The sequence below is a fragment of the Paraburkholderia sp. genome (assembly GCF_036488505.1).
In the GTDB taxonomy this organism is placed as follows: Bacteria; Pseudomonadota; Gammaproteobacteria; order Burkholderiales; family Burkholderiaceae; genus Paraburkholderia.
The window spans coordinates 1-48,530 of sequence record NZ_DASXHN010000202.1 but is presented as its reverse complement, the minus strand read 5'-3'; the positions used below and the strand labels follow the sequence as shown (position 1 = coordinate 48,530).

Sequence of the window (48,530 nt, the reverse complement as noted above, 5' to 3'; positions counted from 1 at the left end):
AGTTGACGCCGCGCGAACGCGAATGCCTGAAATGGACCGCACGCGGCAAATCCACCTGGGAGATTTCCCACATCCTGAGCTGTTCGGAAGCCGTGGTGAACTTCCATATGAAGAACATCAGGACGAAATTCGGTGTGAATTCGCGGCGTGCGGCAGCCGTGATCGCGGCTCAGTTAGGACTTATTGACCCGGGCTGAGCAGCGCGGCGGCATCGCGGCTGTACATCACGCGTTCGGCGCGGCCCAGATCGGCGTCGGAAACCGTCTTCATGAAGTACAGGCCCAGCAGGATCGACACCGGTGCCGGAATCTCCGCGCCCGACTCGAAGCGGCTGCCGCGCGACTGGGTGACGCCGAACCGTGCCCAGAAGCGGCGCTGGCTCTCTTTTTTCTTCTTGCGATAAGCAATGATCAAAACACGGTCCACTGCCGTGGAAACCTCCGCTGGACGCGAGTGGAGCGGAGTCTGCGGTTGCCAGTGATTGTCGAGGAGTTCCATTTTCGAGCCTTGTAGGTTATTGGCGGATACGCGTTTGAATTCTGCTTTACCCGATAAGCATGCACACCTATCCAGGTAGGTAGGTGGCAGAGACATTCAAAATGCATAAGTTTTCCAGCGTATGGGCTACCCCAACACGTTCAGGAGAACGTCATGCAAACCACGATCCGGATCGGAATGCGGCAGGAATTCGACAACGAACTCATCAACGAGATGTACCGCCTGCGGGCGCGGGTGTTTCAGGGCCGGCTCGGCTGGGAAATCCCCACCATCGCGGGGATGGAGATCGACGGCTACGACGCGCTCGGCCCGCACTACATGCTGATCCAAGGCGAAGACCAGCGCTTGCGCGGCTGCTGGCGGCTGATGCCGACCGAAGGCCCCAACATGCTGAAGGACACCTTCCCGCAACTGCTGCACGGTGCCGCGGCGCCGGTCGGGCGGCAAATCTGGGAACTGAGCCGGTGGGCGATCGAAACCGGGGGCGAGGGACAGTCGTTCGGCTTCACGGACATGACGATCCGGGCGATCCAGGAAGTGATGCGCTTCGCGCAGCGCATGGGCATCACGCATTACGTGACCGTGACGACCACGCCGATCGAGCGGATGCTGCGGCGGGCCGGGCTCGACATCAGCCGGCTGGGCGAGCCGATGCAGATCGGCGTGGAACGGGCGGTGGCGCTCGATGTCGCGGTGAGCGCGAAGACCCTGACGTCGCTGTTCGGACCGGTCGCCGCCGCAGCCTGACCGTCGCCCGGTTTCGGTTCGGCTCACGGTCTGGCTCACGGTTCGCCGCCGGCAGCGGCGAACCAGGCGAGTGCAGAGTCAGGAGCCGAACATCCGCTCGAGCGCATTCTCGAGATGCGCGCGCATCGCCCCGCCCGCGCCCGCCGCGTCCTTGCGGCGGATCGCGTCGAGCACAGCCATGTGCTCGGCCTGCACGAGCCGTTGCCGCTCGATCGTCTTCACGAGCGACAGATTGCGCGACAGATTCATGCTGAACACGATCTGCTCTTCGATAAACGACATCACTGTGATGAAAAACGGATTCTTCGACGCGCGCGCGACCGCGAGATGGAACATGAAGTCGTCTTGCGCGCCAATGCCTTGCGCCTCGATGATTCGCTCGAGCTCGTCCCAGGCGCGCTGTATCGCGGCGATGTCGTCGGCATCGGCCTTCAGCGCGGCATGGGCGGCCGCGCCCGCCTCGGTCACGATGCGAAATTCGTAGCAGCGGCGGATATCGGACAGCGTTTCGAGCGGCGCGAACCGGCGCACGTCGGGATCGGGACGCCGGGCGACGGTCGTGCCCGAGCCGTGCCGCGTCGAGATGATGCCGTCCGCCCGCAGCCGCGCGAGCGCTTCGCGTACAGTCGGCCGCGATGTCGCGAACAGCTCCGCCAGCGCGTGCTCGGTCGGCAAACGTTCGCCTTCCTTGTACTCGCCTTCGAGAATGCGGTTGAGGATGTCGCCGTAGATCTGGTCGGGCAAGCCCTTGATTTTGCGGTCGTTCATCAGCGGACTGGCAGCTTGTCTGAATACGGCGTGATTGTAAGGCCAACCCTCCGCCGCCTCAGCAACATATGCAAGCAGGATCGCGCGTAAAGACCGCCGCGACGCGGCGCGCGTGGCTACGCAAGAACCCGCGAAAGTTTCGCCAAAAGTTTGATTTACATCGTGGTCGAGTGCATCTTTTGCGGCGATCATCTAAGCTTGGGTTGGTATAAAAAATCAATAAACCCTGCCGCGCTAATCGGCGCGGTGCACGCATTTTTCAGACGCGGAGTCGATATGTACACACGCATCCTGGTCGCGGTCGACGGCAGCAACACGTCGCGTCGCGCGTTCGAAGCGGCGCTCGATCTCGCCAAATCCAGCGGCGCGGTTCTGCGGCCTTTCTATGTGGTCGAAAACACGCCGATGTATTTCGAAGCGCCGGGCTACGACCCGTCCATCCTGCGTAACCGGCTGGTCGAGGAAGGCAAGGAACTGCGCGCGGAATTCTCGAAGGCGATGGCCGAACAGGGAGTCAACGGCGATCCGGCGGTCGCCGAGGCCTCGTCGCTCGGGGATGTATCGGAAATCGTGCTGAAGGCCGCCGCCGAATTCGAAGCCGATCTGCTGGTGATGGGCACGCACGGCCGACGCGGCTTCCAGCGGCTGATTCTGGGCAGCGTCGCCGAGCGCTGTGTGCGTCAGGCCACCCTGCCCGTGCTGCTGATCCCCGCCGCTGCCAGCACCGACAAGGCGCCCGCCTGAGCTTTGAACCGCGCCGCCGATACGCGAAGCGCGCTGCCCGGCGCAGGCCGAAGCGCCCGAAGCTAAACCACGGTTGCCGGCACTGCCGCCGGCGGAATGCGTTGACGCACGCCGCGCGGTTCACCATCCCACTCCCGCGCGGGCACGCCCGATCGTCTGGGGATTCATGCGCAGCGACTTGGGCATGACGCTCGAAACCGTGAGCCGCACCGTGTCAAGATTTCAAAAGCGCGGCCTCATCGACACGCAACGCAAGCACATCAAAATCGTCGACCTCGAAGGGCTGCGGCAGGTGTAAGCCGCTTTCGCATCGCGGGCGCGGCCCTTTGTGATGCGGCCCGCCGTGCGCGATTGCCTCGCCGGCCCGCTGTCGCGACGTTTGGACCGCCTTGCGCTCGATGAGCCGGGCAAGTTCGCGGAATCGCCCAGCTTGCCCGGCTCCGCGAGCGCGCTTTGCGCCTTGGCACGGCCCCTGCGAACATGTACAGTTTTCCGACCCTCCCACAGTAACCTGATTGACGGGACCGGAGTGGGCACCAGACGCCACTCCGGTCGACACAGGAGCCCCGGCGACATGAATCGCGACCCCGCCCCGCATCACCCGCTCGCGCAGCGCCTGATCGACGCGCGTCAAATCAGCGACGCTCTTTTTGCCGTCGTCAAACCCGACTATCTGTATGAACGCCCGATCCGCGAACGTCACCGGATCGTGTTCTATATCGGCCATCTCGAAGCGTTCGATCGTAATCTGTTCGATCAGCGCCTCGTCCAGCTGCCGGCATTCGCCCCTGAACTCGACCAGCTTTTCGCATTCGGCATCGACCCGGTCGGTGGAGGCTTTCCGACCGATCAACCCGCCGACTGGCCGTCGCTCGACACGGTGCGTGACTACGCCGAGCAGGCGCGCCAGCAGATCGATGCGGCGCTCGGCGAACTCGGCCCCCACGCGCAAGCGGATGACGCCGCGCTGCTGCTGAACGTCGCGATCGAGCATCGGTTGATGCATGCCGAAACGCTCGCGTACATGCTGCATCAGTTGCCGCTCTCACAAAAGAACACCGCGCTGCGCAAGCCGGTGGTAACGCGGCCGGAACCGCGCGATGCGCTGTCGTCGATGGTCAGCGTGCCGGCCGGTCAGGCCGTGCTCGGCATGGCGCGTGACGCTGGCCGCTTCGGCTGGGACAACGAGTTCGGCGAAATGCGGGTGGACGTACCCGCTTTCGACATCGATCGGCATATGGTGACGAACGGCGCGTTCCTCGCGTTCATCGACGATGGTGGTTATCGCGAACCGAAGTGGTGGTCGCCACAAGACTGGGCGTGGCAGCAAGCCGAGCGGATCGCGCAACCCGCCGGCTGGTCCCAACGCACCACGAGTGACGGGCATCGCGAATGGGTGCTGCGAACGATGTTCGACGAAGTGCCGCTGCCGCTCGACTGGCCCGTCTATGTGAGTCACGCCGAAGCGAGCGCGTACGCGCGCTGGGCCGGCAAGAGCTTGCCGACGGAAGCGCAATGGCAACGCGCAGCGCAGGGTGCGCCGCACGCAGCGTCGGGCAATTTCGATTTTCGCAGCTGGGACCCACAGCCCGTCGACGCGCATCCGGAGAACGTCAGCGCGTTCGGTGTGGAAGGCCAGTTCGGCAATGGCTGGGAGTGGACGTCGACGTTGTTCGACGCACTGCCCGGCTTTGAAGCGTTTCCGTTCTATCCAGGCTATTCCGCCAACTTTTTCGATGGCCAGCATTACGTGATCAAAGGCGGTTCGGCGCGCACCGCGTCGTGCATGCTGCGACCGGAATTCCGCAACTGGTTTCAGCCGCATTATCAGTATGTTTATGCGGGGTTTCGCTGTGTGATGGGGTGACCAGATCATCGATCGGTCTGACGCGTGACCCCTGCCGCGCGAACACGTTAACCCCGCATCCGCCAAAGTGACCGCCGGCGAGCGTCGGATTTTGCACTTGTCGGGGAGCCCGGGCATACTCTTTCAACCACAGGAGAGCAGGGCGCGGCAACAGACCGCGCCTCCCGGAGACTCAATGCGCTTCGATTTGCAGTCGCTGAAATTGTTCGTGGCTGTCTGCGAGCACGGCAGCATCGCCCGCGCGGCGGAAGCCGAGAATATTGCGCCATCGGCTCTTAGCAAACGCATGTCCCAGCTCGAGGACATGCTCAAGACCGCCCTCTTTGTGCGCAGCAACAAGGGACTGGAACTGACGACCGCAGCCGCGGCGCTCTTGCAGCATGCCCGTGTACTGCTGCGCGACATCAACCAGATGGAAAGCGAGCTGCTCGACCATGCGGAAGGACTGCGCGGACAGATTCGCCTCCATGCCAGCCTCTCGACCATCGTCCAGTACATCGCCAACGACATCCGCGACTTCGTGGCGCTGCACCCGAGCCTGCGCATCGACCTGCAGGAGAGCCTGAGCCCCGCCGTGGTCCGCGCGGTGGCCGAAAATACCGCCGACATCGGGGTGTTCGGCGGCACGACCTTGAACCCCGGCCTGCAGGTGTTTCCCTATCACAGCGACCGGCTGGTGGTCATCATGCCGCCCGATCACCCGCTTAGCCGCGCGGAGAAGGTCAAATTCAGCGAGGTGGCCCGATACCCGCTGGTGGGTCCGCAGGCGGGCAGCTATCTGAATTCGCTGGTGTTGCGCGCAGCGGCCGATCTGGACTACCCGCTCAAGCTGTCGATCCGGGTCAATGGCTTCGAACCGGTGCGCAGCATGGTCGAAGCGCGCCTGGGCGTCGGTCTCGTGCCCGAGCATCATGCGCGGCGCTATGTCAGCTCGGCGCCCTTGGTCGCTGTCCAGCTCGACGAAGCCTGGGCCGAGCGGCATTGGAAGATCTGCGTGCGCGAAGCCGAATCGCTCCCCGCGACAGTCCAGCTCTTTCTGAAGCACCTGCTCGCGCGTCGGGCCGTGTCAGGCGCGTCGGGCGCTCAGGAATAAGCCAGCTTCAACCCCGCTTGCGGCCACGGCAACGTGCCGAGGCGCCCCGTGCCCGACAGCGTGAGATAAGCCGTCTTCATGTCGGTGCCGCCGAAGCAAATGTTGGTCACCATCGCGTCGGGCACCGGCACCTGTCGCAGCACCTCGCCGGACGGCGCCACTACCGTAATGCACCCCGTCACCAGCGTCGCCACGCAGATGTTCCCGTCGGCATCGAGCGCCAGGCTGTCGAAGCGCTGATAGCCGGGCAACCCGCACACGAGGCGGCCGCCGTGCGGAGACGGATAAAGATGCTTGCGCGCGCTGCCCGGCGCTTCCAGGTCGAACGCCCACAGCCGCGCGGTCTCGGTCTCCGCCACGTAGACGACGCGCTCGTCCGGCGACAGGCCGACGCCGTTGGCCGTGGTGAGCGGATACGCGACTTCGACGATCATCGATCCGTCCGCTCGACCGTAATAGAGACCGGCATGATCACGCTCGCGCAAGCGGTTCTTGCCGAAGTCGGTGAAGTAGAAGCCGCCGTCGTGGTCGAACACGATGTCGTTGGGACCGCATAGCGGATGCTCGCCACAGCGGTCGTAGAGCGTCGTCAGTGCGCCCGTCCGAGGATCGAAGCGCTCGATGCGCCCGCTCGTGTAATCCGGGTGCACGCCGGGCTTGGTGCGGTTCAGCCCCGCGACCGTTCGGAACAGGAAGCCTCCGTTGTTGCAGATGTAGAAGGCGCCATCCGGCCCCAGCGCCAGGCCATTGGGCCCCCCGCCGACTTGCGCCAGCACGCTCACCGTACCGTCGACAGCGACGCGGCTGATCGTCTCGCGCTCGATTTCGACCAGCACGATCGAGCCATCGGCCATCGCCACCGGGCCTTCCGGAAATTTCAGCCCTGCGGCCAGGACGCGCACAGCGCTGTCCATCGCTCGTTCTCCTCGCCAGTCAGTGCTTGTCGGCGTTCTCGACGAAGTGATTGTCGTAAGTGGCCTTCAGATCGATCGAGGCCTTGCCGATGTCGGGATCGAATGCAGCCAGCACATCGCGTACGGTCTGCGCCGCGGCGTCCGTCATCAAGCCATCGCGCGAGATGCAGCTTTGCATGTTGCCATAGGCGCGGGCAAACATCCCCTTGTCGGCCAACGCGTATTGCGGCGGAACCGCAGCGGCAACCTGCTCGGGCGTCGCGTGCGCCATCCAGCGCTCGGCCGCGAGGATGGCATCCGTTACCGCCTGCACGGTGTTCGGATACTTCGCGGCGAACTCCTTCGTCGTATAGATCGACGCCTCCGGATAATCGCCGCCGAGCGTGGCGCGCGTCGCGGCGGGGTCCCGCATCACGGCCAGCGGGAACAGATCGCCGCTACCCTGCAGCACGGTCGCGACCGGATCGTTGCTCATCAACGCGTCGATCTGTCCGCTGCGAGCCGCGGCGATCGCACCCGCGGACGAACCCACCCCGATGATGGACACGTCGCCCGGCTTCACGCCGGCCTTGTTCAACAGATAATTCACGCCCATGTGGAAGCTCGAACCGGGCGAGCTCACGCCAATGCGCATGCCCTTCAGGTCCGCATAGGTCTTGATCTTGCCGTGGCTGGCGCGGGTCGCGCCGAACACCCAGCCCGGGCACGAGGCCAAGGTCACGAACGACACGAGCTTTTGCCCCTTCGCCGCCATCGTGATCGTGTTCGAATAGGCGCCGGCCACGATGTCGGCGCTGCCGCCCAACATCGCTTGCAGCGCCTTCGCGCCGCCGCTGAATACGCCGATTTCGACGTCCAGCCCCGCCTGCCTGAAATATCCGCGGCTGTCCGCAATGACGAACGGCAGATACGGAAAGCCCACGCCCGCGGCGGCAAGCTGGATTCTGGGCTTCTCGGGCACCGGCGCAGCAGCCGCGGCCGATTGGTTCACGAGCGCCGAGCATGCGGCTAGTACGGGCAACAGCAGGCGCCTGATCGCTTTCACGATGGTTCGTCTCCTTGTCTTGCGGGCGCGCGCGGCCCGCGGTGTTCAACCCTGCACGTGGCGCAACAGCGTCATCGATAGTTTCCCGTCAATAGGTCGCGCGTCCGCCGGACAGATCGAACACTGAGGCGGTCGTAAAGGAGTTCTCTTCGCTGGCGAGCCAGGCGATCATCGCGGCCGCTTCACCGAGTTCGAGGAAACGGCCGCGCGGAATCTTGCCGAGCATATAGCGGATATGCTCGGGCGACTGCTCCATCGCGCCGGGCGTACGCGCCACCGCGGGCGTCACGCAATTGACCGCGATGTCGTGGCTCGCGAGTTCCTTGCCGAGCGACTTGGTCATCGCAATGACGGCCGCCTTCGCTGAACTGTACGCTGCGGCATTCGGGTTGCCTTCCTTGCCCGCGACCGAAGCAATATTGACGATGCGGCCGTAGTTCTGTCCGACCATGACGGGCACCACGGCGCGGCAGCAGTGAAAGGTGCCGTTGACGTCGATATCGATCACCTGCTTCCAGACATCGACCGGATAGTCGGCAAGCGTGGCATTCGGACCCACGATCGCCGCGTTGTTGATCAGGATGTCGATGCGTCCCGCCGCTTTCAAGGTGCCCGCGACGGCAGCCTCGACGCTGGTGTAATCGGGGATGTCGACACGCTCGGTATGCACCTCGTGGCCGCCCAGTTCCGCACCGGCCTGGGCGAGACCCGCGGTGTTGATATCCCAGATCGCGAGACGGGCGCCCGAAGCGAGCAGCCGGCGCCCGACTTCGAGCCCAATGCCTTGTGCGCCGCCCGTCACGACGGCGACGCGGTCTTTCAGGTTGATCGTGTTGGTCTGCAAGATGATGTCCTCAAAGTCGATGCGTCGATCGCTGCGCGCGCACGCTCATGCGCTCGCGGCCACGGTCTGACCGGCGACGGGGCGCCAGCGCAGCAGGTGGTTCTCGATCAGCGAGACCGCTGTATCGAGCGCCAGTGCGAACAGCGTCAGTACCAGGATGCCCGCGATCACCGAGTTGATGTCGAACACCCCCTCGGCCAGCAGAATCAGATAACCCACACCTTTCTCGGAGCCGAGGTACTCACCCACCACGCTGCCCACGAAAGCGATGCCGATCGCGTTGTGCAAACTGGAGAACACCCAGCTCGTCGCCGAAGGCAGGTAGACGTGCCGCATCAGTTGCCGCGGATTGGCGCCCAGCATCCGGGTGTTCGACAAGACCGCCGGGCTGACCTCGCGCACGCCCTGGAAGACATTGAAGAACACCACGAAGAACACCAGCGTCACGCCCAGCGCCACCTTGGACCAGATGCCGAGGCCGAACCACAGCGCGAAGACCGGTGCGAAGATCAGCCGCGGCATGGAATTCATCGCCTTGATGAACGGATCGAACACGACCGCGAGAAACGGATCGAGCGCGAGCCACAAACCGCAGGCGAGACCGAGCACCGTGCCGATCGCGAACGCCAGCATCGTTTCGACCAGCGTCGTATACAGGTGGCGAAACACCGAGCCCGTCACGATCCAGTCGATGATGCGATGAGCGACCCCGAACGGATCGCCGAAGAAGAAAGGCGATAGCCATTTCTGACTGGTGCCGAGCCACCACAGGAACAGGAAGCCGAACAGAAGCACCAGCCGCGCGGCAAGCACGGTGAAGCGGTTTTTTGGGTCAAACACCATTGTTCGCATAGCTTTTCAGAACCTCCCCTCGAAGCACGTCCCAGATCTGGGTGTGCAGTTGCAGGAAACGCTGGGTCATGCGGATTTCGGACATTTCGCGCGGACGCACGAGATCGATCTCGAACTCGGCGATAGGCCGGGTACCCGGCCCCGCCGACAGCACGATCACGCGATCCGACAACGAGATGGCCTCTTCCAGATCGTGCGTCACGAACATCACGGATTTACGGTCGTACGACCACAGCCGCAGCAGCTCGTTTTCCATCAGGTGCCGGGTCTGGATGTCGAGCGCGCTGAACGGCTCGTCCATCAGAATGATGCGAGGGTTCAGCGCGAGCGCCTGGGCCAGGCTGGCGCGCTTGCGCATGCCGCCCGACAGCTGGTGTGGATACTTGTTGCCGTGCCCGTGCAGACCCACTCGTTCGAGCCACTCATGCGCTACTTTCAACGCGTCTTCGCGTGGCATGCCGCGGAAGATCAGGCCGATCGCGATGTTGTCTTCGGCCGTTTTCCAGGGCATCAGCGCGTCGACCTGGAACAGATAGGCGGCTTGCGTGTTCAGCCCATCGGTCAGGGTCTCGCCAAATACGCGCAAGCTGCCCGAGGACGGCCGAATCAGCCCGGCCGCGACGTTCAGCAGCGTGGACTTGCCGCAGCCCGTGGGGCCGACGATTGAAACGAACTCACCGTCGCGAATCGTCAGGTTCCCGTGCGAAACGGCGGTGTAGGTCTGCGCGTGCTTGCCATTGCCGGCGAACGTGCAGCTCACGTTGTCGAAACGCAGCGCTTCACGCACCTCGACCTGGTCGCGGTCGAACACCAGATTGCACGGCGCGGTGCTCATGGCTGAATCTCCGCGGCCTTCGCGACGAACCGGTTGGTATAGGTCGTGGCGAGATCGATGTTGGCCGACGCCACGGTCGGGTCGAACGCCGACAACACCTGACGCACGGTCTGCGCGCCTTTAGCGGTGATCTCGCCGTTCTGCGCGATGCAACGGCGGCTGTTCCTGAAGGCCTCCGCATACAGCGCCTTGTTGTCCTCGAGGTACTCGGGCGGTACGTTGTCCGCGACCTGTTCGGGTGTCGCCTTCGCGATCCACTTCTCCGCGCGCACGATCGCATTGGCGACCGCCTGCACCGTCTTCGGATTCTTATCGATGAAATCCTGCGTCGCGAACAGGCTCGATTCGGGGTAGTCCGAGCCGAACACCTTGACGTTGCCCTCAGCCGTGCGCATGTTCTCCAACGGCTTGAGGCTGCCGTCCTTGACCAGGATCGTGGCGCTCGGATCATTGACGATCAGCGCGTCGATCTGCCCAGCCCGCACGGCCGCTACCGCGCCCGCTGCCTGGCCCACGCCGATGATCGCGACGTCCGACGGTTGCAGCCCCGCCTTGTGCAAGATGTAGTTGACGGCCATGTGCGTGCTGGAACCCGGCGCACTGACGCCGATGCGCATGCCCTTCAGATCCTTGGCCGACTTGACTTCGGCTGCGCGTTTCTGTGACACGCCGAAGATCCAGCCCGGGCAAATCACCTGGGCGGCGATCACCACGAGATGCTGCCCCCTGGTGGCCATGGTGATGGTGTTCGAATAGGCGCCCGCCACCATGTCGGAGCTGCCGCCCAGCAGCGCCTCCAGCGTCTTCGAGCCGCCGGAGAACGCGGCGATGTGCACGTCCAGCCCTTCGTCCTTGAAGTAGCCGCGCTGCTCGGCAACGAGCATCGGCAGATACGTGATGCCCACGGAAGCGGCCGCAATATGCAGCTCGGGCTTTTCAGGCACGTCCTTGGCGACGGCGGCGACGCAACCGCAGACAAGCTCGAACACTGCGCAAAGCGCGATCGCGAATTTCAGCTTCATGATTGTCTCCTCCCTTTCCGGGGGTATCTAGTGCGACCAACTGCCGGGAATGGGCCGGGTTGCTCGTGCCCACGATGCCTGTAGTGCCGGGAATCGCCGATGATCGGCGGCCCCCTCGCGCGCCCGGATCCGTACTGTGCGACCCTGCTCAGGCTGCCTGCTTGCGCAGCGCCTCGACCACCGCATCGCCCATATCACGGGTGCCGACGGCTCGCGTGCCTTCCTGATGGATGTCCGCGGTGCGGTAGCCGGCAGCGAGTACTGCACGCACGGCCCGCTCGACGCGGCTCGCGGCATCTTCCATCTCGAAGCTCTCGCGCAGCATCATCGCCAGCGACAGGATCGCGGCGAGCGGATTGGCGATATCCTTGCCGGCGATGTCCGGCGCCGAACCATGCACCGGTTCGTACAAGCCCTTGCGGTTGTAGCCGAGCGACGCTGAAGGCAGCATGCCGATCGAACCAGTCAGCATGGCCGCGGCGTCCGACAGAATGTCGCCGAACAGGTTGCCGGTGACGATTACGTCGAACTGCTTGGGCCGGCGCATCAGCATCATCGAGGCCGCATCCACGAACAGATGGCTCAGTTCGACGTCCGGATAATCGCGCCCGACGCGCGTCACCACCTCGCGCCACAACTGGCTCGCCTCGAGCACGTTGGCCTTGTCCACGGAGCACAGCTTGCGCCGGCGGCGGCGCGCGCATTCGAAGGCGGCGCGCGCGACCCGCTCGACCTCCGATTCCGAATAGCGCATGGTGTTGAAGCCCGCACGCTCGCCCGCCTGGTTGATCTCGAAACCGCGTGGCTGGCCGAAATAGGCATCGCCGTTCAACTCCCGCACGATCACGAGGTCCAGCCCGTCCACCACTTCCGGCCGCAGCGTCGACGCGCCGATCAGTTCCGGGAACATGTAGGCCGGCCGGAAGTTCGCATACAGGGTCAGCGCTTCACGCAACAGCAGCAACCCGGTGCCGGGACGGCGTTCACGCGGAATGTCGGCTTCGTCGGCCACGCCCACCGAGCCGAACAGGATCGCATCGGCGTTGCGCGCCAATTCCAGCGTGGCGGCGGGAAGCGGCACGCCGTGCGCCTGAATGCCCGCGTCGCCAATCGGCGCCTCCTGGGTTTCAGCTTGTGGCGCTACGATCCGCAGCACCTTGAGGGCCTGCGCCACGACTTCCGTACCGATACCATCGCCAGGCATCACTGCAATCTTCATCTGAACCTCTCCTTGTGGGTTGTCCGTCAGACCGCGCCTTCAATAGACCTGAGCATGGTCGCGCTCGTACGCATCGATGCGGTCTCGATGCGAAAGCGTGTAGTCGATCTCATCCATGCCGGACAGCAGACACTGTTTCGCGAACGGCTCCATCTCGAACAGATGAACTGAGCCGTCGGGCAACGTCGCGGTCTGCGCGGGCAAGTCGATCGCGATGCGGCTGCCCGGGTTGCCCGACAAGCTGTCGAGCAGCGGCAGTACCACGGCCTCGGGCAACACGATCGGCAGCAGCCCGTTTTTCAGGCAGTTGATGAAAAAGATGTCGCCGAAGCTTGGGGCGATCACCGCGCGGATACCGTAGTCGTACAGCGCCCAGACGGCATGCTCGCGCGACGAGCCGCAACCGAAATTGTGGTTGGCCACCACGATGCGCGATTCGCGGTAACGCGCGTTGTTGAGCACAAAGTCCGGCCGTTCCGCGCCGTCGGGGCCGAAGCGCAATGAACGGAACAGGAATTGGCCGAAGTCGTCGGAGCGGGGTTTTTGCAGGAAGCGCGCCGGCAGCAGCTGGTCGGTATCGCAGTTGATCGCGGCAATGGGCACCGCCACCGCGTCGAGGTAGGTCAGGCTTTCCATGTTCAGGCTCCCAGCAGGCGGCGCACGTCCGTCAGATGTCCGGTCACCGCGGCTGCGGCAGCCATCGGCGGGCTCATCAGATGCGTACGCACGCCGGGCCCCTGGCGGCCCACGAAATTACGGTTCGACGTAGACGCACAGCGCTGGCCGGGCGCGGCGATATCGCCATTGGTGGCGAGGCACATCGAACAGCCGGGGAAGCGCCACTGAAACCCGGCTTCCGTGAACACGCGGTCCAACCCTTCTGCCTCCGCCTGCGCGCGCACCTCGTGCGAACCCGGCACCACCCACGCCTCGACGCCGGGTGCCACGAGACGGCCGCGCGCGACCTCGGCCGCGCCGCGCAGATCCTCGATACGTCCATTCGTGCACGAGCCGATGAATACCCTGTCGATCGCGACGCCTTCGAGCGCCTCGTGGGGCGCCAAACCCATGTAGTCGAGGGCCCGCGACATCGCCATGCGTAGATCCGGGTCGGCCTGCCCGGCGGGATCGGGCACGTGGCGGTCGATCGCACACGCGTATTCGGGCGTGGTGCCCCAGGTCACCATCGGGGCGATGCCGGCCACGTCGATATGTACCTCGCGTTCGAACCTCGCGCCGGAGTCGGTGAACAACGTGCGCCAGTGCGCGATCGCGCGATCCCACTGTTCGCCTGCCGGTGCATACGGGCGGCCAGCCAGATAGGCAAAGGTGGTCTCGTCCGGCGCGATCATGCCGGCGCGCCCGCCCGCCTCGATCGTCATGTTGCACAACGTCAGCCTGCCTTCCGTCGACAAAGCGGCGATCGCCGAGCCGGCATACTCGATCACGTGGCCTGCCGCGCCAGCCACGCCGATCCGCGCAATCACGGCGAGGATCAGGTCTTTGGCGGTGATGCCCGGGGCCAGCGCGCCGTCGAGAACGACGCGCATATTGCTCGACTTGCGCTGCCACAAACATTGCGTGGCGAGCACGTGAGCCACCTCGGTCGCGCCGATGCCGAACGCCAGCGCGCCCAGCGCTCCGTGCGTCGACGTATGGCTATCCGCGCAGACGATGGTCATGCCCGGCAGGCTCAAGCCCTGCTCGGGCCCGACCACATGGACGATGCCGCGTCGCGAGTCGTCCATGTCGAACAGGGTGATGCGCGACTCGCTCGCATCGCGTTGCAGAGCCGTGACCATCGCGCGCCGCTCCGGGTCGGTCACGGATGCCATGTCATTCGCGGCACTTGAAACGTAGTGGTCGGGCGTGCCGAAGGTACGTTCCGGTGAGCGCGGCTTAAGCCCGCGTTCACGCAAAATATCGAACGATTGCGCGGTGACGTCGTGGACGAAATGCCGGTCGATAAACAGCAGGTCCTGTCCATCGTCGCGCGACATGACCCGGTGAGCGTCCCAGATCTTGTCGTAAAGCGTCCTCGGACCACCCATCGCCTGATTGCGTTGCATTGCTTCGTCTCGCTCCATCAACTTGTTGGCCGCGGCAAATACGGCCACGCGGTCTTGGAATTGATTCTGCTGTGCGAGCATCATGCATCAGGCGCGCTGGCTTGGACGTGGTCTTTGGGAAAGGCACCATCGCCGATCGCGATGATGGAAAAACGATCGCGACCGCCAGCGTCAATGCGAAGGCGTGGACCGCTGCGGATCTGCTGTACACGAATCGTTCCGGGTCAATCTCATTGACTTGGCTGCCGTGCGCTCAACGACGATCATTCCACGGAAGCCAGCACAATCTGCGAAATATCGGCGTCGCCGAGGCCTTCTTTCACCGCGCGCATCAGCCAGTCGCGCACGCGGCGCGCGATGGGCAGTGTGACGCCGCATTCGACCGCAAACGCGTCGATGGCGTTCAGGTCCTTGAGCATCGTGCGAATCGAACCGGTGGGCTGCTGCGGCGGCACGACCATGCGCGGCTGCAGTGTTTGCAGGAGGATCGAATCCGCCCAGCCTCCAGCAAGCTCGGCGGGAATACGACTCGCATCGATGCCACCATGCTGTCGAAGGCACGCTCGACCGGCTCATCAAGCTACTCGAGGACGGCGACCTGGATATCGCGCTTGGCCGCAACCGCGTGACGAGCACGCAGACATCGCTGGTGCAGGAAACGCTCTATCGCGAGCCCTTCGTCTTCATCACCGGCGCATCTCATCCATTGGGCGCACCGGAGCGTGAAGTGGACTGGAAAGATCTCGACGCATGCCGCTGGATCACGCCATTGCACGGATCGCCCGCCTACGCCACGTTGATCGAAGCACTCAGCGAACACGGTGCCGCGCCTGCGGCGGGCAGCGTCGAATCGAGTTCGCTTCACCTACCGCATCATCGAGCGTCGACCGGTACGGCCTCCCCCCTGGCCATCATCGTGATCCACTGCTCGAACGCGTTGACCGCGTCATCGCCCGCGCGATCGGCATTGATCACTAACGCGTAGTCGGCGGCGCGCCACGTCGGCGCGACAATCGGACAGACCAGACGCCCTGCGGCAATGTCGCGTTCTATCAGTGGCAGGGATGCCAGCGCTACACCCAGACCCTCGACGGCGGCGGCAAGCTGAAGATTGACGTGGTCGAACTCGACATGACGGGCAGCCCGCAGATCGGGCGCACCGGCCTCCCGCAGCCAGTGCGCCCACGCTGTGCGTGTTGTCGCGGAATGCAGCAGGGTTTGACCGCGCAGATCGGCCACGCTTCGTATCGGGTGTTGGCGCAGCAATGCAGGGCTGCAGGCGGGCAGACGCAAGTCGGGCATCAACGTCCGCGACACGACACCGGCACCTTGTTCGGGCCCGGAGCGAACCCCGATGTCGAAGGCGTCGCCGATATAGCGCAACTTGCGCGATGTCGTCGACACCCGCACCTCGATGTCCGGATAACGCGCCTCAAAATCCGCCAGACGCGGCAGCAGCCAGCACAGCGCGAAACTTGCCAGCACGTTCACACGCACGATGCCTGATACCCGGCGCGTAAATGGATGGTGGCGCAGCCGCGCCGCGGCGGTGCCCAGCCGCTCGAACGCGCTACTCACATCGTTCAGCAGCGCAGTGCCTTCATCGGTCAGCACGACGCCGCGCGAGCGGCGCTCGAACAACGGCAAGCCGAACCAGTCTTCCAGCAACCTGATCTGCTTTCCGACCGCCCAGTGAGTGACATGCAACCCGGTGGCCGCGGCGGCGAAGCTCCCGTGCCGGGCCACTGCTTCGAAATGACGCAACGCGTTGAGCGGTGGCAGCTTGTCCCGGTCCATCGCAGCGTCTGCGGTTCTATTCATGACGTGACTTTTTTTCTCTGACGCCGCGATATTAGCTCAATTGAACCGCATCGTTGTCCGGTCATAAAATCGCCACAAGAAGCGTGAACGCGCGACGGCGTGGCCTTTGCGGTTCGCGCCGTGACAAAAGGATCGTTATGCGCTTGCCCGTTTTTTTCCCATCGCTCACACGGCAGGCCGATGCGACCGGCGGGTCCGGCGTCCGCTCGCGCGTGCTGTGGCTCTCGTGTGTCGCGCACGCGATGCACGACGGCTACACGGACATGATCTATGCGTTGCTGCCGGTCTGGCAGACGGACTTTGGTCTTGATTTCGCAGCGTTGGCTCTGCTGCGCGGTATCTATGCCGGGACAATGGCCACTCTCCAGCTGCCTGCGGGACGCCTCGCACAGCGGCTGGGCAGCCGGGCCACACTGGCGCTGGGTACCTTGCAGGCCGCACTCGGCTATGCCGTCGCCGGGATGTCAGGCGGGCTGCTCGGTCTGTGCGTGGCTTTGGCGATTTCCGGCAGCGGCTCGAGCACGCAACACCCGATCGCCTCGGGGGCCGTCGCTCGCGCCTACGGGCGCGACGCCAGAGGACCTTTGAGTATTTACAATTTTTCCGGCGACCTCGGCAAGTCGGCGCTGCCGGCTGCCATTTCGCTGCTCGTCACCATGATGCCGTGGCGTCACGCGTTGTGGATTGTGTCCGGACTGGGCTGCGTCATTGCCGCAGTGATCGCGCTATTTTTCCCGTCCGTACCGCGTAGCGCAGGGGTCGACGCGAAGGCGCCCGGCGACCCGCGCAGCCGCTCGGCAACCGGCTTTTCCCTACTGTTCGCGATGGGTGTGCTCGATACCGCCGTGCGTATGGGGCTGCTCACCTTCCTGCCGTTTTTGCTTAAGGCAAAAGGCGTCGCGCTGCCAATGGTCGGGACCGCGCTAGCGCTGGTCTTTGCCGGTGGCGCGGCGGGCAAGTTCGCTTGCGGCTGGCTGGGTGCCCGCATGGGCGTGATAGGCACGGTGGTGCTCACCGAGGGCGGCACTGCGGCCTGCATCGTTGCGGTGATGTTTCTTCCACTGGGGCTCACGATGATGCTGCTGCCGCTGCTGGGCATGATGCTCAACGGCACCTCGTCCGTGCTGTATGGAACGGTGCCGGAACTGGCGGCGCCCGAGCGTACTGAGCGCGCATTCGCGTTGTTTTACACGGGGACGATAGCGTCGGGTGCGATCTCACCGGTTATCTATGGCTTTCTTGGCGACCGCATCGGCGTACACGGCGCTACTTTTGCGACGGCGCTGACCGCGTTGGCGATCCCGCCGCTGGCGATCGCGCTGCGCTCGCATCTGGCACCCGAGGAAAGACCGTAAGCGTTGGCCGCGAAGCGGGCGATGCGGTTGCCGTGGTCATGATCGTCATAGGCTCACGGCTGCACGGAACGCGAGCCGCGTTGATATTCCGCGACACGAACTTCGGGCATTCCATCACCAGCTGTGTATGTATCCTTGGGCTGATCGTGCTCGCGGCTCGACAACACGGCTTCAGGGCAGCAAAAGACAATCAGGACAGAATGGGAGAGATGAAGATGTCTGAAAATCCAAGCGTCGCGCTGGTGGGTCCGGGGGCGATCGGCACGACCGTCGCGGCAGCGCTTCATGAGGCCGGACGCACGCCGGCGATTTGCGGCCGCTCCGTGCGCGAGCATCTGGAGTTGCGCTTCGACGGCGGTCGTATCGTTGTACCGGGGCCTGTGCATGTTGACCCGGCCGAGATCAGGAACACGTTCGACCTGGTTTTCGTCGCGGTCAAGTCGACACAGGTGGAGGCGGCGGCGCCGTGGCTTTCCGCACTGTGCGGCGCGAACACTGTGGTCTGTGTGCTGCAAAACGGCGTCGAACAGCAAGCGCTGTTCGCGCCGCACGTATCCGGCGGTCCAGTGCTGCCGTCGGTGGTGTGGTTTCCCGCCCAACGCGAACCGGACGCCTCGGTGTGGTTACGCGGCCAACCGCGCCTCACGTTGCCAGACACGCCAGCGGCCCGCGTGGTGCTCGCGGGTTTACGCGGCACGCGGTGTTCGGTCGACGTAGCGGTGGATTTCACGTCCATCGCGTGGCGCAAGCTTCTACAGAACGCGGCGGCGGGTTTGATGGTTCTGGCAGGTCGCCGTGCAGGCATGTTTTCCAGAACCGACATTGCCCAGCTGACGCTCGCTTACCTGCGGGAATGTCTTGAGGTTGCACGTGCGGAGGGTGCGACGCTCGGCGACGAAGTGCCGCAACAGATCGTCGATGGATTTCAGCGCTCCCCGGCCGATCTAGGCACGTCCATTCTCGCTGACCGACAGGCCGGCCGCCCGCTCGAATGGGACAGCCGGAACGGGGTCGTGCAGCGATGCGGTCGATCTCGCGGCATCCCGACGCCGATCAGCGATCTGGTGGTGCCACTTCTGGCGGCCGCCAGCGACGGACCCGGCTAATATCTACGCGCATCTGCAGATCGAGCAGACGCGCAAGCATGGGACGCTGCAATTGCTGACGCACCGCCGCCGCAAGCAAAGTTTCCAGCGCCGCCCTGCCACTGCATCTGGTGCGCGCGACAGCCGCATCCTCATAAAACCGCCTGTGCTCGCGATTGATGAGCGCGACCGTTAGCGCGTCCTTGCCCGGAAAATACTGATACAGCAGAACGATTGCCGATCGTTGATGGCGTGAGCCGGCTGTGTTTCTGGCCGAACTGCGAGCCACATGATCTTCGAGCAGAGTTTGCGGTGTACGCAACCCAACTAGCCGATGGCTGCAACTCATTCATCGGAAGTGCGCTATCACCCGTGGGTCGGCAATCATTAAGGATCCGTTGGCTCATTCTCGGTGAATCTGGGTACGGCCTACGCCAAGACGAACAGCGTGAAACCGAATGGATGATTCGAGCGCATAACGGCGATCCGCAGGAGGGCTGGAAATCGATCCGCTATGACATTTGCACCGCTGCTGAAAGATTGATGACCGGTTCACCTCAGCTTAACGACGATGCAAGGCTACGTTTCTGGAACACTGTGGCGTTCTATAACTTCGTCCGTGAGAGCATGCCAAACGCACAAGTTCGACCAACGAAGAGGCAATTCACCGAGTCCCGCAGCGCATTCAGTGAAGTTATCCAGACGCACAAACCGCATGTCGTGTTAGAAGTTGGCAGCCGGTTAGATCACATGTGATGGTGCCAGCTTGCACGCATGCTCCGGGTCGCCATTTTCGATCTGCAGAGTCGCATGACCGATCCCGAATCGGGCTTTCAACTCATAGCAGGCGGACTGGGTAAACCCGTCGTCGGTACCTGCTGCAGGCCGGACCAGATGCGCCGTCAGCGCTGTGCCGGTCGTGCTAAGCGGCCAGATATGCAGGTCATGCACTTCCTCGACGCCGGGCAAGCCAGCGAGGAAATTCTGGACCTCCAACGCATCGATGCCTTCGGGGACTTTATCGAGCGCGAGGTTGAGACCGTCTTTCAGCAGGCCCCACGTTGAAACCAGAATGAGCGCGGCGATGCCAAGGCTCACGACCGGGTCGAGCCATGCCCAGCCAGTCAGTAGGATCACGAAGCCTGAGACCACGACCCCCAATGACACCGCGGCGTCCGCGGCCATGTGCAGGAACGCACCCTTCAGATTCAGGTCGCCGTGCCGGCCCCTCGCGAACAACAGCGCGGTCGCGCCGTTCACCAGGATTCCCACAGCCGCCACGATCATGACGGTCTTTCCACCGACCTCGCCGGGCGGGATACCTTGGGCCAGGCGGCGCACCGCTTCAACGGCGATGCCGCCTACGCCCACCAGCAAAATCACTGCATTGGTGACGGACGCAAGAATGGAGCTTCGACCGTAGCCATAAGTGCGGTGTCGCGTGGGGCTGCGCCGCCCGAGGCAGACAGCGCCCCACGCAAGCAGCAAACCGAGGACGTCGCCGAGGTTGTGCACAGCATCCGCCAGCAGCGCGACAGAATGGGCGGCCAGGCCAAATACGACTTCTGCGCCGACGAATCCTGCGTTGAGAGCGGCGCCAAGCGCGAATGCGCGGTCGAAACCCGCCGGCGGGGAATGATGATGACCGCCAGCGCCGTGAGAGTGGCCTGCATGGCTACCGCCGCGGTGGTGGCCGTCATCGTGATCGTGATGATGGTGTGGCACGGGACCCTCCTCGTGAGCTCACCGCGGTCGGCATGCCGAGCCCCTTTCATTGCCCCACCGCGCGACATTCGTTCGCGCACGTTCGACAGGCTCGCGCGCAGTGCTTGCAGTGTCCGCGCTGCTGCTTTTGGCACTCGGCGATGCAGGCATCGCCGATTGATGATCGCCGACTTCTCCGGGTGCGGCATGTCGTCGACGACTATTGCCCCGGCGCAGAAGGCGCAGCGAACGATCCGTGCAAATGAGCGGGTCGTCAACCATGATCGGAACCGTTCCGTAGGTCATCGCTATCCGTACTGGCTTCATGAACGCCAAGCCTATAGCAAGGCGCGTTCCACTCCAATGACCCAAGCTGGACGCGCTTCGGTCAGTGTTTGCCGATCCGGTCTTTCGAGACTTTAGCGCCGACCTCGCGGACGGTGCCCCCGATAACGCCGCATTTGGGTGCAGGCCAACCCGCAGCAGGCAGCTCAATCCCGCATGTTGTCAAACCGTTCGGCAGCCGTCCGTTCAATTCCTGATCGACTGCAGAAAATAGTGGTCCGGCAACGACATGCCCAAACCCAGCCGCGACGCTTCCCGGTACACATGCCCGCCCACCGCCGCGAACTGCACCCCCCAATTGCCCACCGTGTAGTAGAACGTGATCTGGCGGGCATCCGTGCGGCCGGGCGCGCGGCCGGTGATCACATCGGTATAGACCGGCCAGTCCGTCGTGTCCACGCGGTCGCCGCGCGACACCGGCAAACGCCTCCGCTCTTCGTCGCTGCCGCCGATAAACGCATTCGGACTACCCGACACGCGCTGACTGAAGCGTTCGCTTTCCGCCAGCGGCAACCGTTCACGACCTTGCGCGATGCACACGTCGAAACGGGCGACCACCCTCGCGTCGAACTCGCGCGGCGTGAGCGCGACCACGTGCATGCCGGGTTCCAGCCAGTCGGCGTCGATCACGGGCGTCATGCTGTCGGTGCAGGTCGCGACGATATCGGCGCCACGCACCGCCTGTTCGGCTGAGTGCACGGCTGTTACCTCGATGCCGAACTTCGCCTGCATGTCCTGCGCGAAACGCACCCGGTTCGCCTCACGACGGCTGAACACGCGCACGCGCCGGATATCGCGCACCGCGATCAGCGCTTCGAGAAACGTTTGCGCCATGCCGCCCGAGCCGATCATGCCGACCTCTTGCGAGTCCTCGCGCGCAAGCAGCCGCGTGCCGAGACCGGCCGCACCGCCCACGCGCATATGTTGCAGGTGGCCGTCGTTGAGCATCGCGAGCGGCGCACCGTTGTCGGTACTGAACAGCATCACCAGCCCGCAATACGTGCCAGGCTCGACGCAGTACTTCTGCTCGCTGCCCACCCGACCGTCGCCGTCGCGCGGCCACACCATCACGTCCGATTTGAGACGGACCGCCAGAATGCCATCGGTCGCGCCGTCGACCGAGCCGAAGCGGTAATAGCTGTCGTCGTCTCGCGTCGGCACATAGGTGTCGATACGCGGACGCCCGATCGACGCGCCACCCGGCAGCCCGGCGAACGCGAGTTCCTGCACGTCGATGCACGCGCGCATCGTGAGCACGCGCGCCACACAATCGTTATTGATAAGCAGCATCGAATCGAGTCCCCGAGCTTGCGAATCAGCGCGCGACCAGCCGCGCCGCACCTGCGCCGGCGCGCCGTCCGAATACGACGCCGGCGACGAGCCCGGTGCCGCTGCCGTAGTTGTGGTAATACAGGCCGCCGACGATCTCGCCCGCCGCGAACAGCCCGCGGATCGGCGCACCCGACGCGTCCAGCACCTCGGCGTCGGTCGATACCCTCAGCCCACCGAACGTGAAGGTCACGCCAGTCGTGACGCCATAAGCTTCAAAGGGCGGCGTGTCGAGCCGGTTGGCCCAGTTGGTTTTGTCGATCGCGAGCCCGCGCGTGCGCAGACCATCGTGGATGTTTGGATTGAACGACGTATCGGGCCGTGGTGCATCGTTGTACGCGCGCACGGTGCGCAGAAAGCCTTCAGGATCGACACCCGTGAGTTTCTGCGCCAGTTCTTCCAGCGTGTTCGCCGTTTCTTTCGTGATGCGTGCAATCCGGTACTCGTCGCGCAGCAGCTTGACGACCTTTTGATCGAAGATCTGCCACGCGAACAGGCCCGGCTGGCGCAATACTTCGTGCCCATATTTCGCGTAGGTGAAGCTGTGGAAGTCGAGGCCCTCGTCGAGAAAACGCTCGCCCTTTGCATTCACCAGAATTCCGAACGGGTAATTGTGCTTCTGGAAACGATCGCCGATCGTCAGATCGCCGTATTCGGGCGCGTTCATGTCCCATTGCACTGCATGCGCGCCCGACCAGTGGCCGGTTACCGACGCGCCGATTTCCATCGCCATCTTGTGACCCCAGCCGGTGTTGTAGCGTGTGCCACGCACCTTCGCGAGATCCCAGTTCGGCCCGAGATAGCGTGCGCGCATCTCGGGGCTCGATTCGAAACCACCGCAGGCGAGCACCACCGCCTTCGCGCGGATCTCGACCGGCCGGCCGTCGCGCATCGCGCGCACGCCTTCGATACCCGCGTCGCCATGCAGCAGGCCCATTGCCTGAGTGCGGTAGATCACGTCGATTCCCGCGTCCGTCAGCGCCTGATGCAGCGTTTCGACCAGATGCGTGCCGCCGCCCAGAATGTGGCAAGCGAGGCCGCCCCAGAAGCGGAACTTGCCTTCCACACGAAACGCCTGGCGCCCGAGCGCCGGCTGGAATCGCACGCCGTGCCGCTTGAGCCACAGCGCGGCGTCGTAGCTATTGCCGATCAGTACCTCGGTCAGATCAGGATCGGCGCGGAACTCCGTCAGCCGGCCGATATCGTCGAAATACTGCTCGCGTGTATAGGTGCCGAAATCGATATTCGGCAGATCCAGTTCCGCGATATCGGGCGCCAGCTTCAACAGATCGTCGACGGATTCGTAGACGAAGCGGAATGCCCCGCCCGTAAATGCGGAGTTGCCGCCGCGCGCTTGCTGCGGCGCGCTTTCGAGCAGCACGATGCGCGCGGCGCCGCCTTCGCGGGCGGACAACGCCGCATTAGCCGCCGCGTTGCCCGCACCGATTACGAGTACGTCGATATCGTCGAGTGTGTCGATGCTCATCAGTTCGCTCTCCAGTTCCAGATGTACATAGCCGCTAGCGCCGCGTGTATTCGGCGATCGGCGTCAGCGACGCCGCGTCCGCCTCTGCATCCACGGCCGGGTTCAGGGTTTCGAGGCTGCGGCCGGTGGTCTTCGGGCCGAACATCAGCGTGATCAGCGCGGTCAGGAACCACGCGCCCGCGATATACATGAACACGGTCGCATAGCCGTAGTTCGTGTAAACCGCGGCGATCACGAAAGCATTCGCCACGTTCGCGATCCGGCCCGCGCCGTACGTGAGACCCGTCGCGCTGTTGCGCACGCCGGTCGGAAACTGTTCGGGCGTGTACGCATAGAGCAGTGTCGCGAAGGTTTGCGTCAGCATGCCCACCGCGAACCCGAACGTGACGATCAGCACCGGCGTAAAGCTCAACCCGTACAGCAGGCCAAATCCCGCAATCAGCAGCGCGACCAGCGCGATCAGATGCTTGCGTTCGAAACGGTCGGCCGGATAGACCGCGAGCAATGCGCCGAGCGGCGCACCCACGTTGATCAACGTGAAATACGTGAGGCTGCGCGCTATCGTGATGCCGTGATGGACCAGCAAGGTCGGCACCCAGGCCTCGAAACCGTAGAAGCCGATCGTCTGCAGCAGCCAGATCGCGCACAGCGCGAGCGTGCGGCGACGGTAGACAGGGTTGAACATCGTCGTCCACGGCTCACGTGGTTCCGGCGCTCGCGCGACGACTTCCGGCGCGGTCAGCACATGGCCCTCGGCCGCGCAACGCGCTTCCATTGCCGCGAGCGCGGCCTCCGCCTCGCTGAAGCGTCCCGCGCGTGCACTCCAGCGCGGCGATTCGGGAAGCCGCTTCGCGATCAGCGGAAATGCGACGCCGAGCGCGCCCCAGACGAAAACCCAGCGCCAGCCGTCCGGCCCGTACGGCACGAGCAGTCGCGCGACCAGGTTGGTCATCGGAATCGCGCACAGGTTGATGACCATCGCCCATGACTGCCAGGTGCCGCGCGAGCGCGCCGGAAACAGCTCGGCGATATAGGTCATCACCGTCACCATGCCTGCGGAAATACCGAAGCCGGTGACGACGCGCGCGGCAAACAGATACGGGACGCTCGGCACCAGCGCGGTCGCCAGCGAACCGAGCGACGAGATCAGCACGAACAGCATCAGCGAGCGTTTGCGTCCAAGCCGGTCGGACAGCAAACCGCCGAGCGTCGCGCCAAAGAACATGCCGATAAAGCTCGCCGACGTGATCAGCGCGATCTCGTTGATCGCGATGTGCCAATGCCGGATCAGCGCCGGCGCCGCCGACGCAAACGTGTTGATGTCGCAGCTATCGAAAAAGAGTGGAATCGCGAACAGAAACATCCACTCGCGATGCATCCGCGAGTTCGGCAAACGGTCGACGCGCGCGGCGACGAGTAAATCGTTCATGCCTGTCTCCTTTCAATCCGGCGGTCGTAGCCGCGCGGTGTCTTGCGGATGAAGCCGTCACCAGGACCGGCACCGGCGCCGGCACCGGCAGACGCGTCAGTGCCGCAAACCCGCTTCGAGTAAAGCGGTCAATGTGGTGATGTCGTCCAGACCATCGATGCGCCACAGCATGCCCAACGCGTCGCGGCTCGCCTCCGGCGCCAATGCGTGGTTCGCGCAATCGAGAAACTTCGCTTCGATCCGTGCGTCAGGCAGCGGATTCGCCGAGGTCCTGCCCGCCGCGCGCGCGACGCGCCGAGACAGGCGCCGCCCGTCGCGCAACTGAACCACGACTTCCGCGCCGAAATGGTCGGGCTGCTGGTCCGCTAGCGGGTCCGGCTCGGCGACGATCTTCGCCATCAACGCGCGAATCGCCGGCTCGCGGAACGCGTCGCCTTCGAAGTCGGACAGCACCACGCGTGCGTGCGCGAGCGCGCGAGCGACGCAGTACTGCACGCTGAATTTCGCGTCGAGCGCACTGGCCGGCTGCGGGCGATTGGTGTGCTGAAGGCGGCGCGGATGCGTCCATGAAACAACCGAGTCGACGTCGTCCGGCTTGAGCCCGTAGTCGCTGACGAGCATCAGCATCGCGTCTATCGCGGGATGCGTGCTGCCGCAACAGGGGTACTGCTTGATCGCGATGCCCGGTTCGACGATATCGAGTGGCTCGGCCCAATGACTCAACGCCGCTTCAGGGTCGTAATGGCCAGCGCCGTTGTAGACGTCGAAAAAACCCTGCCGATGTTCGAACGCCGCGTCGCCCGCAGTGAATCCCTCGCGCGCCAGCAGCGCCGCGATCATTCCGTTGCGCGACGCATGGCCGACATGCAACGGATTCGTCATCGTGCCGAAATTGGCCTTGATGCCGGACGCGAACGACGCGGCAATCGACAACGCCGTCGCGGTGCGCGCCGCGTCCAGTTTCAGAAGATGCGCGCACGCCGCGCACGCGCCGAATACGCCGAGCGTCGCGGTCGGATGCCAGCCCTTGTCGTAGTGGTGAAAATTAACGGCGTGCGCGATGCGGGCCTGCGCTTCGAAACCCGCCACGTAGGCCGTGACGAGCTGCCGGCCGCTCGCGTGCGCGTCTTCGGCCAGCGCGAACAACGCCGGCAGAATCGGCGCGGACGGATGGCCGCCAAGCGTGTTGCTGCAATCGTCGAAGTCGAGCGCATGCGCGGCGGTGCCGTTGACCAGCGCCGCGTCGCTCGGCTTCATCCGCTCGCGTGTGCCGAGCACGAGCGCCGCGCCGTTCGACGGCGCCGCCACGGTCCGCGCGATTCGCGCACACGGCTCTGCCGCACCGGCTAGCGTCACGCCGATCGTATCGATGATGCCGATACGCGCCCAACGCAATGCCTGGTCGGGCACGTCGGCCCAGCCGAATGCCGCGACGCGTTCGCCCAGCCCGCTGGCAATGTTCGCGATACTCATCGACGCTCTCCTCCTGCAAATGAATCTGACGGTGCGGCAGGCATCGCGTCGAGCCAGTGCAGATCCGCTTCGTGCTCCACCCGGTCGAGCCGCTTGAACAGCGTGTCGGCCGCGGTGCCGAGCCGTTTCGTCATCCGCATAAATTTGCCGCGCAGCTGGGCCGGTGTGAACGGCGTCGACGGGCAACCGGGAAAATCCGTTTGCGCTCTCTCATAAACGGTGCCGTCATCGAGCGTGATGCGTGTGACGGTCGCGAGGCCGGTCGCGTCGGTCGCGACCAGCGTCACCCGTTGCGCGAGCGCACGGATCGCTTCGTCCTGCAACAGACGCGCGCCGAAGGTCGCCGGATCGTCGGCATCGTGCAGCAGTGCGGCCGCCACGCAAACCGGCACGCTGTATTGCGCGAGAACCTGATTGGCCGGCAACTTGATATCGTGATTCGCGGCAAGACGCGGCGCGCCCTCGATCCGGATCGCGGCGATGCGGCGTGCGTCGATATCGTGGGCGGCGCGCATTTGCTGCGCCGCGTAGACCGGCGTGTGCGCGACGATGTGACACGCGTAGCGCTTCAGGCATAACGTCGATGTTTCGTAGCGCGTGCCGAGACCGTCGGTCAGACGCGCCGCGTCGGAGGCCTCGCAATACGCGTGCAAGAAACCGTGGCGCCCTTCGAGCACGGTCGACGGACCGTCGAAACCCGCCTGCGCCAGTTGCACCGCGACGATGCCGGCTTGCGCCGCGCGCCCCAGGTGCAGACGTTTGACCAGACCCCCGTCGCCCGACTTCGCGAATTCGAGCAGGCCTCCGCCTAGCGAACCGGCAATGCCCAACGCCTGGCACAACGTGCGCGCATCGACGCCGGCCAGCTTGCCCGCGACGATCGCGGCGCCGAAGGGCCCGGTCAAACCGGGCGCATGAAAGCCGCGTGCTTCGGCCGAGTGCTTCGTCGCGGCGCCGATGCGAAACAACACCTCGATACCGGCAACCAGCGCCGCGAGCAATTCGCGTCCTGACGCGCCGCCAAGCTGCGCGGCGGCAAGCGCGACCGGCACCAGCGACGCGCCGGGATGAACGCCGGCACCCGGTTGCCGCAGGCTATCGAGTTCCGCCGCGTGGACCAGCACGCCGCCCGCGAATGCCGCCACCTCGGGGGCGACGCGCGTCGCCGTGCCCGGAATCGCGCACGGGCCGGCGGCCGCACCGGCGACATAGCGCAGCACGGCCTGGCCCGCATCCACCTCGTGCCCATACACCGCCGCGCCGAGCGCATCGATCAGGCAGTCTTTCGCGAGCCGCACCACGTCGGCGGGCAACTGCTCGAACCGCACGCCGAGCGCATAGTCCGACAACGACTGTGCCGCGCTGCGCCCTCCGGATAAACCCGGTTGCATGAAAACGTCTCCGTTCATTAGCGGCGCGCTTCCTCGTCGATGACCGACCGATTGCGCGTCTCGGGCATCAGCACATACGTGACAAGCGAAATCGCCGCGCACGCACTGACGTAATAGAAGAACCACGATTCATGACCGGCGTGTTTGAAGCGCAACGCGAGATATTCGGTGGTGCCGCCCATCACCGACGACACGATCGCGAACGGCAGGCCAACACCGAGCGCGCGAACCTTCGCCGGAAACAACTCGGACTTGACGAGCCAGTGGATCGACGAAAAACCGCTCAGGATGCCCAGCGCCGCGAGGTTCAGCGCGAACGCCGTCATCGCGCTATGCGTCGCGCCGAGCGCATGCATCAGCGGCACGGTCAGGAAGGTGCCGCCGACACCGAAGATCATCATCACCGGCCGCCGTCCGATCAGATCGGACAGCAGGCCGTAAAGCGGCTGCAAGCCCATGTAAATGACGAGCGCCAGCGTCGCGATCAGCGTGGCCGCATTGCGGCTGAAGCCGGTGGTATTGACCATGTACTTCTGCAGATAGATCGTGAACGTATAGAACGCGACCGTGCCGCCGACGCTGATGCCGATTGTCCACAGCGTTTGACGCCGATGCTGGACGAGCAGTGCCAGCAGGCTACCCCGTTGCGTCTGCGTGTGCGCCTGCGTTTCGGCGGCGGCGCTGTGCTCTCGCGTGAAGGCTTCCGTTTCCGCGATGCCGCGTCGCAGATAGAGCGCGAAGATCGCCAGCGCGCCGCCGATCGCGAACGGAATCCGCCAGCCCCACTGCTCGAGTTGCGTGGGCGTCAGCACGAGCCGCTGCAGCACGAGCATCAGCCCGAGCGCCAGCAGTTGTCCCATCACGACGGTCACCTGCACGAAGCCGACGAAGAAACCGCGCCGGCCGGTCGGCGCCATTTCACTCAGATACGTCGCGCTGGTGCCCGCTTCGCCGCCCATACTGAAGCCCTGCAGCAAACGCGCGCAGATCAGCACGGCCGGCGCGGCCACGCCGATCGACGCGTACGTCGGCGTCACCGCGATGATCAGCGAGCCGACGCTCATCATCGCCACCGACAAGCTCAGCGCGACGCGCCGGCCATGCCGGTCGGCGAGTACGCCGATCGCCCAGCTGCCGAGCGGCCGCACCACATAGCCGATCGCGGCGACGGCCGCGGCATTCAGCAGTTGCGCGGTCTGATTGCCGCCGGGGAAGAACGCCTTGCTGAAGTAAATGGAAAAGATCGAGTACGCGAGAAAGTCGTACCACTCGATCACATTGCCGGCACTGCCACCGATGATCGAGCGCAACTGCTCGCGCCGGCCGGCAGGCGCGGCGGATAACTTCAAAGTGTGCGCGCTGGCGGACACGGCGGCTCCTCAAGCGGCGAGCGCGAGAAGCTGCGCTAGCTCGCCGGCATCCGACTGGTCTTCGGCGTGCATCACCCAGTCGACGATGCGGGCGATTCGGGTGGCGTCGATCCGGTGCGCGGCAAGCTTTCTCATCTTGCCGACGATCTCCGCTTCGCTCGCGAACGCGTGTTCGCTGCCGCGCTGCGCCTCGACCGTTTGTTCGAGCCGGGTGCCGTCGCGCAAGCGCACCTCGACGCGCACCATGTGCCGCAGCAGCGATCCACGCGCGGTGATCGACGGATCCTCGACCACCTGAACGCGCTCCGCCAGTGCCATCCGCTGAGGGTCGGCGACCTTGTCGTCGCTGAACTGGTCGACAAATACATCGCCTTCGAGCAGCAGCGTGGCGACGCAGTACGGCAGGTTCAGTTGCGCCGATGTGAGCCCCTGCGGCACGTATTTCCAGCCGACATGGTCGACGGTCACGCGCGAACCGTGCACGACGATTCGCTCGATATCGTCCGCGCCGAACGGATGACGCGCCTGCATCGCGCGGATCGCGTCGAGCGTCGTGTGATTGCTGCCCACGCAGGAGTAGAACTTCAGCGCGATGCGCATGGTCTCGAAGCGCTCGCCGAGGCCATCGACGAGTTGCGTCAGATCGAAGCGGTCGGATGAGCGCGAAAACGTGCTGCAAAACCCGCCGTACGGATTCTCGAACACGTCGACGATACCGGTGAAGCCGTTTTGCGCAAGCAACGCGCCGTACAAGCCGCTTTGCGCGGCACGGCCCGCGTGCATGCGTTTGACCATCGCACCGAACTGCGCGGCCATCAACCCGGCCGCCTGGGTGCCACCGATCCCGAGCGCGTGCACCGTTTGCTGCGCATCGAGTCGCAGCGCGGCGGCCGCGCCCGCCGCCGCGGAAAATACGCCGACCGTCGCGCCCGAATGCCAGCCTTGCGCGATGTGCTCCGGTCCCATGCACATGCCCACGCGCGGACCGACTTCATAGCCCGCTACGCAGGCCCGCAGAAACTCGCGCCCGGTCATCGGCGCGTCGGCGGACAGCAGCTCCGCGACAGCCAGCACCGCGGGCAAGGTCACCGCGCCGACATGCAGCACGCCGACGCGATGCACGTCGTCCAGCTCGAAACTCTGGATCAGCGTGCCGTTGACGAGCGCCGCATGCGGCGCGGACAAACGCAACGGCATGCCCCACACGCGGCAACCTTGCGTACTGTCAACGCGCTGCAAGGTCTCGGCAAGAATGCGGCTCCACGGCAGTCCCGCGCCGAATATCGCGCAGCCGAGCGAATCGAGAATCAACAGCTTGATGCGCGCACGCACCTCGTCGGGTATCGCCTCGTATCGCAAGCCCGCGACGAATGCGGCGATGCCGCCGGTATAAGGGTTTGCGCCGATGTCGTTGTGCTGGTTCATCTGCCTGAACGTCCGTTGAATGAATAAGCGGGCACAGAATGCCGCGTACTCAGTATCAACAGCAGGCGCGCGTTTGTGAATTGCACACGACGTGATTATTATTGCGTCACGTGCAAGAGTCAGCGGAGTGGCGATGAACCGTTTTTCGACTGTCGATCTCGACGCATTGCGAGCGTTCGTCGCGGTCGCATCGCACGCCTCGTTTAATGACGCCGCGCTCGAACTGAACCTGTCCGCGTCGGCTTTGACGCGCCGCATCAAACGGCTGGAAGAAGCGCTTGGCGTAATGCTGTTCGAGCGCACCACCCGCACGGTCGCGCTCACCCAAGCGGGAGACTTGTTGTTGCCGCGTGCGCAGCGCGTGTTGCGGGACCTGCTGGCGTCGCTCGAACTGGTGAGCGAAGCGACCCGGACGGGTGCGGGCCAGTTGACCATCGCGTGCATTCCGACGGTCACGAAGTTCATGCTGCCGACCATCGTCAGCAGTTATCACCAGCGCCGCCCTGACGTGCGATTGAGACTCATCGAAGCCAATCTCGCGACGGTCGTGCAGCGTGTCGCGCTCGGCGACGCGGACTTCGGTATCGCGTTCATGGTGAACGAATCGCCCGAGTTCGCCGTCGACGAATTGCTCGTCGATCCGTATGTGCTCGCGTGCCCTGCGGATCACCCGCTCGCCGCGCGCGAACATGTCACGTGGCCCGAGTTGCGTCCGTGGCCGCTGATCGTGTCGGGCACGTCGAGCGGCAACCGGCGCATGCTCGATGCCGCGCTCACGGATATCCATTGGCGCCCCGACCGGTTGATCGAGATCGAGCATCTGACCACGTCGTTGGGACTCGTTGAAGCCGGCCTCGGTATCTCCATCATTCCGCGTTGCGCGGCACCGCGCGACCCGCATGCGCGTATCGCGATCCGGCCGCTGGTCGATCCGACTGTTGCGCGAACCATCGGTCTGATTCGCCGGCGCGATGCCGCGCTGTCGCCGATCGCACGTGATTTTCGCCTCGCGTTGCGCAGGATGGCGCCATTCGATCTGTCGACTCTGCGCAGCGTTGTCTGAGCGCCGCGGTCATCGCGATGAAAGCGATGAAGGCGACGAACGATCGCGCGACTACGCGACCCGGAAGCTCGCGACTTGCCGCTCCAGTTCGCGCGACTGCTGATCGAGCGCCTGCGCGGCGGCGCTCGCCTGCTCGACCAGCGCGGCGTTCTGCTGCGTGATCGCATCCATCAGATTGACCGCGGCATCGACCTGTTCGATACCCGCGCGCTGCTCCTCGGCCGAGGACACGATGCCGCCCATCATGTCCGCGAAGCGCCGGGCCGCATCGAGAATCCTGTCGATCGACCGCTCGGCGTCGGCGACCATCGTCGTGCCGTCCGAGGCAGCACGAACCGCATCGCTCACCAGCTCGCCGATCTCTTTCGCGGCCGCCGCCGCATGCTGCGCGAGCGAACGCACTTCGGCGGCGACCACCGCGAAACCGCGCCCGTGCGCGCCCGCGCGCGCGGCCTCGACCGCCGCATTCAGCGCCAGAATGTTGGTTTGAAACGCGATGCCTTCGATGATGCCCGTGATGTCCGCAATCTTGCGCGCGCTCGAATCGATCCGTCCCATCGTGCCGATCACGCGCGTGATCGCGTCGCTGCCGTCGCTCGCAGCGGACGCCGCGCTGTCGGCAATCGTATGCGCCTGCTGCGCATGCGCCGCGTTCTGACGCACCGTTTCGGTCAGCTCGGTCATGCTGGCGGCGGTTTGCTCGAGCGAGGCCGCCTGCTCTTCGGTGCGCGACGACAAATCGAGCGTCCCCGCCGCGATCTCGGCGGTTGCGGTGCCGATCGACCGGCTGCTCGATCGCACCGCGGTGACGGTGCGCGCGAGCTGCGTCTGCATCGTGCGCAAGCCATCGAGCAAGCGGCCCATTTCGTCGGCGCGCCGGCTCACGATCGTGCGTTGCAAATCGCCTGCCGCGATCGCCTCGAAGTGCGTCAGCGCTTCGTTGAGCGGCGTCATGATCGCGCGGCGTAACGCGATCCAGCCGAATGCCGCTGCGGCGATACCGAACGCGATCGTCGCCGCCGATAGCGCGAAAAACAGATGAAAGTAGCGCTCGGCGTCGTCATAGCTGCGTTTCGCGTTCGCATACAGCGTGCGCTTCAACTCGTCGTTCGCGCTGCTCATCGCGTTGAACAGCGGGCTCAGCTGCACCGTCCCGATACGTTGCGCGCCGTCGCGGTCGCCCGCTTTCAGCGCGTCGATGAACGCATGCATCGCGTCGCGCATCGGCGCGCGCCGCTGGCTCGCCGCTTCGATCAGCGGCGCTTCGCCGGGCTCGTGCGGTTCGTCGACGAACGCGCGCCATTCGTCGTCCGATTGTGCGAAGAAGTCGCTCGCGTGTGCGATCTGTTCCTGCGCGCGCGGGCTGTCAGGCTGTGCGATCGCGCCGCCGAGCACGAGGCGCGTACGGCCGATCAACAGCTCCGCGTTGCCGATATGCACCGCCGCTGTGAGCTTGTTCTCGTAAGTGTCCTGATTCGCCCGATTCGCACGCCACGCGCCCACGAGACCGAGCGCGCCGATGCCTGTCATCAGCACCGTCAGCAGGCCGATCGTGAGCGCGAGCCGCACCTGAAGCGACATCGCCTTCGGGCGGGGTATGCGCGCGGCCGCGTGCTGCCCGGATGAGTCGGCAATGGTATCGAGGCTATCGGCGGCTAGGTTGGGCGTCATGGCGTGAGTTGGAATGGTGGTCGAAAAGGAAAGCGGGCGCCGCCACCGTTTGCGTGCACGGATCGACGCGCGGGCGGAAGTCACGACGAAATTCGAGCACCCCCCGCGCGCTGCCGCACCTTGCATTTGTGGTTTGACGTCGAAGCGGCAGGCGTGCGGCAGTTACGCCTAACACAGCGCGGCCGGATCGCGTGACGAGTGTAAACAAGCGGCCAAACGCGGTGAATCAGCGATTTTTTATCAAGTCATCACGACCGCCGATCAATGCGATCAGCGCGCGCCCCGATCGCGCGGGAGCTTTAATTCAACAGTCCCGCGCGGACTCCGTCAGAACATCTGCCGGATCCCGACGATTGCACCGAGTTGCCCAACTCCCGCCGTCGGGTTCGTGCCTCCGCCGCCCGCGCTTACCGAGAAGCGTGCCTTTGCGCTGTTCCACAGGTACGCAATATTTCCTTACACCGCGGTCCGCTTCGACAGAAAGTACGTGGCCCGAAGATCGGCCATTGTTGCCCTGGTGTCGTGTTGCTGCACGAGCACCCGGTATGCCTCGCCATCGATCGCAAAAGCCGGCGTGACGTAGTACTGCGCACCAAGATAAAAAAGATTCGAGCGAACGCTGGCAACCGATGTATCCGGCTCGACGCGCCGGCCAATCCAGCCGCCGCCGATTTTCACGTCCCACAGCCTCACGTAGCCGTTTGCCTGCACGCGGGCGTCCTTTGCCCCGCTCGACGCGATCGCGCCCGGGGCGATCCCATCGAAGAAGTTCGCGGCTGCGTTCGTGCCTCCGCGCTGCTCGTCGTAGGCCGATGCAAGCCCGAAGTTGGTGCCGTCATACTTGAGCATCGCGCTCCACTGGCGACACTGATTGATATCGCCTGGCACCTGTCCGGCGCAAGTTCCCTGACCGGGCGAATTGCCGGTGCCGGCGCTGTCGCGTCCGAACGAATAGGTCGCACCCGCTGTCAGCCCTCTGAACGTACCCTTGTACGCGACCGTATTGTCGCTTCGTGCATTCGGAAGATACGCGTCCAACGTCGCGCGTGTTGATGCTCAGCGTTCCTGAGCACGGAGCGGGCGCTCTTTTTCACAGCGCAATTCGATCGCCAGCTGTTTTGTTACCCGCACGACCGTGCACTCGGGCTAACGGCCGGCGCCGTCCGCGAGACGCTGATAGCAGAAGGAAGGGGACGACAAGTTGTGAATGCCTATACCAGCTATCGTCGCGCGCGTCGATCAGCTTCCTCAAAGACACCGGGCAACGTACGAACACCGATCGCCCCGATAAACGCAGAGGCCGGTACGCAGTCCCCCGCATACGGGCCTCTTTACCAGCCCCGATCGCGTCGCCGCGCTGGAGCCGTTGCACACACCTCGCGCGTTATTTGCGCTTCAGCTGCGAAATATCGCGCACCGCGCCGCGGTCGGCCGACGTCGCCAACGCCGCATACGCCTGCAATGCCTGCGACACCACGCGCTCGCGATTGACCGGCTGCCACGCGTCGTCACCGCGTGCTTCCATCGCCGCGCGACGGCGCGCGAGTTCCTCGTCCGACACCACCAGATGCATCTTGCGCTGCGGGATATCGATCTCGATCACGTCGCCGTCTTCGACCAGGCCGATCGTGCCGCCTTCGGCCGCTTCCGGCGACGCGTGGCCGATCACGAGGCCCGACGAGCCGCCCGAAAAGCGGCCATCGGTAAACAGCGCGCAGCTCTTGCCGAGACCCTTCGACTTCAGATACGACGTCGGGTACAGCATTTCCTGCATGCCGGGGCCGCCCTTCGGACCTTCATAGCGGATCACGACGACATCGCCCGGCACGACCTTGTCGCCGAGAATCGCATCGACCGCTTCGTCCTGGCTTTCGAACACGCGCGCACGGCCCGAGAACAGCCACTGCGATTCATCAACGCCAGCGGTCTTGACGATACAGCCCTTCTCCGCGAGATTGCCGTACAGCACCGCGAGGCCGCCGTCCTTCGAATAGGCGTTCTCCTTGCTGCGGATACAGCCGCTCTTGCGATCGGTGTCGAGCGTCGTGAACGTTGCTTCCTGGCTGAACGCGACGGTAGTCGGAATGCCGCCCGGCGCCGCGCGGAAGAACTTTTGCGCTTCTTCACTCGCGCCGCCGGCGACGTCCCACTTCGCGATCGCGTTGCCGAGCGTGCCGCTGTGCACGTTGCCGCACGACAGGTCGAGCAGTTCCGCGCGCGCGAGCTCGCCGAGGATACCGATGATGCCGCCCGCGCGATGCACGTCCTCGATGTGGTACTTGTCAGTCATCGGCGCGGCTTTGCACAGGCACGGCACGTTGCGCGAAATGCGATCGATATCCGACATCGTGAAGTCGACACCCGCTTCCTGCGCGGCGGCCAGCAGGTGCAACACGGTGTTGGTCGAACCGCCCATCGCGACGTCGAGCGTCATCGCGTTTTCGAACGCCTTCTTGGTCGCAATGCTGCGCGGCAGGACCGATGCATCTTCTTCCTGATAGTAGCGGCGGCACAGATCGACGACCAGACGGCCCGCCTGTTCGAACAGCCCCTTGCGCCATGCGTGCGTCGCGACGATCGTGCCGTTGCCCGGCAGCGCGAGGCCGATCGCCTCCGTCAGGCAGTTCATCGAATTCGCGGTGAACATGCCCGAGCACGAACCACAGGTCGGGCAGGCGTTGCGCTCGACTTCGGCGACTTCCGCGTCGCTGATCTTCGGGTCGGCTGCCTTGATCATCGCGTCGATCAGGTCGATCTTCGCGATCACCTGGCCGTCGGCCGGCGACCTGACCTTGCCTGCTTCCATGGGACCGCCGGAGACGAACACGACCGGAATGTTCAGACGCATCGCGGCCATCAACATGCCCGGGGTGATCTTGTCGCAGTTGGAGATGCAGACCATCGCGTCCGCGCAATGCGCGTTGACCATGTATTCGACCGAGTCCGCGATCAGTTCGCGCGATGGCAGCGAATACAGCATGCCGCCGTGGCCCATCGCGATGCCGTCGTCGACAGCGATCGTGTTGAATTCCTTCGCGACGCCACCGGCCGCCTCGATCTGCTGCGCGACCAGCGCGCCGAGGTCGCGCAGATGCACGTGGCCCGGCACGAACTGCGTGAACGAGTTCACGACCGCGACGATCGGCTTGCCGAAATCGTCGTCTTTCATGCCGGTCGCGCGCCACAGCGCGCGGGCGCCGGCCATGTTGCGGCCGTGAGTCGAAGTGCGTGAGCGATAGTGGGGCATCTGTATCCTCGGGATTGCTGTTATTGAATTCGAATAGCGCCTGCGATGACTGGCTGAACACCGCAACGTTGGTAGCGGCGGCGGTGCCACGTTCGGCTCGCGTGCGGTGCGGACCGCAATGGTGTGCAGCGCGCGCGCTGGCATCGAATAGTGCAAGAACGCCAGTAAGACGTCCAATATACTTTTTCGGCGCGATTAGGTCGAAAAACGTATTAGTTGGCGATCGAGAGCCGCGCCGACTTAGGGGCGTCGACGGACGCCGACGGCGACCACCGTCGACGCACCGTTGCCGAGGTGATGGATCGCAGTTTGTTGACACCGCGTGCACCGGGGCGAATAATCACATGTTCGTTAATCGAAGCACCGTTCGTTGTAAGAACAATGAAAAGCAATCAGAAGTCTTTCATGGCACACAGCCGTGATTAACAAAGACTGCGGTAAAGCCCCGGTCCACGCTTGGGCATTTCCACGAAGCTCCCTCTCATCGAGGTCAGGTCACGCAAACGCGTCAGCGGTACCTGCGCATATCCCGAACACGCGGGTCCGGCGCGCCGTTCCGTCCGCTCCGTGCCGCAAACGGCCGGCCACCACTCAAAGTCACACACCCCATGAAGCGAGATCACTCCGTTAAAGCTGCTGCCGAGCCTGCCGCTTCACGCGGCATCGTCGGCAGCCTGGTTTATGTTTTCGAGCAGGTCATGCCCGATCCGTTCGTGCTGTCGATCTGCCTGACGTTCTTCGTCGCGGTGCTGGCGCTATTGATCGCGCCGGGCGGCACGCTGCCGACACTGCTCGATTCCTGGTACACCGGCACATTCGGCATTCTGGGCTTCGCGCTGCAGATGATCCTGATCCTCGCCACCGGCTATGCGATCGCGGAAGCACCCATCGTGCAGCGCGGATTGCGCGCGCTTGCCGCCCACGCCCACACGCCGACGCGCGCCGCACTGCTCGTGTTTCCGGTCGTCGCGGTTGCGGCGTGGCTCAACTGGGGGCTCGGGCTGATCGTCGGCGCGCTGCTATCGCGGGAAATCGCGCGGCGCGTCGACGTCGATTTCGCATGGCTCGTGGCCGGCAGCTATTCGGCGTGGTCGATCTGCAATAGCGGTCTGTCGAGTTCGATCGCGCTGTCGCAGGCATCGCACGGCAATGCGCTGAATCTCGTCGAGAAAGCGACCGGCCACGTGGTGCCGCTCAGCGAGACGATCTTCGCGCCATTCGTCTTTATTCCAACGGTGCTGGTCGTCGTCGTAATGACCGCGATCTTCATCAACATGCATCCGAAAGCGCACAACGTGGTCGCGTTTCGTCAGAGCGGCGAGAACGCGGCCGACGCACAGAGCGACGATCCGCACGCCCGCGCGAGCGATGCGTCGTCGCTCGCGGCACGCCTCGAACGGTCGATGCTCGGCACGCTGTTGCTGCTGGCGCTCGGCATCGGCTATCTGGCGATGACGTGGCACAAGGAAGGCTTCGATCTCGACATCAACAACACGATCCTGATCTTTCTGCTGATCGGTCTCGCGCTGCAGCGCACGCCGATCGCCTACGCGAATTCGATTCGCCGCGCCGCGCGTCAAACCGGTTCGATGCTGCTGCAATATCCGATGTACGGCGGGATCATGGGCATCATGAAAGGCACGGGGCTCGCGTCGATGATTGCGAAGGCGTTCGTGACGATCGCGTCGCCGGTCACCCTCCCGCTGTGGAGTTATCTGAGCTCGCTGATCATCACGCTACTCGTGCCAAGCGCCGGTGGTCACTGGGCCGTGCAGGGTCCGTTCGTGCTGCCCGCTGCGATCAGTCTGCATGCATCGGTGCCCCGTACGGCGATGGGCGTCGCGATGGCGGAGAACGTGTCGAATATGCTGCAGCCGTTCTGGGCCGTGCCGATCGTCGCGATCGCGGGTATCCGGATTCAGCGCGTGATGGGATATACGGCGGTGACGTTCGCGGTGTCGCTCGTGATTTACGCGGTCGCATTGTGGCTGGTGCCTTGATCAGCGCAACCGGACGTCACCCGCGCCCCAGGCACGCTCCCTGCTAACGCCTTCGACACACGCAGAATCATTCCGACAGGCAATCAGGGAGTCCAACAATGAAAGCAAAAAAGTTGACATGCACGATGATCTGCGCGGCCACACTCGCCGCGCTCAGCGCGTCGCCGGCGGCGCTTGCCCAGATCGCGGGACTGCAGCCGCTCGGCGGCACCGTCGAACAGACCGATGCGCTACTGAAGGGCTGGAGCGTGCGGCGCGCGCTCGTCGATGAGCCCGTCTACAACGATCTGAACGACAAGATCGGCAGCATCTACGACGTGATCATCGCGCCGGATCGCAAGGCGACCTACGCGGTGGTATCGGTGGGCGGATTTCTCGGCATGGGCAAGCACTACGTCGCGATTCCGGTCGATCATTTCCAGATCCGCGACGGCAATCTGTTCCTTGCAGGCGCAACCAAGGACGCGTTGAAGTCGGTGCCCGAATTCGAGTACAACAAGCTCGAGAAAGCGACGAAGCCGCACAAGGTGTCGGCTGAATGAAACAGCAAACAAGGTATTGGCGCGACGGGCCGCGTCATCGAGGCGCGCGCTTCTTATTGCCGCGCGGGCGAAGCGCGAAATAACCGGTGCTTCGCTTCAACGTTTGGCGGCGGTTACCAGTTGCAGCGGCGTCTCGATCACCTTTGACAGTTCCCGCTGCTTGCGCCGCTCGGTCACCGCCTTCAACGCAAAGTCGATACCGAACACTGCCTGCCGGTCGGCGAACTGATTCATCGTTGCCAGTACGCGGCCATCGGCAAGCAGCGGTCTGATCGCATCGATCGCGTTGTAGCCGGTCACATACACGCCACCGCCGCGGCCCGCATCGCGGATTGCATCGACCGCGCCCATCGCCATGTTGTCGTTGCCGCACAGCAGCGCGCGCAATTGCTGATGCTCGGCGAGCATTTTCGCAGCGACGTCGCGACCCTTGCCGTAATCCCAATTGCCTGGCTCGACCGCGACGACCTGCGCGTTCACCGCTTCCATTGCTTCGCGGTAGCCGGCCGTGCGCTCTTGCGCATTACCGCTTGCACGAGTGCCTTCGATGATCCCCACCTGATCGCCGGGCGCTAAACGCGCCGCCAGATAATCGCCAACCTGCTTCGCACCTTTGCGGTTGTTCGGCCCGACGAACGGTACTGAAATGCCGGCGGCTTCCTGCGCCACTGCGTCGAGCGGACTGTCGATCACGATCATGATGATGCCGGCCTTGATGCCGCGCCCGACGACCGGAATCAGCGCCTTCGAATCGGTCGGCGCGATCACGATCGCGTTCATCTTCGCCCTGATCATCTCGTCGACCATCCGGATCTGCGCGGCGGTGTCGGTCTGTTTGGTCGTGCTGCGAATCGTCAGATTGAATTGCGACGCGAAGTGCTGCTGGTAATTGCGAGCGGCATCGAGCATCGAAACCGTGAACGGATCGGACGTCGCTTTCAGCACGAGCGCGATTTTGAGCGTGGTACCGGGCGCTACTTCGGCATACGCGTCGCCCGCGAACACGGGAAGGCCAGCGAGACCCGTGGCGCTCAACGCGCTCGCGAGCAAGATGCGGCGGCGCAGATTCCGCGTCATGGCTTCACTCCGTCGCGCACGTGCTGATCGAACACCACGCGGCGCACCGTTGTGAATCGCGCGGACAGCGCCCGGCCACGAAAAAACCTTTGCACGCTCATCATTGCTCCTTCAGCACCGACAGGCTAGCGGCGATTTCGTCGAAGAGCGGCCGGCTATCGATTGCTTCACTCAGACAACGCGTTCTCAACGCGACGAGTTCGGCGGCGATCTGCGGTTGCGCATCCAGTGCGTCGCAACGCTCGATCAGTTCTTCGAGCAGACAGCCATACGCTCTGACTTCGAGCCGCTGCAACGCGACGCCAAGATCGCGATCGCTCGCGTCGTAGAACGATGCGGCGCCGAAGTCGCCGAGCAGCGCGTGACCCGCGCCGTCGTGGAGGATGTTGTGCGCGTACAGATCGCCATGCATGATGCCGCGCCGATGCAGATGGCTCCCGACATTCGCGATGCCGCTCGCGATGCCCACTACCGCACCGAGATCGAACCGCAAACCATCGCGATAGACATCGCGCGTACACGACGCAAGACTCGGCGGACCCGCGAGGTTGCCGAAACGCGGATCGATCAGCTCCATCACCAGCCCATGTGTGGCCGCCGGATGATCGATCACCTTGCCGAGCACCGGGATCAGGCTCGCCTCGTCGCCAGCGCGAATCCAAGCGGCCATTTCGCAGTCGGGCAGACCGTCGCTGGTCACGGCGCCTTTGAACAGTTTGACGGCCACCGCACGCTGACGCTGGCGGCCGCCGTCGCGATCGTCGCGCAGCGTCGCGCGATAGATCACGCCCGACGCGCCCTCGCCCAGCGGCTGCTCGAGCGTCAGCCGGTCCCAGCGGATTGCGCGGATCGGCGTATCGCTCAGCGCCGCGTCTTCGAGCGCGGCGCCGAACGGATTGCCCGCATACGCGAGCCATGCGAGGCGCGGCAGTCGCAGCAACCAGCGCGGCAACGCGGCGAACCGGTTCGCCGCCAGCCGCAGCAGTTCGAGCCGCGAGCAGGCGGCCAATTCCTCGGGCAACGCGCGCAGCCGGTTGCCGGCCAGCATCAGCTTCTGCAATTGCATGCAACGACCTAGTTCGGCTGGCAGATGCCCGATTTCGTTGTCGGTCAGGATCAACCAGCGTAATGCAGGCGGCAACGCGGCCGCCGGCACTTCGCTAATGCGATTTGCCTTGAAGCCGATCATGCTCAATTGCGTGCAGTCGCCCAGCACTTCCGGCAGTGCAGTAAACGCGTTGTTCGACGCGAATAGGATGCGCAGTTTGCGTAGGCGTGGCAGATCGTCGGGCAACGTCGACAGCGCGTTGTTCGACAGGTCGAGCACTTCGAGCGTATCGGCGAGATCGAAAACCTCGCGCGGAAGCTGTTTCAAACCGCACGCCAGTTTGAGTTCACGCACACCCGCCAGTTGCCCGGCGCGGAGTTGTTCTAAAGTCGTAGTCACAGTCGTGAGCAAAGAGGTTCGGGCAGCGCCGTGCGATACCGACGCTATCGATTCTACTGAGTTGCGCAGTGCCTGCGGTACAGTGACCGCATCGTTGCATCCGCCGCGGCCATGGCGAACGCGAATGAGACAGCAATATGTGGAGCGCGTTCGGACAACGCGAGCGCCACACTATCGGACATCGACGCCACTTTCGTGTGGGCTTTTGCGCCGCTCCGCGCAGCCGCCTCGCGATTCGCGCGTCCGAACCCGTCAGGAGTTACACCAAATGACCTACGCATACAAATTGATCGATTCGCCCGTCGGCCAATTGAAACTCGTGGCCAACGGCGCATGCCTCGCCGCGATTCTGTGGGAACACGACAAGCCGAACCGGGTGCGCCTCGGCGAGATGACCGAAGCGAACGAGCTTGCGGTACTGGTCGACACCGAGCGGCAATTGCGGGAATACTTCGCCGGCACGCGGCAAGCTTTCGATTTGCCGCTCGCGTTTCAGGGCACCGAATTTCAGAAGAAGGTCTGGCACGCGCTGCTGACGATTCCGTTCGGCCAGACCCGCAGCTATACGGAGATCGCGCACCAGGTGGGCAATGTCGGTGCGGTGCGGGCGGTCGGCGCGGCCAACGGCCGAAATCCGATTTCGATCGTCGCGCCATGTCATCGGGTGATTGGCGCGTCGGGCGAGCTAACCGGGTTTGCCGGCGGCCTCGCGAACAAGATGCTGCTGCTTTCACTGGAGGCCGGCCAGACTTCGCTCGAAGCGGCCGCGACAGCGGCTGGCGCGCAGTTGCACGAGCCGCCGCGCCACGCAACGCGAGCGGCCACAGCTGGCGTGCCTGCAAAACCAACACGTGCGATGCCGAGCCGTGGCACGCAGGCGTCGTTGTTCGGTCACTGGGAAACGCAGTGAACTAGCCGGGCAACCACGCCAACGCTTCATTCACGTTGCCGACGTTGGCAACGCGGTCCGTCGACCGCGCCACCCACGTCCGCGTCGAATCACGAACGCTTCGACCATGCGTCCAGCAGGATCGAAGCGGCCGCCGTCGCGGCGACCTGGCAGCCGAGCACGATATGTTCGTCGGCCGTGTCCTCGATAAAGTCGTGACTCACGCCACCGATACTCGGCACGAACATCATGCAGGCCGGCATGCAACGCGCGATCAACTGCGCGTCGTGCGCGGCGCCGCTCGGCATGCGCAGCCAGTGCCCCGGCGCGAGCGCTTCGGCTGCTCGCGCGATATGTTCGGCGAGCGTCGCATCCATGCTGACCGGTTCGACCGGATCGTCCAGCGTCTGCAATTCGACGCGCACCGCGTTTTGCGCATTGAAGTCGCGCGCCAACTCCGTCAGCTTCTGTTCCATCGCATCGAGGCGCCCGGCATTCGCGTCGCGGAATTGCAGATACATGTCGGCCGTTCCCGGCACGACGCTCATCGAGCCCGGATCGAGATCGATGCGGCCCACGGTCCACACCGTATCGGCGTCGACGAGCGGCTTGAACGCGTCGTTCATCCGCGCGATAAACGCGACCAGCGCCGCGCCGGCATCGCGGCGGATCGCCATCGGTGTCGTGCCCGCATGATTGCGCTGACCGTGAAAGCGCAGCCGTACGTCGCGCAAGCCGACGATCGTCGTGACCACGCCGATCGACTTGCCGACGGCTTCCAGCCGGCCACCCTGCTCGATATGCGGCTCCAGATACGCGACCTGACGCCCCGCTTCGAAACGCTCGCGCGGGCGCCCCGCGAGTCCCGCCGTCTTCAGCACGTCTTCGAGGCGCTCGCCGTGCCGGTTGGTCGCGCCGCGAATCGATTCGTCGACCGGCTCGCCGACGAAGCTGCGGCTGCCGAGAAAGCCCGAGAACGTGCCCTCCTCGTCGATCCACGACGCGACGTCGACCGCGAGGTGACGCGTCGCATCGTTTTCCGCCAGCGCGCGGGCGATCTCGAGGCCGTACATCACGCCCAGCGCGCCATCGAGCCAGCCGCCGGTCGGCTGCGTGTCGGTGTGCGAGCCGATCACGAGCGCCGGGCCGCTGTTGCGCGAGCGTCCGAACACGGTCCCCACGCCGTCGATGCGCGCGTCGAGCCCCGCTTCGGTCATCCGTGCGACCAGCCATTCACGCGCGGCCAGATCCACCGGCGACAGCGACAGCCGAACCACACCCGGGCCGGTCGCGCCGAAGCTGCGCAGCTGTTCGAGGTCGGCCATCAGACGGCACGGATCGATCTTCACCACGTTGTGATCTCCTTCGATTGATTGCGGACCCCGCCGCGCGAAAAATCGCCCGGCGAGATGTTGTAAGCGAGCCGAAACGCGCGCTTGCCATCCGATGCGCTAGCGAACCCGCAGTCGTACGGCGCACGGTGTCTTCGCCTTGGGCGAATCATAGCCGCTGATACGGAAGACTGGCGCGCCGCAAAGGGCCGCGCCGCATATAAAAATGGCCGCGCTTCGATGCCGCGCGGCCAGTTGCGGAACGCCGAATCAGATCACGGCGCTACAGCCGGAAGTGGACTGGCGTCCACTTACTTTATTAGCCTGTCACTGCCACAACGTGCGGCCGAAGAACGTCAACGTGCGATCCCACGCCTGCTGCGCCCAAACCGGATCGTATTGCGTCTGCGCGATACGGCCGGGGCCTACCGCCGTTTCGTTCGCGAATGCATGGTGCGCCAGATAGCGATGAAACTCGATATCGACTTTGGCGTCGGTCAGCTTCTTCTGTAGCGTATCAACGGTTTCGGCGGCGAAGAATTGGTCCTGCAACGCCCAATGGCCCAACACCGGCACGTTGATTTTCGACGCGTCGATATAGTCGAGCGGAGGAAAGCCATACCAGACTGCGCCAGCCGACAGCTCAGGCACATTGCACAGCGCGAGCAGCGTCAGCGCGCCGCCCATGCAATAGCCGGTCACGCCGACCTTCGCCGTGTGCTGCTTCAGATACTGCACCGCGCCGCGCACGTCCTGCGTGGCGGCGTCGCCGAAATCGAGGGCGCTCATCAGGTGGTGCGCTTCTTCCTGCTCGACGGTCGACTTGCCGCGATAGAGGTCGGGCACCAGCGCCAGATAACCGGCCTGCGCGAGCCGGTCGGCGACGCCGCGAATCTGCTCGTTCAAGCCCCACCATTCCTGGATCACGACGATAGCCGGCGCGCCATCGGCTTTGGCCGGCTTCGCGAGATAGCCCTGGAGCTGCTGGCCGTCGGGACGGTTGAACGTGATCATCGAACCTGCTGGCTGGGTCATCGGTTGCTCCTCGAGTAGACGAAAGCGCTAGCATAGCGCCAGTGCCCGATGTCTGTTCCGCCGGACGCGCGCTCACGTGCAATCGCGATCCAGCCGAATCGCGATTGCACGCTAGAACCGCTCCAGCACGCCGAATTGCACGCCCGCGACGGGCGCGCCCGGATAGGCGACCGGCAGCCCGGTCACGTTGACACCGCGCAGCGTAAAGCTCGAGTCGTCGTGATTCGCGAGGTAGGCGGCGCTGAAGTAAAGCTGCAGCGTGCGCGACAGGTCGTACTCGAACGCGGCGCTGAACTGATCGGCGCTCCCATCGGGCGTCGTGTAGTCGCGCACGTGCGCATAGCCGAGCGAAGCCCGCGCGTTCGCCGACAGACTGTACTGCGCAGAGAGCGAACCGCCCGCAGCGTGATAGACCGGCGCGCCGCCGTCGCCGTTGAAAAACGACAGCCACACGCGCAGCTTGCCGAACCCGTAGCTCGCGCCGCCGAGATTCGCGCGCAGCGCGCCGGCGCCGTGCGTCTGCTGACGCGCGTACAGCAGATGCAGTTCGTCGATCCGATACGACGCGGTCACGTAGTAGCCATCGATGCCGTTGCCGTCCTGTTCCGATGGGTCGCGCGTCGCCAGCATCACCGTGGCGGCGAAGCCCGCGACCCGTGGCGACAGATACGCGACCGCGCTGCTCGCGTACGGCGTGATCTTCGACAGATTGTTGAGTCCCGATGCGATCGTGCCGGCGCCGAATGCATCCAGATCGCCCTTGAACGGGATATAGATCGGCGAGTACTGGCGGCCGGCCCGCACTTCACCCCATGGACCGCTTGCGCCGATCCACGCCTGGCGGTTGAAGATCGAGCCGGGCACCTGTAGCGAGCCGTCGACCGAGCTGAAGCCGTTCTCGAGCGTAAACACGATCGCGGTACCGCCGCCGATCGGCTCCGCGCCATGCAGCCCGAAGCGCGAGCCGCGAAACGCGCCCGAGTCGAGCCGTGGAGTCCAGCCGGAGCCGGGGTCGGTGATTTCCAGGCTGGTGTCGAGCACGCCGTATAGCGAGACGAAGCCCGCGTTGATCTGGGCGGCTGGCGCGGGCTGCGAGCACAGCAGCAACGCGATGGCGGCGATGAAGCCGGGACCGATGCGCGTGCAGGTGAGCGCGCGCCAAAGCCTCGTCGCGATTCGCGCGAGCGATGGAGTTCCGAGGGTCTGGCGGGTCTTCAAAGGTAAAGCCGTAGCGTGGCGCAGGGTGAGGTCCTCCGCTGGCACATCGATCGGTATGGTGCGCCACAGAAATTACCACGCTGAATCGCGTGATTCGGCGTGCGCGCCCACGCGCCCACGTGCGCGCCGTCGCCGAGTTGCACGAACCGTACCAGCCGCAGGCCGGCTTTTCGCCCGCTCAGCTGTCTCTTCCACCGCACGAATCGTTTTTTTGATAGGGGAAAACCCATATAATCGACCGAGAGGTCAGACAACTTTCGTACAATCGTCGCCCCCCACAATCTGACGCGCCCCACCCTGAACCGCCTCTGCCCGCTTCCGTGAATTCAACCGCCACCACCGCCGCTCCCCCACCCACCCCCACGCTGCCGTTTCGGAACGCGCTGCTCGCGATGCTCGGCATCGGCCTCGTCAACATGCTGGTCGCGCTCGATCAGACGGTGGTCAGCACCGCGTTGCCGTCGATCGTCGCCGAACTGCACGGTTTTGAATATTTCGCGTGGATCGCAAGCGCGTATCTGCTCGCGTCGGTCGTCACGGTGCCAGTGTTCGGACGGCTCGGCGACTACTTCGGGCGCAAGCGCTTCGTGATCGCCGCAGTGATCACGTTCACGGCCGCGTCGGTGTTGTGCGGCCTCGCGCCGAACATGCTGTTCCTGACGATCGCGCGCGGGCTGCAAGGCGCCGGCGGCGGCATGATGGTCGGCACCGCGTTCGCGTCGATCCCGGATCTGTTCCCCGATCCGCGCACGCGCGTGCGCTGGCAGGTGGTGCTCGCCGCCGCATACGGCATCGGCACCGCGGCCGGTCCGTCGCTCGGTGGCTGGATGAGCGAGCACCTCGGCTGGCGCTCCACGTTTCTCGTGAATCTGCCGGTCGGCGCGGCGGCGCTCTATTTCATCTGGGTGCATCTGCCGACGTTCCGGCGGCCGCAGCAAGGCGAGGTGAAGATCGACTGGCTCGGCGCCGCGCTGGTAGCGGGCGTGCTCGGCGGCTTGCAGGCGTTTATCGAAGCCGTGCCGAAGGACGGCCTCACGGCGGGCAATCTGGTGCTCGGCGCCGGCGTGATCGTCGGCGCGGTCGCGCTGCTGATCTGCGAAAAGCGTGCAACCCATCCGATCATCCCGCTCGACCTGTTCAAGGACCCGCAGCTCGTCACGCTGTTTACGCTCGGCATGCTGTCCGGCTTCGTAATGTTCTCGCTGATCTTCTTCGCGCCGCTGCTGCTGCAAGGCGGCTTCGGCCTGTCGCCGCAGCAGGCGGGCCTGCTCGCGACGCCGATCGCCGCCTGCATCGCGCTCGGCAGTCTGCTGAATACGCGCATCGTGATTCACATGAAAAAGCCCACGCGCATTCTGTCGATCGGTTTCGCGCTGTTGATGTTCGCGTCGATCGCGCTCGCGTTCGCCAATCCCGGTACGCCGCGCCTGCGCATCGTCATGCCGATGGGGGCGGTGGGCATTGGCCTCGGTTTCATTCTGAACAACCTGAACGTGTTCGCGCAGGAAATCGCCGGGCGGGAACGCTTCGGCATCACGACCGCGCTGCTGCAATCCACGCGGATGGTCGGCGGCATGCTGGGCACGAGTATCGTCGCGACCGTCGTGTCGCATCACTACCGCAACGTCGTCACGCGCACGATGAGCGTGCTTGGCGAGCCGGCGGCATCGCAATGGCGGCCGCGCTTCGTCGATCTGCGCATCCTGATCGACGACGCTGCGCGCACGCAGTTGATCGCGGATATGAAATCGTCAGGGCTCAACACGCTCGCGCTGCTCGACACCGCGCGCGACGCGCTGGTGCAGTCGATTCATATCGGCGTGTGGCTGACGGCGGTCGCATCGCTCGCGGCCGCGCTGCTGGTGCAGCGGATTTCACAGGTGGTGTTTCGGCGCGGGTGAAAGGAAAGTGCCGCGGCTGGCTGCTCGGCAACCCACATCCAATAGAAAAGGCGGCGGCACGCAAAACCGTGCCGCCGCCTTTCTCACATCTGTCGTAACGGTATCAACGCACCAGACACGGACGCTTGTTATCAAACTTCCAGTTCGGAATCAGATACTGCATCGCCACGCCGTCGTCGCGCGCGCCAAGGCCATGCTGCAGATACAGCGCATGAGCCTTTTCGAGCGCGTCCATATCCAGCTCGACGCCGAGGCCCGGCTTGCGCGGCACCTTCACCTTGCCGCCGACGATCTGCAGCGGGTCCCGCGTCAGGAACTGGCCGTCCTGCCAGATCCAGTGGGTGTCGATCGCGGTGATCTTGCCCGGCGCGGCGGCCGC

At 64.5% G+C, this 48,530-nt stretch carries 43 protein-coding genes and 3 pseudogenes; 15 read left to right on the top strand and 31 right to left on the bottom strand.

Translation table 11 applies throughout. The annotated features are described in order from the left end of the window. Window positions 1-197: LuxR family transcriptional regulator (locus VGH68_RS12285; protein ID WP_331603889.1), on the top strand; the 197-nt coding region annotated here is incomplete at its 5' end. Here VGH68_RS12285 and VGH68_RS12280 read toward each other — a convergent pair. Then, window positions 181-498, bottom strand: a complete 318-nt coding sequence (locus tag VGH68_RS12280) for an XRE family transcriptional regulator (protein WP_331603888.1) — start codon at window positions 496-498, stop codon at window positions 181-183. The genes VGH68_RS12285 and VGH68_RS12280 overlap by 17 nt on opposite strands. A 153-nt stretch (window positions 499-651) precedes the next feature. Between VGH68_RS12280 and VGH68_RS12275 the strand changes: the two genes are divergently transcribed. Continuing rightward, on the top strand, window positions 652-1,245 hold the full coding sequence (locus VGH68_RS12275; protein WP_331603887.1) for an acyl-homoserine-lactone synthase: 594 nt from the start codon (window positions 652-654) through the stop codon (window positions 1,243-1,245). A 78-nt stretch (window positions 1,246-1,323) separates the two neighbouring features. Here VGH68_RS12275 and VGH68_RS12270 read toward each other — a convergent pair whose 3' ends face one another. Next, complete coding sequence (locus VGH68_RS12270; RefSeq protein WP_331603886.1) at window positions 1,324-2,013, bottom strand: FadR/GntR family transcriptional regulator; 690 nt, start codon at window positions 2,011-2,013, stop codon at window positions 1,324-1,326. A gap of 276 nt (window positions 2,014-2,289) precedes the next feature. Between VGH68_RS12270 and VGH68_RS12265 the strand changes: the two genes are divergently transcribed. From VGH68_RS12265 to VGH68_RS12250, 4 genes and pseudogenes are all read left to right on the top strand, one after another. After that, window positions 2,290-2,757, top strand: a complete 468-nt coding sequence (locus tag VGH68_RS12265; RefSeq protein ID WP_331603885.1) for a universal stress protein — start codon at window positions 2,290-2,292, stop codon at window positions 2,755-2,757. 166 nt (window positions 2,758-2,923) lie between these two features. Then, window positions 2,924-3,055, top strand: a pseudogene (locus VGH68_RS12260) (helix-turn-helix domain-containing protein); the annotation flags it as partial. Window positions 3,056-3,331: 276 nt separating this feature from the next. Further along, window positions 3,332-4,624, top strand: coding sequence for an SUMF1/EgtB/PvdO family nonheme iron enzyme (locus VGH68_RS12255; RefSeq protein ID WP_331603884.1), 1,293 nt, complete (start codon window positions 3,332-3,334; stop codon window positions 4,622-4,624). A 175-nt stretch (window positions 4,625-4,799) separates the two neighbouring features. Then, entirely contained in the window at window positions 4,800-5,717 is a 918-nt protein-coding gene (locus tag VGH68_RS12250; protein WP_331603883.1) for a LysR family transcriptional regulator, read from the top strand. Here the strand turns inward: VGH68_RS12250 and VGH68_RS12245 are convergent. The 10 genes from VGH68_RS12245 to VGH68_RS12200 form a co-directional block, all read right to left on the bottom strand. Continuing rightward, window positions 5,708-6,631: an SMP-30/gluconolactonase/LRE family protein gene (locus tag VGH68_RS12245; protein WP_331603882.1), complete on the bottom strand. Its 924-nt coding sequence runs from the start codon at window positions 6,629-6,631 to the stop codon at window positions 5,708-5,710. The genes VGH68_RS12250 and VGH68_RS12245 overlap by 10 nt on opposite strands. 19 nt (window positions 6,632-6,650) lie before the next feature. Then, the gene (locus tag VGH68_RS12240; protein ID WP_331603881.1) at window positions 6,651-7,676 is read right to left on the bottom strand and encodes an ABC transporter substrate-binding protein; all 1,026 of its coding nucleotides are present in this window, start codon (window positions 7,674-7,676) and stop codon (window positions 6,651-6,653) included. Window positions 7,677-7,764: 88 nt separating this feature from the next. Then, window positions 7,765-8,520: an SDR family NAD(P)-dependent oxidoreductase gene (locus tag VGH68_RS12235; protein ID WP_331603880.1), complete on the bottom strand. Its 756-nt coding sequence runs from the start codon at window positions 8,518-8,520 to the stop codon at window positions 7,765-7,767. A gap of 45 nt (window positions 8,521-8,565) precedes the next feature. Next, on the bottom strand, window positions 8,566-9,363 hold the full coding sequence (locus tag VGH68_RS12230) for an ABC transporter permease (RefSeq protein WP_414696933.1): 798 nt from the start codon (window positions 9,361-9,363) through the stop codon (window positions 8,566-8,568). Then, window positions 9,353-10,207, bottom strand: coding sequence for an ABC transporter ATP-binding protein (locus tag VGH68_RS12225; protein ID WP_331603878.1), 855 nt, complete (start codon window positions 10,205-10,207; stop codon window positions 9,353-9,355). The genes VGH68_RS12230 and VGH68_RS12225 overlap by 11 nt, the downstream gene beginning before the upstream one ends. Further along, the gene (locus VGH68_RS12220) at window positions 10,204-11,229 is read right to left on the bottom strand and encodes an ABC transporter substrate-binding protein (protein ID WP_331603877.1); all 1,026 of its coding nucleotides are present in this window, start codon (window positions 11,227-11,229) and stop codon (window positions 10,204-10,206) included. The genes VGH68_RS12225 and VGH68_RS12220 overlap by 4 nt, the downstream gene beginning before the upstream one ends. 148 nt (window positions 11,230-11,377) lie before the next feature. Continuing rightward, window positions 11,378-12,448 (bottom strand): 3-isopropylmalate dehydrogenase, encoded by a 1,071-nt coding sequence (gene leuB, locus VGH68_RS12215; protein ID WP_331603876.1) that lies wholly within the window; start codon window positions 12,446-12,448, stop codon window positions 11,378-11,380. A 39-nt stretch (window positions 12,449-12,487) separates the two neighbouring features. Next, complete coding sequence (gene leuD / locus VGH68_RS12210) at window positions 12,488-13,084, bottom strand: 3-isopropylmalate dehydratase small subunit (RefSeq protein WP_331603875.1); 597 nt, start codon at window positions 13,082-13,084, stop codon at window positions 12,488-12,490. A gap of 2 nt (window positions 13,085-13,086) precedes the next feature. Further along, on the bottom strand, window positions 13,087-14,517 hold the full coding sequence (gene leuC, locus VGH68_RS12205) for a 3-isopropylmalate dehydratase large subunit (protein WP_331603874.1): 1,431 nt from the start codon (window positions 14,515-14,517) through the stop codon (window positions 13,087-13,089). 263 nt (window positions 14,518-14,780) lie between these two features. Beyond that, window positions 14,781-15,056, bottom strand: coding sequence for an NAD-binding protein (locus VGH68_RS12200; protein WP_414696934.1), 276 nt, complete (start codon window positions 15,054-15,056; stop codon window positions 14,781-14,783). On the opposite strand from VGH68_RS12200, the gene VGH68_RS12195 reads away from it, so the two are divergent. After that, on the top strand, window positions 14,990-15,502 hold the full coding sequence (locus tag VGH68_RS12195; protein ID WP_331603873.1) for a LysR substrate-binding domain-containing protein: 513 nt from the start codon (window positions 14,990-14,992) through the stop codon (window positions 15,500-15,502). The genes VGH68_RS12200 and VGH68_RS12195 overlap by 67 nt on opposite strands. Here the strand turns inward: VGH68_RS12195 and gcvA are convergent. Beyond that, window positions 15,391-16,338: a transcriptional regulator GcvA gene (gene gcvA, locus VGH68_RS12190; protein ID WP_331603872.1), complete on the bottom strand. Its 948-nt coding sequence runs from the start codon at window positions 16,336-16,338 to the stop codon at window positions 15,391-15,393. The two genes, VGH68_RS12195 and gcvA, sit on opposite strands and share 112 nt — an antisense overlap. Window positions 16,339-16,475: 137 nt before the next feature. On the opposite strand from gcvA, the gene VGH68_RS12185 reads away from it, so the two are divergent. Next, window positions 16,476-17,693, top strand: a complete 1,218-nt coding sequence (locus VGH68_RS12185) for an MFS transporter (protein ID WP_331603893.1) — start codon at window positions 16,476-16,478, stop codon at window positions 17,691-17,693. 209 nt (window positions 17,694-17,902) lie between these two features. Beyond that, window positions 17,903-18,799 (top strand): oxidoreductase, encoded by an 897-nt coding sequence (locus tag VGH68_RS12180; RefSeq protein WP_331603892.1) that lies wholly within the window; start codon window positions 17,903-17,905, stop codon window positions 18,797-18,799. Between the two features lie 13 nt (window positions 18,800-18,812). On the opposite strand, the pseudogene VGH68_RS12175 reads toward VGH68_RS12180, so the two are convergent. Continuing rightward, window positions 18,813-19,004 (bottom strand): annotated as a pseudogene (locus VGH68_RS12175) (TetR/AcrR family transcriptional regulator); the annotation flags it as partial. An 8-nt stretch (window positions 19,005-19,012) separates the two neighbouring features. Between VGH68_RS12175 and VGH68_RS12170 the strand changes: the two are divergent. After that, on the top strand, window positions 19,013-19,534 hold the full coding sequence (locus tag VGH68_RS12170; RefSeq protein ID WP_331603895.1) for a hypothetical protein: 522 nt from the start codon (window positions 19,013-19,015) through the stop codon (window positions 19,532-19,534). Here the strand turns inward: VGH68_RS12170 and VGH68_RS12165 are convergent. The 8 genes from VGH68_RS12165 to VGH68_RS12130 form a co-directional block, all read right to left on the bottom strand. After that, complete coding sequence (locus tag VGH68_RS12165; RefSeq protein ID WP_331603871.1) at window positions 19,520-20,503, bottom strand: cation diffusion facilitator family transporter; 984 nt, start codon at window positions 20,501-20,503, stop codon at window positions 19,520-19,522. The two genes, VGH68_RS12170 and VGH68_RS12165, sit on opposite strands and share 15 nt — an antisense overlap. Before the next feature lie 510 nt (window positions 20,504-21,013). Then, the gene (locus VGH68_RS12160; RefSeq protein ID WP_331603870.1) at window positions 21,014-22,117 is read right to left on the bottom strand and encodes an ornithine cyclodeaminase family protein; all 1,104 of its coding nucleotides are present in this window, start codon (window positions 22,115-22,117) and stop codon (window positions 21,014-21,016) included. Between the two features lie 25 nt (window positions 22,118-22,142). Next, window positions 22,143-23,642, bottom strand: a complete 1,500-nt coding sequence (tcuA, locus tag VGH68_RS12155) for an FAD-dependent tricarballylate dehydrogenase TcuA (protein ID WP_331603869.1) — start codon at window positions 23,640-23,642, stop codon at window positions 22,143-22,145. A gap of 34 nt (window positions 23,643-23,676) precedes the next feature. After that, window positions 23,677-25,071, bottom strand: coding sequence for an MFS transporter (locus VGH68_RS12150; RefSeq protein ID WP_331603868.1), 1,395 nt, complete (start codon window positions 25,069-25,071; stop codon window positions 23,677-23,679). A gap of 96 nt (window positions 25,072-25,167) precedes the next feature. After that, the gene (locus tag VGH68_RS12145) at window positions 25,168-26,544 is read right to left on the bottom strand and encodes an MmgE/PrpD family protein (RefSeq protein ID WP_331603867.1); all 1,377 of its coding nucleotides are present in this window, start codon (window positions 26,542-26,544) and stop codon (window positions 25,168-25,170) included. After that, window positions 26,541-27,935 carry an MmgE/PrpD family protein gene (locus VGH68_RS12140; protein ID WP_331603866.1) on the bottom strand — a complete coding sequence of 465 codons (1,395 nt, stop codon included), beginning with the start codon at window positions 27,933-27,935 and terminating at the stop codon, window positions 26,541-26,543. The genes VGH68_RS12145 and VGH68_RS12140 overlap by 4 nt, the downstream gene beginning before the upstream one ends. A 17-nt stretch (window positions 27,936-27,952) precedes the next feature. Next, complete coding sequence (locus VGH68_RS12135; RefSeq protein WP_331603865.1) at window positions 27,953-29,305, bottom strand: MFS transporter; 1,353 nt, start codon at window positions 29,303-29,305, stop codon at window positions 27,953-27,955. A gap of 9 nt (window positions 29,306-29,314) precedes the next feature. After that, the gene (locus VGH68_RS12130; protein ID WP_331603864.1) at window positions 29,315-30,730 is read right to left on the bottom strand and encodes an MmgE/PrpD family protein; all 1,416 of its coding nucleotides are present in this window, start codon (window positions 30,728-30,730) and stop codon (window positions 29,315-29,317) included. 133 nt (window positions 30,731-30,863) lie between these two features. Between VGH68_RS12130 and VGH68_RS12125 the strand changes: the two genes are divergently transcribed. After that, window positions 30,864-31,793 (top strand): LysR family transcriptional regulator, encoded by a 930-nt coding sequence (locus VGH68_RS12125; protein WP_331603863.1) that lies wholly within the window; start codon window positions 30,864-30,866, stop codon window positions 31,791-31,793. Window positions 31,794-31,844: 51 nt separating this feature from the next. Here the strand turns inward: VGH68_RS12125 and VGH68_RS12120 are convergent, their stop codons facing one another. From VGH68_RS12120 to ilvD, 3 genes and pseudogenes are all read right to left on the bottom strand, one after another. Next, window positions 31,845-33,464, bottom strand: a complete 1,620-nt coding sequence (locus tag VGH68_RS12120) for a methyl-accepting chemotaxis protein (RefSeq protein ID WP_331603862.1) — start codon at window positions 33,462-33,464, stop codon at window positions 31,845-31,847. A 327-nt stretch (window positions 33,465-33,791) separates the two neighbouring features. Next, window positions 33,792-34,505, bottom strand: a pseudogene (locus VGH68_RS12115) (porin); the annotation flags it as partial. A gap of 343 nt (window positions 34,506-34,848) precedes the next feature. Next, window positions 34,849-36,711 (bottom strand): dihydroxy-acid dehydratase, encoded by a 1,863-nt coding sequence (gene ilvD, locus VGH68_RS12110; protein WP_331603861.1) that lies wholly within the window; start codon window positions 36,709-36,711, stop codon window positions 34,849-34,851. Window positions 36,712-37,319: 608 nt separating this feature from the next. Here ilvD and VGH68_RS12105 point away from each other — a divergent pair. Both VGH68_RS12105 and VGH68_RS12100 read left to right on the top strand, forming a co-directional pair. Continuing rightward, entirely contained in the window at window positions 37,320-38,711 is a 1,392-nt protein-coding gene (locus VGH68_RS12105; RefSeq protein WP_331603860.1) for a TIGR00366 family protein, read from the top strand. Between the two features lie 98 nt (window positions 38,712-38,809). After that, complete coding sequence (locus tag VGH68_RS12100; RefSeq protein ID WP_331603859.1) at window positions 38,810-39,253, top strand: PRC-barrel domain-containing protein; 444 nt, start codon at window positions 38,810-38,812, stop codon at window positions 39,251-39,253. 96 nt (window positions 39,254-39,349) lie between these two features. Here the strand turns inward: VGH68_RS12100 and VGH68_RS12095 are convergent, their stop codons facing one another. After that, window positions 39,350-40,330 carry a substrate-binding domain-containing protein gene (locus tag VGH68_RS12095; protein ID WP_331603858.1) on the bottom strand — a complete coding sequence of 327 codons (981 nt, stop codon included), beginning with the start codon at window positions 40,328-40,330 and terminating at the stop codon, window positions 39,350-39,352. Window positions 40,331-40,430: 100 nt separating this feature from the next. Next, complete coding sequence (locus VGH68_RS12090; RefSeq protein ID WP_331603857.1) at window positions 40,431-41,777, bottom strand: leucine-rich repeat-containing protein kinase family protein; 1,347 nt, start codon at window positions 41,775-41,777, stop codon at window positions 40,431-40,433. A gap of 268 nt (window positions 41,778-42,045) precedes the next feature. On the opposite strand from VGH68_RS12090, the gene VGH68_RS12085 reads away from it, so the two are divergent. Beyond that, the gene (locus VGH68_RS12085) at window positions 42,046-42,687 is read left to right on the top strand and encodes a methylated-DNA--[protein]-cysteine S-methyltransferase (RefSeq protein WP_331603856.1); all 642 of its coding nucleotides are present in this window, start codon (window positions 42,046-42,048) and stop codon (window positions 42,685-42,687) included. Window positions 42,688-42,776: 89 nt separating this feature from the next. On the opposite strand, the gene VGH68_RS12080 is transcribed toward VGH68_RS12085, so the two are convergent. The 3 genes from VGH68_RS12080 to VGH68_RS12070 form a co-directional block, all read right to left on the bottom strand. After that, a complete protein-coding gene (locus VGH68_RS12080) occupies window positions 42,777-44,018 on the bottom strand; it encodes a Zn-dependent hydrolase (protein ID WP_331603855.1) in 1,242 nt (413 codons plus the stop codon). A 306-nt stretch (window positions 44,019-44,324) separates the two neighbouring features. After that, window positions 44,325-45,032: a dienelactone hydrolase family protein gene (locus VGH68_RS12075; RefSeq protein ID WP_331603854.1), complete on the bottom strand. Its 708-nt coding sequence runs from the start codon at window positions 45,030-45,032 to the stop codon at window positions 44,325-44,327. 111 nt (window positions 45,033-45,143) lie between these two features. Beyond that, complete coding sequence (locus tag VGH68_RS12070) at window positions 45,144-46,145, bottom strand: porin (protein WP_331603891.1); 1,002 nt, start codon at window positions 46,143-46,145, stop codon at window positions 45,144-45,146. 497 nt (window positions 46,146-46,642) lie between these two features. Here VGH68_RS12070 and VGH68_RS12065 point away from each other — a divergent pair, with 497 nt between their 5' ends. Further along, complete coding sequence (locus VGH68_RS12065; protein WP_331603890.1) at window positions 46,643-48,151, top strand: MFS transporter; 1,509 nt, start codon at window positions 46,643-46,645, stop codon at window positions 48,149-48,151. Between the two features lie 103 nt (window positions 48,152-48,254). Here VGH68_RS12065 and VGH68_RS12060 read toward each other — a convergent pair. Next, the coding region (locus VGH68_RS12060) for an enolase C-terminal domain-like protein (RefSeq protein ID WP_331603853.1) at window positions 48,255-48,530 on the bottom strand (276 nt) is incomplete at its 5' end.

Excerpts from the sequence above, each read along its gene's own strand:
- VGH68_RS12280 (WP_331603888.1), bottom strand. The coding sequence starts at position 498 with ATGGAACTCCTCGACAATCACTGGCAACCGCAGACTCCGCTCCACTCG.
- VGH68_RS12275 (WP_331603887.1), top strand. The coding sequence starts at position 652 with ATGCAAACCACGATCCGGATCGGAATGCGGCAGGAATTCGACAACGAA.
- VGH68_RS12270 (WP_331603886.1), bottom strand. The coding sequence starts at position 2,013 with ATGAACGACCGCAAAATCAAGGGCTTGCCCGACCAGATCTACGGCGAC.
- VGH68_RS12265 (WP_331603885.1), top strand. The coding sequence starts at position 2,290 with ATGTACACACGCATCCTGGTCGCGGTCGACGGCAGCAACACGTCGCGT.
- VGH68_RS12255 (WP_331603884.1), top strand. The coding sequence starts at position 3,332 with ATGAATCGCGACCCCGCCCCGCATCACCCGCTCGCGCAGCGCCTGATC.
- VGH68_RS12250 (WP_331603883.1), top strand. The coding sequence starts at position 4,800 with ATGCGCTTCGATTTGCAGTCGCTGAAATTGTTCGTGGCTGTCTGCGAG.
- VGH68_RS12245 (WP_331603882.1), bottom strand. The coding sequence starts at position 6,631 with ATGGACAGCGCTGTGCGCGTCCTGGCCGCAGGGCTGAAATTTCCGGAA.
- VGH68_RS12230 (WP_414696933.1), bottom strand. The coding sequence starts at position 9,363 with ATGGTGTTTGACCCAAAAAACCGCTTCACCGTGCTTGCCGCGCGGCTG.
- VGH68_RS12225 (WP_331603878.1), bottom strand. The coding sequence starts at position 10,207 with ATGAGCACCGCGCCGTGCAATCTGGTGTTCGACCGCGACCAGGTCGAG.
- VGH68_RS12220 (WP_331603877.1), bottom strand. The coding sequence starts at position 11,229 with ATGAAGCTGAAATTCGCGATCGCGCTTTGCGCAGTGTTCGAGCTTGTC.
- leuB (WP_331603876.1), bottom strand. The coding sequence starts at position 12,448 with ATGAAGATTGCAGTGATGCCTGGCGATGGTATCGGTACGGAAGTCGTG.
- leuD (WP_331603875.1), bottom strand. The coding sequence starts at position 13,084 with ATGGAAAGCCTGACCTACCTCGACGCGGTGGCGGTGCCCATTGCCGCG.
- leuC (WP_331603874.1), bottom strand. The coding sequence starts at position 14,517 with ATGCAACGCAATCAGGCGATGGGTGGTCCGAGGACGCTTTACGACAAG.
- gcvA (WP_331603872.1), bottom strand. The coding sequence starts at position 16,338 with ATGAATAGAACCGCAGACGCTGCGATGGACCGGGACAAGCTGCCACCG.
- VGH68_RS12185 (WP_331603893.1), top strand. The coding sequence starts at position 16,476 with ATGCGCTTGCCCGTTTTTTTCCCATCGCTCACACGGCAGGCCGATGCG.
- VGH68_RS12180 (WP_331603892.1), top strand. The coding sequence starts at position 17,903 with ATGAAGATGTCTGAAAATCCAAGCGTCGCGCTGGTGGGTCCGGGGGCG.
- VGH68_RS12160 (WP_331603870.1), bottom strand. The coding sequence starts at position 22,117 with ATGCTGCTTATCAATAACGATTGTGTGGCGCGCGTGCTCACGATGCGC.
- tcuA (WP_331603869.1), bottom strand. The coding sequence starts at position 23,642 with ATGAGCATCGACACACTCGACGATATCGACGTACTCGTAATCGGTGCG.
- VGH68_RS12150 (WP_331603868.1), bottom strand. The coding sequence starts at position 25,071 with ATGAACGATTTACTCGTCGCCGCGCGCGTCGACCGTTTGCCGAACTCG.
- VGH68_RS12145 (WP_331603867.1), bottom strand. The coding sequence starts at position 26,544 with ATGAGTATCGCGAACATTGCCAGCGGGCTGGGCGAACGCGTCGCGGCA.
- VGH68_RS12140 (WP_331603866.1), bottom strand. The coding sequence starts at position 27,935 with ATGCAACCGGGTTTATCCGGAGGGCGCAGCGCGGCACAGTCGTTGTCG.
- VGH68_RS12130 (WP_331603864.1), bottom strand. The coding sequence starts at position 30,730 with ATGAACCAGCACAACGACATCGGCGCAAACCCTTATACCGGCGGCATC.
- VGH68_RS12125 (WP_331603863.1), top strand. The coding sequence starts at position 30,864 with ATGAACCGTTTTTCGACTGTCGATCTCGACGCATTGCGAGCGTTCGTC.
- VGH68_RS12120 (WP_331603862.1), bottom strand. The coding sequence starts at position 33,464 with ATGACGCCCAACCTAGCCGCCGATAGCCTCGATACCATTGCCGACTCA.
- ilvD (WP_331603861.1), bottom strand. The coding sequence starts at position 36,711 with ATGCCCCACTATCGCTCACGCACTTCGACTCACGGCCGCAACATGGCC.
- VGH68_RS12105 (WP_331603860.1), top strand. The coding sequence starts at position 37,320 with ATGAAGCGAGATCACTCCGTTAAAGCTGCTGCCGAGCCTGCCGCTTCA.
- VGH68_RS12100 (WP_331603859.1), top strand. The coding sequence starts at position 38,810 with ATGAAAGCAAAAAAGTTGACATGCACGATGATCTGCGCGGCCACACTC.
- VGH68_RS12095 (WP_331603858.1), bottom strand. The coding sequence starts at position 40,330 with ATGACGCGGAATCTGCGCCGCCGCATCTTGCTCGCGAGCGCGTTGAGC.
- VGH68_RS12085 (WP_331603856.1), top strand. The coding sequence starts at position 42,046 with ATGACCTACGCATACAAATTGATCGATTCGCCCGTCGGCCAATTGAAA.
- VGH68_RS12075 (WP_331603854.1), bottom strand. The coding sequence starts at position 45,032 with ATGACCCAGCCAGCAGGTTCGATGATCACGTTCAACCGTCCCGACGGC.
- VGH68_RS12065 (WP_331603890.1), top strand. The coding sequence starts at position 46,643 with ATGCTCGGCATCGGCCTCGTCAACATGCTGGTCGCGCTCGATCAGACG.